Origin of the sequence: Pseudomonas sp. NBRC 111140 (assembly GCF_001320885.1) — a bacterium.
Lineage (GTDB): Bacteria > Pseudomonadota > Gammaproteobacteria > Pseudomonadales > Pseudomonadaceae > Aquipseudomonas > Aquipseudomonas putida_P.
On sequence record NZ_BCBQ01000050.1, the window covers coordinates 1 to 44,273 of the forward strand.

Consider the following 44,273-nt stretch of genomic DNA (forward strand, 5'->3'; position numbering starts at 1 on the left):
GCATACGAGATCGGGACGGGTGACTGGAGTTCAGACGTGTGCTCTTCCGATCTCGCGTTGAACACGGCGATACCGCGCTGGCGGGCAGCTTCCAGGTCAACCTGGTTGGTGCCGATGCAGAAGCAGCCAACAGCGACCAGTTTCTTGGCGCAGTCGAAGATCTCTTCGGTAAGCTGGGTGCGTGAACGGATGCCGATAAAGTGGGCATCGGCGATCTTTTCCTTCAGCTCGGCTTCCGGCAACGAACCAGTGAGGTATTCGATGTTGGTGTAGCCGGCAGCCTTGAGGGTATCGACTGCGTTCTGGTGCACACCTTCAAGAAGAAGGAACCGGATCTTGCTCTTGTCGAGAGAAGTCTTGCTCATCTGCGTAAACCTGTATCCCGGAGAAAAAATGGCGAGGGGTGATGCCAGGCGCGAGGGCAGCCTTAGCATGAACAGCGGGAGGGCTATGCTAGCATACGCGACACAATCTGAGCTTATCCCGACAGGTGAAGAGTACTCAGGGTGACTATGAATAAGTCGAGAGTTCCAGCGATGACCCACCCCGCTGTTATTGAAGAACTGATGACCCTTGTCGACCCTGGCAAGGTCCTGACCGACGCGGCTTCCCTCGAAGCCTATGGCAAGGACTGGACCAAGCATTATCCGCCGGCGCCCAGCGCCATCGTCTTTCCCAAGACGGTCGAGCAGGTGCAGGCCATTGTGCGCTGGGCCAATGCGCACCAGGTGGCGCTGGTGCCGTCTGGCGGGCGCACTGGGCTTTCTGCCGGCGCTGTGGCGGCCAATGGCGAGGTTGTCGTTTCCTTCGATTACATGAACCAGATTCTCGGCTTCAATGCCTTCGACCGCACCGTGGTCTGCCAGCCAGGGGTCATCACCCGGCAATTGCAGGCCTACGCCGAAGAGCAGGGCCTGTATTACCCGGTGGACTTCGCTTCCAGCGGTTCTAGCCAGGTTGGCGGCAACATCGGCACCAATGCCGGCGGGATCAAGGTGATTCGCTACGGCATGACCCGCAATTGGGTCGCAGGGCTGAAAGTGGTCACCGGCAAGGGCGAGTTGCTGGAACTGAACAAAGACCTGATCAAGAACGCCACCGGCTACGACCTGCGCCAGCTGTTCATCGGTGCCGAAGGCACGTTGGGTTTCGTGGTCGAGGCCACCATGCGCCTGGACCGGGCGCCGCGCAACCTTACCGCGATGGTGCTGGGTACACCGGACTTCGACTCGATCATGCCGGTGCTGCACGCCTTCCAGGGCAAGCTGGACCTGACCGCCTTCGAGTTCTTCTCAGACAAGGGCTTGGCCAAGATCCTGGCACGCGGTGACGTGCCGGCGCCGTTCGAGACCGATTGCCCGTTCTACGCACTGCTGGAGTTCGAGGCCAGCACCGAAGCGGTGGCCAACGAAGCCTTGGCCACCTTTGAGCACTGCGTCGAGCAGGGTTGGGTGCTGGACGGGGTGATGAGCCAGAGCGAAACCCAGCTGAAAAACCTGTGGAAGCTGCGCGAGTACCTGTCTGAAACCATCTCGCACTGGACCCCGTACAAGAACGACATTTCCGTCACCGTGTCGAAAGTGCCCGCGTTCCTGCGCGATATCGACGCCATCGTCGCGGAGCATTACCCCGATTATGAAGTGGTGTGGTACGGCCATATCGGCGACGGCAACCTGCACCTGAACATCCTCAAGCCCGAGCACATGAGCAAAGACGACTTCTTCGCCTCGTGCACCAAGGTCAACAAGTGGGTGTTCGATATCGTCAAACGCTACAACGGCTCGATCTCCGCCGAGCATGGCGTGGGTATGACCAAGCGCGACTACCTGGGCTACAGCCGCTCGCCGGAAGAAATCGCCTGCATGAAGGCAATAAAGGCCGTGTTCGACCCTAACGGCATCATGAATCCGGGTAAGATCTTCGCTCCCGTATAAAAAGCAGTAGAGGAGTCGGCCATGAGTTACCAGCACCAGTACGTAGACGGCACGCGCATTCACTTCCCGCTGGGCAAGGTGGTGTGCATCGGCCGTAACTATGCCGAGCATGCCAAGGAACTGGACAACCCGATCCCCACCGAACCGCTGCTGTTCATCAAGCCAGGCAGCTGTGTGGTGCCGGCCGAAGGCGGCTTCAAGATCCCGGCCGAGCGGGGTTCGGTGCACTACGAGGCCGAAATTGCCGTGCTGCTGGGCAAGCCGCTGTCGGCCCACCCGAGCGAGGAAGAGGTGCTGGATGCCATTTCCGGCTACGCCCCGGCGCTGGACCTGACCCTGCGCGACGTGCAGGCCAAACTGAAAGAGAAGGGCCTGCCGTGGGAACTGGCCAAGTGCTTTGACGGGGCCTGCGTACTGCCGCCGTTCGTCTCGGCCGCCAGTTTCGAGGATGTCACCGACATCCCGGTGCGCCTGACCGTCAACGGCGAAGTGCGTCAGGACGGCAACAGCGCGATGATGCTTAACCCGATCGTGCCGATGATCCAGTACATGGCGGCGCATTTTTCGCTGCAGGCGGGGGATGTGATCCTCACCGGTACCCCGGCGGGTGTGGGGCCGTTCAATGTCGGTGACGAGCTGGTGCTGGAGCTGCCGGGTGTCAGCCGCTTCGAAAGCCGAGTGTTCTGACTCGAAACCGTGTTGCCTTCTTCGCGGGTAAACCCGCTCCCACAGGTACTGCACAAGGCTTGAGAGCTGTGCAGTACCTGTGGGAGCGGGTTTACCCGCGAAGAGGCCGGACCTGTTTACCGATTTTTCACACCCGATCAGGATAATGCGCGCACCCACGCCCATTTCCCAGGAACCGCGCATGCCATCACCCTCCGCCCCGGCAACACCCAAGCGTCGCTTCTTTCTGCGCTGGCCCTTCGGCCTGGCTGTGGCGGCGGTGATCGGTTATGGCGTATCGGTAGCCATGCACTGGGATGACCGTGGTGCACTGTGGGTAAAGGAGAGCTTCGAAAGCACCGCCGAGCGCAGCGAAAGCGTGTGGCTGCCGGACTATCAGGTGGACATCGACGCCAAACCGCTACCGGGCATGGACGATGACGAAGCCTCGGACGTGGCCTTCAACCCGCATACCCGTACCCTGTTCGCGGTCATGGGCAAGAACCCGATCCTGGTCGAGTTGAGCCTGGAGGGCGATGTTCTGCGCAAGATCCCGCTCAACGGCTGGAGCAACCCGGAGGGTGTCGCCGTGCTGGAAGACGGCAACCTGGCCATTACCGACGAGCGTCTGCACGACCTGACCGTGGTCAAGGTGGACGCGCAGACCACGGCACTGAACCACGGCGACTTCCAGAGCCACGACCTGGGCCAGTCGGTGAAAAGCAACAAGGGTTTCGAGGCCATCGCCTGGGACCCGCTGCGTCAGCGCTTGATCATCGGCGAGGAGCGCCCACCCAAGCTGTACACCTGGAACACCGATGGTCGCAGCCCGCTCCAGGGTGAGAAGCAGCCGCTGCCCAGCGAAGAGCTCGACTTGCGCAACCTCTCTGCCCTGGGCGTTGACCCACGCACCGGCCACTTGCTGGTGCTGTCGGCCGATTCCAACATGCTGCTGGAGCTGGACGAGCAGGGCCAGCAAGTCAGTTTCATGACCCTGCTGGGCGGCTTCAACGGGCTTGAAGACACCATCCCGCGGGCTGAAGGGGTGGCCATGGACGATAAGGGCAACCTGTACATGGTCAGCGAGCCGGCGCTGTTCTATCGCTTCAAGAAGAACTGACAACATCATCAGATTTGCCTGATGCTGGCATTAAGCTTCGTTTCAGCCATTAATGATTAGATTCGCCACCCCTGTGTCGAGTCTGCTCTTATGCGCCGTTTTGTTCGCCTGTTCCTTGTTCTGGTTGCCCTTGGCCTGCTCATGCTTGGCTGGGCCGGGCAGGAGTTTCGCCTGTTCGAGCGTGGCTGGTTCAACCTGAAGACCTGGTGGCACCCTGCCGAGCGGAGCATTGGCCTGGACCGCTACCGGGTAGTGCTGGAGGCGCAGCCGGTCGAAGGGCTGGATGATGACATTTCGGCGCTAACCTACGACCCCGACCGCAAAACCCTTTTCACCGTCACCAATGCCCGTTCGGAGCTGATCGAGCTGTCGCTGGACGGCCGCATCCTGCGCCGCGTGCCGCTGACCGGCTTCGGCGACCCGGAGGCTGTGGAGTACGTTGGGCCAAACAGTTATGTGATTACCGACGAGCGTCAGCAACGGCTGATTCGCGTAAGGCTGGAAGACGACACGATGTTCCTCGATGCCGGTGACGCCGAACAGCTCAGCCTGGGCATTGGCCTGAACGGCAACAAGGGATTCGAGGGCCTGGCATACGATTCGGCGGGCAAGCGGCTGTTCGTGGCCAAGGAGCGTGACCCGATGCTGATCTATGAGGTGCATGGCTTCCCGCATGACAACCCGGAAAAGCCCTACGCCGTGCATGTGGTACAGGACCGCAAGCGCGATTCACGGCTGTTTGTAAGGGACCTGTCGAGTTTGCAGTTCGATGAGCGCAGCGGGCACTTGCTGGCGCTGTCGGACGAGTCGCGGCTGGTGCTGGAGCTGGATGTAGAAGGCAGGCCGCTGAGTACCTTGTCGCTGCGCAAGGGGTCGCAGGGGTTGCAGGCGACGGTGCCGCAGGCGGAGGGGATTGCGATGGATGAGGTGGGGACCATTTACCTGGTCAGTGAGCCGAACCTGTTTTATGTGTTCAAGCAGGTAACGGAGTGAGCAGGTGGGGCTGCTTTGCAGCCCATCGCGACACAAGGCCGCTCCTACAGGAGATGGCGTACCCCTGTAGGAGCGGCCTTGTGTCGCGACACGAGGGCGAAGCCCTCGCCGAAGCTTACTCGGCCTTCAGGCTCTTCACACCTTCAGAGGTACCGAGCAGCAGCAGGTCCGCCGGTCGCGCCGCGAACAGGCCGTTGGTGACCACGCCAACGATGGCGTTGATCTGCGCTTCCAGCTCCACCGGGTTGGTGATCTGCAGGTTGTGCACGTCGAGGATCACGTTGCCGTTGTCGGTGACCACGCCTTCGCGGTACACCGGGTCGCCGCCCAGCTTGACCAGCTGGCGCGCCACGTGGCTGCGGGCCATCGGGATCACTTCAACCGGCAGCGGGAAGGCGCCCAGCACGGGCACCAGCTTGCTGCCGTCGGCGATGCAGATGAAGGTCTTGGCTACGGCCGCGACGATCTTCTCGCGGGTCAGGGCTGCGCCGCCGCCCTTGATCAGGTTCAGGTGCGCGTCGCTTTCGTCGGCGCCGTCCACGTAGAACTCAAGCTCGCTGACGCTGTTCAGCTCGTACACCGGGATGCCATGGCCCTTCAGGCGCTGGGCAGTGGCTTCGGAGCTGGCGACTGCGCCGTCGAAGGCGGTCTTGTGCTGAGCCAGGGCGTCGATGAAGAAGTTGGCGGTCGAACCGGTACCGACGCCGACAACGCTCTTTTCATCCAGCTTGGGCAGAATGAAGTCGACAGCGGCCTGGGCGACGGCCTGTTTGAGTTGGTCCTGGGTCATGCGGGCTCCGAAAGGGGCAGGGCGGTTTCAAAGTTGCCTAGTATAACGGCTCGCACGGCTTTGCTGTGGTCGCCCGACGTAGCGCTGGGGTAGACTTCCAGCCCTTGTCCCGCGGCCCAGTGATGCATTCCCGATGCTCGAACAGTACGTCAAGAAGATCCTCACCTCGCGCGTCTATGACGTTGCCGTCGAAACCCCGTTGCAGAGCGCCGGGCAACTGAGCAAGCGGCTGGGCAACCAGATTTTGCTCAAGCGCGAAGACCTGCAGCCGGTGTTCTCGTTCAAGATCCGCGGGGCGTACAACAAGCTGGCCCAGCTGAGCCCAGAGGAACTGGCCCGTGGCGTGGTCACCGCCTCGGCCGGCAACCACGCCCAGGGCCTGGCCCTGGCTGCGCGCGAAATGGGCATCAAGGCCACCATCGTGATGCCCAAGACCACCCCGGAAATCAAGGTCGAGGGCGTGCGCTCACGGGGCGGCAAGGTGGTGTTGCATGGCGACTCGTTCCCCGAGGCGCTGGCCTATTCGCTGAAACTGGTCGACGAAAAGGGCTTTGTCTATGTTCACCCTTACGACGACCCGCACACCATCGCCGGTCAGGGCACCGTGGCCATGGAAATCCTGCGCCAGCACCCTGGCCAGCTGGGCGCGATCTTCGTGCCGGTGGGTGGCGGTGGCCTGATCGCCGGTATTGCCGCCTACGTGAAGTACCTGCGCCCGGAAATCAAGGTAATCGGCGTCGAGCCGGACGACTCCAACTGCCTACAGGCGGCCATGGCCGCCGGTGAGCGCGTGGTGCTGCCGCAGGTCGGGCTGTTCGCCGACGGTGTGGCGGTGGCCCAGATTGGCCAGCACACCTTCGATATCTGCCGCCACCATGTGGACGAAGTCGTCACCGTCAGCACAGACGAGATTTGCGCAGCAATCAAGGATATCTACGACGATACCCGCTCGATCACCGAACCTGCCGGCGCCTTGGGCGTTGCGGGCATCAAGAAGTACGTCGAGCTGTATGGCGTGACCGGGCAGACGCTGGTGGCTATCGACTCTGGTGCCAACGTCAACTTCGACCGCCTGCGCCATGTGGCCGAGCGTGCCGAGTTGGGTGAAAAGCGTGAGGCGATCATCGCCGTGACCATTCCCGAGCGACCGGGCAGCTTCAAGGCCTTCTGCGAGGCCATTGGCAAGCGCCAGATCACCGAGTTCAACTACCGCAAGCACACCTCGGACGAAGCGCATATCTTCGTGGGCGTGCAGACCCACCCGGAAAACGACCCGCGTGCAGCGCTGGTGCAGCAACTGACCGAGCAGGGCTTCCCAGTTACCGACCTGACCGACAACGAGCTTGCCAAGTTGCATATCCGCCATATGGTGGGTGGCCATTCGGCCGGTGCCAGTGACGAAATGGTACTGCGCTTCGAGTTCCCCGAGCGGCCAGGGGCGCTGTTCAACTTCCTCAACAAGTTGGGCGGGCGCTGGAACATCTCGATGTTCCACTACCGCAACCATGGCGCAGCTGACGGGCGTGTGGTGGCAGGCCTGCAGGTGCCGGAGGATGAGCGTCACCTGGTACCGGCGGCGCTGGCCAAGATCGGCTACCCGTACTGGGACGAGACCGAAAACCCCGCTTACAAGCTGTTCCTGGGCTGAGCGGCTAAGCTTGGCTTATCGCTCAAGGATGTGAAGACATGGAACACCTGACCACCCTCAAGACCTTGCACATCATTGCCACCGCACTGCTGCTTTTGGGCGCCTTGGGCTTGGCGGCCTGGACCGTTCGCGCCCGCCGTCAGGGTGATGCCGAGGCTTATGCAAAGCTGCTGCGCCGGCCGTTGGTATTTGTCTGGCTGGTGATGGGCCTGTGCCTGGTGAGCATGCCGCTTACCGGTTGGTGGCTGGTGCATCTGGTGGGCTGGCCGCTGGGGCAGACCTGGGTGCTGGCGTCCAGCGTCATCTATACCTTTGGCGCGTTTGCCGTGTGGTGGCTGCTGGTACGGCTGAACCGGCTGCGCAAGGCCGAAGTGGTAGGGCTGCGGTTTACCCTGGCGCTGGCGGTGTTCAGCGGGGTGTGCTTCCTGTCCATTGCCGGGCTGATGGGTGCCAAGCCAGTTTGAGGCCAGAGGAGGGCTTCGCCCTCCATCGCGACGCAAGGCCGATCCCACAGGGGAGCGCGAATCCCTGTAATCTCAATCCCTCAGCGAAACCACCGGCCACCCGCGCTTCTCGGCCTCGGCCCGCAAGTTCGGGTCCGGGTCCACCGCCACCGCATGCGTCACCCGCTGCAATAGCGGCAGGTCATTCATCGAGTCGCTATAGAAGTAGCTGTCCTCGAGATCAAAGCCGTTCTCCAGCATCCAGCGGTCCAGCCGCGTCACCTTGCCTTCACGGAAACACGGTATATCGGTACTACGCCCGGTATAGCGACCGTCGCGCATCTCGCACTCGGTTGCCAGCAGCACGCGAATGCCAAGACGCCGTGCAATTGGCGCGGTGACGAAGCGGTTGGTAGCGGTAATGATCACCAACTGGTCGCCCGCCTCGCGGTGCTGCTGCAGCAGGGCCAGGGCCTTGGGCAGGATGATCGGTTCGATGCAGTCGCGCATGAAGTCGCGGTGCCATTCGTCGAGCTGGGCCACGGGCGTTGCCGCCAGGATCTCCATGGAAAAGGCCAGGTAGGCCTGCAGGTCCAGGGTGCCGTTGAGGTAGTCCTGGTAGAAACCATCGTTGCGTTGCTTGTAGGCGAGTGGGTTGAGGATGCCACGCTCGCAAAGGTAGTCACCCCAGGCATGGTCGCTGTCGCCACCGAGGAGGGTATTGTCCAGGTCGAATAAAGCCAGGCGCATCGCGGTCACTCGCATCAGCCACAGGGTAGGCCCGCAGAATACGGAGTTTTCACGCTGCTGCACATAAGCTTGGCGGGCGCGTTGCTGCGCTCGCAAGCTTTGTGGAACAATGCGGGGACATGCGTTTGCGAGGTTGCTGCCGTGATCGACCCGGATGGTTTTCGCCCCAATGTCGGGATCATTCTTACGAATGATGCCGGGCAGGTGCTATGGGCTCGACGGATCAACCAGGATGCCTGGCAGTTCCCCCAGGGTGGTATCAACCCTGACGAGACGCCTGAAGATGCCCTGTACCGCGAGCTGAACGAAGAAGTTGGCCTTGAACGCGACGATGTGGAAATTCTTGCCTGCACCCGTGGCTGGTTGCGTTATCGTTTACCGCAGCGACTGGTACGTACCCACAGCCAGCCGCTGTGCATCGGCCAGAAGCAGAAGTGGTTCCTGCTGCGCCTGGTCAGCAACGAACAACGGGTGCGGATGGACCTGACCGGCAAGCCGGAATTCGACGGCTGGCGCTGGGTGAGCTATTGGTATCCGCTGGGCCAGGTTGTGACATTCAAGCGCGAGGTGTACCGACGCGCCCTGAAAGAGCTAGCACCGCGTCTACTGACGCGCGACTGACGACGGAGTTCGACCCCGAGCCATGCTCAATACGCTGCGCAAGATCGTCCAGGAAGTAAACTCCGCCAAAGATCTCAAGTCGGCGTTGGGGATCATTGTCTTGCGCGTCAAGGAAGCCATGGGCAGCCAAGTCTGCTCGGTCTACCTGCTCGACCCGGAAACCAACCGCTTCGTGCTGATGGCTACCGAAGGCCTGAACAAGCGCTCCATCGGCAAGGTCAGCATGGCCCCCAACGAAGGCCTGGTTGGCCTGGTGGGTACCCGGGAAGAGCCGCTGAACCTGGAAAACGCCGCCGACCACCCGCGTTATCGCTACTTTGCCGAAACCGGCGAAGAGAAATTCGCCTCCTTCCTGGGTGCACCGATCATCCACCACCGCCGTGTGGTCGGGGTATTGGTCATTCAGCAAAAGGAGCGCCGCCAGTTCGACGAGGGCGAGGAAGCCTTCCTGGTCACCATGAGCGCCCAGCTCGCCGGGGTAATCGCCCATGCCGAAGCCACGGGCTCGATCCGTGGCCTGGGTCGCCAGGGCAAGGGTATTCAGGAAGCGCGCTTCGTGGGTGTGCCTGGCTCGCCTGGCGCTGCCGTGGGGCGCGCGGTGGTGATGTTGCCGCCGGCCGACCTGGAAGTGGTGCCGGACAAGACTGTCGATGACATCGACGCTGAACTGAAGCTGTTCCAGAACGCCCTTGAAGGCGTGCGCGACGACATGCGCAAGCTGTCGGCCAAGCTGGCCACCCAGCTGCGCCCGGAAGAGCGCGCGCTGTTCGATGTGTACCTGATGATGCTTGAAGACGCAGCCCTGGGCGGTGAGGTGACCGAGGTCATCAAGACCGGCCAATGGGCTCAGGGCGCGCTGCGCCAGGTGGTTGGCGAGCACGTCAACCGCTTCGAGCTGATGGACGATGACTACCTGCGCGAGCGCGCCTCCGACGTCAAGGACCTTGGCCGGCGCCTGCTGGCCTACCTGCAGGAAGCCCGCTCGCAATCGCTGGTGTATGCCGACAACACCATCCTGGTCAGTGAAGAGCTGACGCCGGCCATGCTCGGTGAAGTGCCGGAAGGCAAGCTGGTAGGCCTGGTCTCGGTGCTGGGTTCGGGCAACTCTCACGTTGCCATCCTCGCTCGCGCCATGGGCATTCCCACGGTCATGGGCCTGGTGGACCTGCCGTACTCCAAAGTCGATGGCATTGAACTGATCGTCGACGGTTACAAGGGCGAGGTGTTCACCAACCCCAGCGAAGTGCTGCGCAAGCAGTACAGCGAAGTGGTCGAGGAAGAGCGTCAGCTGGCCCAGGGCCTGGATGCCCTGCGCGAACTGCCATGCGTTACCCCCGATGGCCATCGCATGCCGCTGTGGGTCAACACTGGCCTGCTCGCCGACGTGGCCCGTGCACAGCAACGCGGCGCCGAAGGGGTCGGCCTGTACCGCACTGAAGTGCCGTTCATGATCAACCAGCGCTTCCCCAGCGAGAAAGAGCAGCTGGCCATTTACCGTGAGCAACTGGCGGCCTTCCACCCGCTGCCGGTGACCATGCGTACCCTCGACATTGGGGGTGACAAGGCGCTGTCGTACTTCCCGATCAAGGAAGAAAACCCCTTCCTGGGTTGGCGCGGCATCCGCGTCACCCTCGACCACCCGGAAATCTTCCTGGTACAAACCCGCGCCATGCTCAAGGCCAGCGAGGGCCTGAACAACCTGCGCATCCTGCTACCGATGATTTCCGGCATTCACGAGCTGGAAGAGGCGCTGCACCTGATTCACCGCGCCTGGGGCGAAGTGCGTGACGAAGGCACCGACGTGCCGATGCCGCCGGTGGGTGTGATGGTGGAAATCCCGGCAGCGGTGTACCAGACCAAGGAGCTGGCGCGGCAGGTGGACTTCCTGTCGGTCGGTTCCAACGACCTGACCCAGTACCTGCTGGCGGTTGACCGCAACAACCCGAGGGTCGCCGACCTTTACGACTACCTGCACCCGGCGGTGCTGCAGGCGTTGAACACGGTTGTGCGCGACGCCCATGGCGAAGGCAAGCCAGTGAGCATCTGTGGTGAGATGGCCGGTGACCCAGCGGCGGCGATACTGTTGATGGCCATGGGCTTCGACAGCCTGTCGATGAACGCCACCAACCTGCCGAAGGTGAAGTGGATGCTGCGTCAGGTGAACATGAGCAAGGCCACGGAACTGCTGGCCGAGGCCCTGAGCCATGACAACCCGCAGGTTATCCACAGCTCGCTGCAGTTGGCACTGAAGAACCTTGGGTTGGCGCGGATGATTGGGCCTGGGGCCAATAAAACCCTGTGAAATTCGGGGGCCGCCTTGCGGCCCCATGGCCCTCAGACCGTAAGCTCAACTTCCCCCAAGTGCCCACCAAAAGGCCCGAAGCTGCGCTCAACCAGTCGTCTTTTGCCCTGATCATCCACAATCAGCACCGTACTTGCCCGCGTCCCATAATTCTGGCTGGCAATAAACACACTCGACAGCAACTTCTCGGTCGCTACTCCCACGCCCGTCTCGGGTAGGTCACCCTCAGCCGCAGGCTCGTTATCTGCCAGCAACGCCAGCAACCGATGCGGCTCGGGCGCTTCCAGCAGGCCCTCCAGCCCGCTACGTGCCTTCACCAGCTTCGGCCATGGCGTATCCAGCCCGGCATTGGATAACCCGTACACCCCGGCATGCAGCAGGCGCGGCGTGGCTTCCCGAGCATTCAGATATCCCAGCTGCTGGCCATCACCCACCAGCAGGTTGAACCCCGAATACTGCCCACTTCGGCTGGCCACCTGGCCCAGGTAAGCCTCGACACCCATTTCACCCTGCAGGTACGCCGCCACCAGCTCACCCCGCGAGCGTGGCCCCAGCGCCTGGCCAGGGTCGCGGATGTTGGTCAGCGCGGCAAAGCGCCCCTGTGGGCCCACGCCCAGCCAGGTACCACCGGCTTCCAGGTCTCGCCCGGCGTGTACGCCGGGCGCATCGTCCCAGGCTGCCAGGGGGTGGGTGGGGCGGGCATAGAATTCGTCGCGGTTGGCCGCCACGATCAGCGGCAGGGCGTGCCCCGGCCGCCAGGCAAATACGATCAGGCACATCGGTTGGGCCTCTGTGTTTTCTGCCACTGTACCCACAGCAGCATGGCCGATCCATCCTGTCACAGAGTTCACTAGAGCCCCGAGCCCGGCTTCCGTTACCATGCCGGATTGATTTCTCGGGGACGCCGAATGGAATTCGTGCTCTATCTGCTGTTGGGCGCCTGTGCTGGTGTGCTGGCCGGGCTGTTCGGCGTGGGCGGTGGCATCATCATCGTGCCGGTGCTGGTGTTCAGCTTCACCTTGCAGGGCTTCGATGCCTCGGTATTGACCCATCTGGCAGTCGGCACGTCACTGGCAACCATCGTATTCACTTCGATCAACGCTGTGCTCGAGCACCACCGAAAGGGTGCCGTGCAATGGCCGATTTTCGCCTGGATGACCCTCGGCATCCTGCTGGGGGCCGGCGTCGGTGCCAAGACCGCCTCGTTGATCCAAGGCCCGTTGCTGCAAAAGATCATCGGTGTGTTTGCCCTGGTCATCGCCGCGCAGATGGCACTGGGCCTCAAACCCAAGGCCAGCCGTGGCATCCCCGGTAAACCTGCATTGGTTGGGGCCGGTGGGGTGATCGGCTGGGCTTCGGCCATCTTCGGCATCGGCGGTGGTTCGCTGACCGTGCCGTTCCTGACCTGGCGCAGCCTGCCGATGCAGCAGGCGGTGGCCACGTCCTCGGCCTGTGGCCTGCCGATCGCCCTGGCCAGTGCCCTGAGCTTCATGCTGCTGGGTTGGCACGAAGAGCACCTGCCGGCCCATAGCCTGGGTTACGTGTACCTGCCGGCGATGATCGGCATTGCCGTGACCAGCATGTTTTTCGCCCGCTTTGGCGCGCGTCTGGCGCACAAGCTGTCGCCCCGTTTGTTGAAACGCCTGTTCGCAGCGCTGCTGTTCTGTGTCGGCCTCAGCTTTTTGATTTGAATCGAGAGGAAGTTCCATGCTGCCTTACCCGCAGATAGACCCCGTGGCCCTGGCCATCGGGCCGCTGAAAATCCATTGGTACGGTCTGATGTACCTGATCGGCATCGGCGGTGCCTGGCTGCTGGCCTCGCGCCGGCTGAACCGCTTCGATCCCACCTGGAGCCGCGAGAAGCTTTCCGACCTGGTGTTCTGGCTGTCGATGGGTGTGATTGTCGGCGGGCGCCTGGGCTATGTGCTGTTCTACGACCTGCACGCCTACCTGGCCAACCCGACGCTGATCTTCGAGGTGTGGAAGGGCGGCATGTCGTTCCACGGTGGCTTCATCGGCGTGATGTTGGCGGCCTTGTGGTTCGGCAAGCGCAACAACAAGTCGTTCTTCGAACTGATGGACTTCGTTGCCCCGCTGGTGCCGATCGGCCTGGGTGCCGGGCGTATCGGCAACTTCATCAACGCCGAGCTGTGGGGCAAACCCACTGACGTGCCATGGGCGATGATCTTCCCGCCGTTCAGCGACTCAGCCCAGCTGCCACGCCACCCGTCGCAGCTGTACCAGTTCGCTCTGGAGGGCGTGGCACTGTTCGTCATCCTCTGGCTGTTCTCGCGCAAGCCGCGGCCGACCATGGCGGTATCGGGCATGTTCGCGCTGTTCTACGGCATCTTCCGCTTCATCGTCGAATTCGTGCGGGTGCCGGATGCCCAGCTGGGCTATATCGCCTGGGGCTGGCTGACCATGGGTCAGATTCTGTGCGTGCCGATGATCCTGGCTGGCCTTGGCCTGATCTGGTGGGCTTATAATCGCAAGCCTACGGCGAAACCCGCCTGATTAATCCCACGGCAGGGGCGATCCCCCTGCCGTTTTTGCTACAGGTAAGCCATGAAACAGTATCTGGACCTGGTCCGCGACGTCATCGAAAACGGCACGATGCAGGGCAACCGCACCGGCATTCGCACCATCAGCCTGCCGGGCGCCATGCTGCGTTTCGACCTGCAAAAGGGCTTTCCGGCCATCACCACGCGCAAACTGGCGTTCAAGTCGGCAATCGGCGAAATGGTCGGTTTTCTGCGGGGCGTGAAAAACGCAGGTGAATTCCGCGAGCTGGGCTGCAAGGTCTGGGACCAGAACGCCAACGAAAACGCTCAGTGGCTGGCCAACCCGTTCCGCCAGGGCCATGACGACCTGGGCGAGATCTACGGCGTGCAATGGCGCCAATGGCCAGGCTACAAGCGCATCCCGCTGAGCAACTCGGCCGCCATCGAAATGGCCGAAAAGGCAGGCTTCCGCCGTATTGCCCAGGACGAAGAGGACGGCGTCGCCTTCGTCATCCTGTACAAGGCCATCGACCAGGTGCGCCAGTGCCTGGACACCATCGCCAATGACCCGGGCAGCCGCCGCATCCTGTTCCACGGCTGGAACTGCGCGCAGCTGGACGAAATGGCCCTGCCGCCGTGCCACCTGCTGTACCAGTTCCACCCAAATGTCGAGACCAAGGAAATTTCCCTGACCCTCTACATCCGCTCCAACGACCTGGGCCTGGGCACACCGTTCAACCTCACCGAAGGCGCGGCGTTGCTGTCGCTGTTCGGCCGCCTGACCGGTTACACCCCGCGCTGGTTCACCTACTTCATCGGTGATGCCCATGTGTATGAAAACCACCTGGACATGCTGCATGAGCAGCTCAAGCGCGAGCCGCTGGAGGCGCCGAAACTGGTGATCAGCGACCGCGTGCCGGCGTTTGCCGAGACGGGTAAGTACGAGCCGGAGTGGCTGGAGAAGATCGAACCGAGTGATTTCTGGTTGGAAGGTTATGAGCACCATGCGCCGATGACAGCGCCGATGGCGGTGTGATTTTCTAGATTGCCGGGGGGCGCAAAGCGCCCCCCGGCAATCTCAATGCCCGTGGCTGCGCCCCACATGCGAATGCTCGGTATCCGGTACCGATACCGCCCCGTTCGTCTCCAATCGCTGCAAAATCGCGCACTCACTCCCTTGCGCATTGCAGCGCCGCCGCAGCTCTACCAGCTGTTCCTGCAACGCCACCAAACCGTCGATACGCGCCTGCACATGCTCGATATGCTCGTCGATCAGCGCGTTGACACTGCCGCACGAGTCATCCGGGCTGTCGCGTAGGCGTAGCAGGCTGCGAATTTCGTCCAGGGTCATGTCCAGGGTGCGGCAGTTACGGATGAAGGTCAGCCGCTCGACGTGAGCCTGGGTATACAGCCGGTAGTTGCCGTCACTGCGCGCAGGCTCCGGCAGCAGGTTTTCCCGCTCGTAGTAGCGAATGGTTTCCACCGCACAGTCGGTGGCTTTGGCCAGTTCTCCGATTTTCATCACGAATCTCCAGCAATAGGCTTGACCCTATAGTGGCTACAGGGTGTTCACTTGGCAACAGGCTCACTTTAAGGATGACCCCATGAACCAGCCTGTCAGCCACGACCACAAGCACTCGCACGATCACGCCCATGGCGATGACGACCACGGCCATGCTGCCCACGGCCACAGCTGCTGCGGCTCCAAAGCCGCGCCATCGCTGGTGCAACTGAGCGAAACGGCCAGTGCCCAGGCGCAGCTCAGCCGTTTTCGCATCGACGCCATGGACTGCCCCACCGAGCAGACGCTGATCCAGGACAAACTGGGCAAGCTGGCCGGAATCGAGCAGCTGGAATTCAACCTGATCAACCGCGTGCTTGGCGTGCGCCATACCTTGAACGGTACGGCTGAAATCGAGCGGGCCATCGACAGCCTGGGCATGAAGGCCGAGCCGATTGCTGCCGAGGACGACGGCACCACCAGCGCGGCACAACCGGCCAAGACCCGCTGGTGGCCGCTGGCACTGTCGGGTATTGCTGCGATTACCGCCGAAATCGTGCACTTCGCTGCGCTGGCCCCGGAATGGGTGGTAGCGGGGCTGGCGCTGTTGGCGATCCTCGGCTGCGGCCTGGGTACCTACAAGAAGGGCTGGATCGCCCTGAAAAACCGCAACCTCAACATCAATGCCTTGATGAGCATTGCCGTGACCGGTGCGGTGCTGATCGGCCAGTGGCCGGAAGCGGCCATGGTGATGGTGCTGTTCACGGTTGCCGAGCTGATCGAAGCGCGCTCGCTGGACCGTGCGCGCAATGCCATCGGCGGATTGATGCAATTGGCCCCGGACATGGCCACGGTGCAGCAGGCCGATGGCCTGTGGCGCGAGCTGGACGTGCGTGAAGTGGCCATCGGTGCGTTGGTGCGGGTGCGCCCCGGCGAACGCATCGGCCTGGACGGTGAAGTGACCAGTGGGCAGTCCAGCGTCGATCAGGCACCGATCACCGGTGAAAGCCTGCCTGTAGAGAAGGCAGTGGGCGACAAACTGTTCGCCGGTACCATCAACCAGGCGGGAGCATTGGAGTTCCGCGTTACCGCTGCTGCCGGGCAGTCTACCCTGGCGCGGATCATCAAGGCCGTGGAGGAGGCACAAGGCGCGCGGGCACCTACCCAGCGCTTCGTCGACCGGTTTTCGCGCATCTACACCCCGGTGGTGTTCGCCATTGCCCTGGCCGTGGCGGTGATCCCGCCGTTGTTCATGGCCGGTGTCTGGTTCGACTGGGTCTACCGTGCTCTGGTATTGCTGGTGGTTGCGTGCCCCTGCGCATTGGTGATCTCGACCCCGGTGACCATCGTCAGCGGCCTGGCGGCTGCCGCGCGCAAAGGCATCCTGATCAAGGGCGGCGTCTATCTGGAGGGCGGCCGCCACCTGGACTTCCTGGCCCTGGACAAGACCGGCACCATCACCCACGGCAAACCGGTACAGACTGACGCCGAAGTGCTGGCGTCGCAGTTCGAAGCCCGCGCTCAAGCCCTGGCCGCCAGCCTGGGCGAGCGCTCGGACCACCCGGTGTCCCGCGCTATCGCTCAGTTCGGCAAGGCGCAAGGGCTGGCTCTAAGTGAAGTGGATGACTTCGCCGCCCTGGCCGGGCGCGGTGTGCGTGGCACCATCGACGGTGAGGTCTACCACTTGGGCAACCACCGCCTGGTCGAAGAGCTGGGCCTGTGCTCGCCAGCGCTGGAAGCCAAACTGGATGCGCTGGAGCGTCAGGGCAAGACCGTGGTGCTGCTGCTCGACCGTTCCGGGCCATTGGCGCTGTTTGCCGTTGCCGACACCGTGAAGGACAGCAGCCGCCAGGCTATCGCCGAGCTGCATGAACTGGGTATCAAGACTGTCATGCTGACCGGTGACAATCCGCATACCGCCCAGGCCATCGCCGCTGTGGTGGGCATCGACCGCGCCGAGGGTAACCTGCTGCCAGCCGACAAGCTGAAAACCATCGAGGCCTTGTACGCAGAAGGCCACCGGGTGGGCATGGTCGGTGATGGTATCAACGACGCGCCAGCTCTGGCCCGCGCCGAGATCGGTTTTGCCATGGCCGCCGCCGGTACCGACACCGCCATCGAGACCGCCGACGTAGCGCTGATGGACGACGACTTGCGGAAAATTCCGGCCTTCGTCAGGCTGTCGCGCCAAAGCGCGGCGATCCTCATGCAGAACATCGTTCTGGCGTTGGGCATCAAGGCGATATTCCTGGCCATCACCTTTGCTGGCATGGCGACCATGTGGATGGCGGTGTTCGCCGACATGGGCGTGAGCCTGCTGGTGGTGTTCAACGGCTTGCGCCTGTTGCGCAAATAGAGGACGTGCATGCTGAGTTCGGAGCTGAAAGCCTTTTACATGGTGGCCCGACTGGGCAGCATCACCCTGGCGGCGAAGAAGCTTGGGCTCAGCCAGCCCACGGTAACCACGCAGATCCGAAACCTGGAAGGCCAGTACGCCGTGGAGCTGTTCTACCGTGGCGGTCGGCGCCTGGTGCTGAGCGAGGAGGGCGTGCGCCTGTTGCCGATGGTCAAGGCACTGCTGCAGCAGGAGGCCGACATCGAGTTCGAGCTGCGCAACAGCGGCCAGGCGCAGGGCAGCCTGCGCATCGCAGCCACGGCGCCTTACTACATCCTTGACCTGGTGAAAATCTACCGCGAACGGCTGCCTCAGGTAGAAGTGGCGGTGGAGATCGGCAACTCGCAGCAGGTGCTGGAAATGCTCGAAGACTACCGGGTGGATATCGCCGCGTCTTCGCAACTGGTGGAGGATGCGCGGTTGGTGCGGCGGGTACTGGGGACTGATCCGCTGGTGGTGGCGGTGCACCGCAACCACCCATTGGCCCATCGCCAGTCGGTGTCCATCAAGGGGGTAGCCGGGCATTGCCTGCTGATGCGCGAGAAGGGCTCGACCACGCGCAAGCTAACCGAACAGATGATGCAGGAGGCCGGGGTCAAAGCCGGCGCCTTGCTGGAAATCGGCAGCCGCGAGTCGATTCGCGAGGCGGTGCTGCGCAACATCGGCATCAGCGTGATTGCCCGCCATGAGGTGCCGCACAACCCTGAGCTGCGGGTGCTGGCGCTGGAGAATGCGCCGGTGATGCATGAGTATTTGTATTGCCTGAAGGAGCGTCGCCAGGCCCGTTTGCCGGCTGCCTTTCTTGGGGTGGCGCAGGAAGTGGCTGGCTCACACTTCTGATTCAGGAGTATACAGGCACTGTAGGAGTGGCCTTGTGTCGCGATGGGCTGCGCAGCAGCCCCGGGGTTTCAGCTCCGCCGCATGAATTGCCGGGGCTGCTGCGCAGCCCATCGCAACACAAGGCCGCTTCTACAAAATCTGCCTATATCACTATCATCGACTTTTGCCCAAACGCCACAGAACCTTCGCACAGCCTTCCTAGCATGGCCCCCATCTCTTCGATGAGGCCCTGCCATGAACCACACCACCCCCGGCGCACAAATGACCGTGCGCAACATCCACAAGCGCTTCGGTGCCTTCACGGCGCTGAACGATGTCTCGCTGGACATCGCCGCCGGCGAGCTGGTGTGCCTGCTTGGCCCGTCCGGTTGCGGCAAGACCACGCTGTTGCGTTGCATTGCCGGCCTGGAGCGCCAGGACCGCGGTACGCTGTACATCGGCGAACGCGATATTTCCGAGCTGCCGCCCCAGGCCCGTGACTACGGCATCCTGTTCCAGTCCTACGCGCTGTTTCCCAACCTCACCGTCGAAGCCAACATCGCCTACGGCCTGACCGGCAGTGGCCGCGAGCAGGCCCGTCAGCGTGTGGCCGAAATGCTCGAGCTGGTGGGCCTTGCCGGCAGCGAGAAAAAGTACCCCGGCCAGCTTTCCGGTGGTCAGCAGCAACGTGTGGCCCTGGCCCGCGCGTTGGCACCTTCGCCTTCCTTGTTGCTGCTCGACGAGCCGATGTCGGCGCTGGATGCGCGGGTGCGCGAGCACCTGTGCACCGAGCTGCGCCAGCTGCAACGGCAGCTGGGCATCACCACCTTGATGGTGACCCACAACCAGGACGAGGCCATGTTGATGGCCGACCGCATTGCGGTAATGAACAACGGCCAGGTCGAGCAGTACGCCACCCCGCAGGAAATCTACGACCAGCCGGCCACGCCGTTCGTCGCCGAGTTCGTCGGCCAAGGTAACTGGCTGCCGTTTCAGCGCAGCAGCGACAGCCATGCCCAGGTTGGCGGCATGAACATGCGCCTGGCGCCGGGTTCGGCCCAGGCCAGCAGCGGTCGGCTGTTCTGCCGCCCAGAGGCGATCACGGTCAACCCGGTGGTACACGAAGAAAACCTGTTCCCGGCCATGGTTCGCGAAATCACCTTCCTCGGTAACCGCTGTCGCATGAGCTTTGAACTCAAGGCCTTGCCAGGCCATGCCTTGCTGGCTGAACTGGCCCCCGAAGCCATGCCGCGCCTGGGTTCGCAGGACATCTGGGTGGCACTGCCGCCGCAGAGCCTGCAGGTGTTTGCCTGAGATGGCCGCGCCAATGTCCCTGCCACTGGGCCAGGCCAAAGCCGCGCCGCGTGCTGGCGTCGCCCTGGGTGACCGGTTGTTCGTCGTCGGCGGCAAGAGCCTGCTGCTGATCCTGTTGGTGCTGGCCGTGCTGATGCCGCTGCTGGCGATCTTCTGGCGTGGTTTCAGCGGTGAAGCGGGCCAAGGCGGCGGATTGCTGGCGGCCCGTGAACTGTTCGCCAGCGACAACTTCCACTGGTTGCTGGGCAACAGCCTGTCGGTGGCCTTGACGGTTGCGGCCATCGTGGTGCCGCTGGCCTACCTGTTCGCCTATGCCCTGCAACGCACGCTGATTCCGGCCAAGGGCCTGTGGCGGGGGATTTCGCTACTGCCGCTGTTGGCACCGTCGATGCTGCCGGCCATCGCCCTGGTCTACTTGTTCGGCAACCAGGGGCTGCTGCGCGGGTTGCTCAGCGACAACATCTACGGTTTCTGGGGCATCGTGCTGGGCGAGGCTATCTACACCTTCCCGCATGCGCTGATGATCCTGCTGTCGGCGCTGTCGCTGGCCGATGCTCGCCTGTTCGATGCAGCTTCCAGCATGGGTGCCGGCTCGTGGCGGGCGTTCACCAGCATTACCTGGCCGGCCACACGCCAGGCGGTGTTCGCGGCGTTGTGCCTGGTATTCACCCTGACCATCACCGACTTCGGTGTGCCGGTAGTGGTCGGTGGCGACTATCAGGTGCTGGCACTGGAAGCCTACAAGGCGGTGGTCGGCCAGCAACAGTTTGGCCGTGGCGCGTTGATCGGCATGGTGCTGCTGTTGCCGGCGCTGTTCAGCTTTACCGTCGACGCCTGGCTGCGCCGGCGCCAGGGCGAGGCCATGAGCGGCCGTGCCCAGGTGTTCGTACCCAAGCCATCGCGTGGCCGCGATGCCTGCTTCCTGGCCATCGTGCTGCTGGTGTGCGCGGCATTGTTGCTGGTGATCGGTATGGCGGTGTATTCCTCGCTAGTCACCTTCTGGCCATACAACCTCTCGTTGTCACTGCGTCATTACCTGTTCGACGACACCGCAGGTGGCGGCTGGCTGGCCTACCGCAACAGCGTGACCATGGCCATCGGCACCGCGCTGATCGGCAGCATCGTGATCTTCACCGGTGCCTACCTGATGGAGAAAACCCAGGGGCAACGCCTGCTCAACCAGGCGCTGCGCCTGCTCAGCTTCATCCCCATGGCCGTGCCGGGCCTGGTGCTGGGCCTGGGCTACGTTTTCTTCTTCAACCTCAACGGCAACCCGCTGCATGTGCTGTACGGCGGCATGGGGCTGCTGGTGGTGTGCACCATCGCCCATTACCTGACCACCGCGCAGATGACCGCAACCACCGCCCTGCGTCAGCTCGACGGCGAGTTCGAAGCCGCTGCGTTGTCGCTGAAGGCGCCGCTGTACAAGCACTTCCTGCGGGTGACCGTGCCAATCTGCCTGCCGGCGTTGCTGGACATCATCCGCTACCTGTTCGTCTCGGCGATGACCACCGTGTCGGCGGCGATCTTCCTGTACAGCCCCGACACCATTCTGGCTGCCGTTGCCGTGCTGAACATGGACGACGCCGGCAACGTTGGCGGTGCCGCCGCCATGTCCACCCTGATTTTGCTGACCAGTGCCGGCGCTTCGCTGCTGCTGGCCGCAGCCTCACGCGGCCTGCTGCGCCGCTCCCAAGCCTGGCGCCAACGCGCCGCGACCGTCTGACCTGTAAGGAACCTACCCATGTACAAGCACCTTGCACTTGCCGCTGCTGTTTGCGCCGTGTTCAGCCTGCAGGCTTCGGCCGCCAATACCCAGCTGACGGTCTACACCGCGCTGGAAGCCGAGCAATTGAAGAGCTACAAACAAGCCTTCGAAAAAGCCAACCCGGATATCGAGATAAAGTGGGTGCGTGATTCCACCGGCATCATCACCGCCAAGCTGCTGGCCGAGAAAGACCGCCCGCAAGCCGACGCGGTTTGGGGCCTGGCGGCGTCCAGCCTGGCGATTCTCGACCAGAACGGCATGCTTGAAGCCTATGCACCGAAAGACCTGGGCAAGATCTCCGGCAACTACCGGGACGCTGCCAACCCACCGGCTTGGGTGGGCATGGATGTGTGGGCTGCGACCATCTGCTTCAATACCATCGAGGCCGAGAAGCAGGGCCTGAGCAAACCGGTTAGCTGGCAGGACCTGACCAAGCCCGAGTACAAGGGCAAGATCGTCATGCCCAACCCGGCCTCGTCCGGCACCGGTTTCCTTGACGTGAGTGCCTGGTTGCAGACCTTCGGTGAACCGCAAGGCTGGGCCTACATGGACGCGCTGCACCAGAACATCGGCCAGTACGTTCATTCCGGCTCCAAACCGTGCAAGCTGGCAGCGGCAGGCGAGTTCCCGATCGGTATTTCGTTCGAATACCCGGCCGTGCAGCTCAAGCGCCAGGGCGCACCCCTGGACATCGTGCTGCCGAAGGAAGGCCTGGGTTGGGAGATCGAGGCGACTGCAGTGATCAAGGGCTCGCCCAAGGCGAATGCGGCCAAGCGCCTGGCTGATTTCTCGGCAAGCCCGGCGGCCATGGAGCTGTACAAGGAAAACTTCGCCGTGCTGGCCGCGTCAGGCATTGCCAAGCCGCAGACCGAGTTGCCGGCAGACTATGAGCAGCGCCTGATCAAGAACGACTTTGCCTGGGCTTCGAAAAACCGGGATGAAATCCTGACCGAATGGCGCAAGCGCTATGACGGCAAGTCGGAGAAGGTGGCCCAGCAGTAACCTGTACCGGCCTCTTTGCGGGCACGCCCGCGAAGAGGTCACCGCCGCTATCAAGCCAGGACTACTAGATACCGATGCCTACTCCAGCCCAGATCATCGATAGCACCTTTGCCCTGTACGCGCGCCATGGCAGCGACGACTACATCGGCGAAGCCATCACCCAGCTCGAGCACATGTCCCAAGCCGCGCAACTGGCCATGGCCGAAGGCTTCGACGATGAAGTGGTGCTGGCGGCGTTCTTCCACGACATCGGCCATCTGTGTGGTGGTGACGCCAGCATGGGCGGTTACGGCGTGGTCAGCCATGAACGCATCGGCGCCGAATATTTGCGCCGTTGTGGTTTTGGCGAGCGCATGGCGCGGCTGGTGCAGTATCACGTGGAGGCCAAGCGTTACCTGACTTTGCGGCAAGCGGGGTATTACCAACGGTTGAGTGAAGCGAGCAGGCGGACCCTGGAGTATCAGGGCGGCATGATGAGCGAGGCCGAGGCGGATGCGTTCGAGCGGGATCCGCTGTTCGAGGTCAGCCTGCGGATGCGGGAATGGGATGAAATGGCCAAGGAAATTGGAATGCCAGTGGTTGATCTGGAGGGATTGAAGCAGAAGGCGCTGGCACTTCTTTGAAAGATGGGCACGGTTACTCAGATCTGAGTAACCAGCGCCTCAAGCTGTTCTTGCCGTTCAGCCTGGTTCAACTTCGCCCCAGGATTGAGCGTGGACCACTGGGGGTGCGCTCGTGCTTTCACCAGTGCCTCCGGCAACTTGCCCTCGCGCCAGGCTTTCTCATCCACCTCACCCAGACGAATACTGTCCTGTGCCGCATGCCCGCGGCTCTCCAGCGCCATCATCAACTGCTGCTGACGCAAAGCCAGCAAGCGCAACACGGTATCGTCCACGGTCAGCTCGCGCTTGCCCTTGAGCTTGCCCATCAACCGTGAACCATAGTTGCGCGCCGTCTGCAGCGCGCCGCCGGCAATCGCCCCAGCCAACGCCGCCGCACCCAAGGTAAGGCCGCCGACCAGTAGATCCACCCCAGCGCCCGCTGCCGCACCCGCTGCCACACCGCTGCCCAGGCGCACGCCCAGCAACTTCAGGGTTTCGGGGTTGAACAGGTCATCGCCCCAGCGGCCATCGAGCAACGGCAGGTCGCTGGCATGGGCATCCTCGCGGCGGAATGCGTACAGCTTGAGCAAGGCTTCAACGCAACGTTGCTCACGTTGGCGTATGTCTTGACGCAGGGCTTCCATCGCCCGGGCTTCGGCCGCCGGTTCGGCTTCGACGCTGCGCCGGCAGGCGGCGCAGTCCAGCAGCAGTTCGGCAATCAGCCGCTTGCCACTGTGCCGGCGGGCCAGGCGTTGCGCTTGCTGGTCGTCGATCAGCCGCTGCAGGGCTGGGCGGGCGTCCTCCAGCAGTAGGGCAAGGCTCTCGTACAAACGGCGCTCGCCATCCTCGGGCGGGGCCACGCTGTCGAACCGCACCAACGCGTGAAGGCCAAGCCGGGCAAGGGCTTCACGCCATTGCGGCTCGCGGTGCTGGTGGCTGGCGACGAAGTTGAGCACCGGCAGCAACGGCTTGCCGCAGCTGGCGAGTACTTCCAGTTCGTCGCGGTATTTGGCCAGCACCGGCTCGCGCGCATCGATCACATACAGGCCGGCATTGCTGGCCTGCAGTTGACGCAGCACTTTGGCTTCTTGCTCGAAACGCTGGCGCGCTTCGCTGCCCTGCAGAAAACGCTCCAGGCGGGCCGGGCCGTCCAGACGCTCGCCGGGGCGCTCCAAGCGTTCGAGGTAGTCGAGCAGGGCGATGGCATCTTCCAGGCCTGGGGTGTCGTACAGCTCCAGCAAGGGTTCGCCGTCCACCGACAGCCGCGCACCCTCGACATGGCGAGTGGTGCTGGGGCGATGGGATACCTCACCAAAGCCCACGTCGCGGGTCAGGGTGCGCAGCAACGAAGTCTTGCCGACGTTGGTGTGGCCGACCACGGCCAGTTTAAGTGGCTTAGTCATGGCCATGCTCCAGCCAGGTCAAAGGCGAGGTGTCGGCGTGTGCCAGGCCAAGGCGGTCGAGGGCTTCGTGCCAGTCGCCCAGGCGCTGAGCATCCAGGGCCTGGCCGGGGGCGGCCTGGAGCAGCCAGATGCGCGTTGCGCCGGCATTGCGCGCCAGTTCTGCAAGCAACGCCAGGCTGCCGCGGTCGGGTGAGCGGCGTGGGTCGCAGGCAATGGCGAGGCGTGCCGGGGGGAAGCGGCTGAGTTGCTCGAGCAGGCGGTTGCGCGATTCACGGCTGTCGAGCACGCCGGCATCGATCACGTTTTTCGGCAGGGCGGGTGGCCAGGGGCGCTGGTCGTCCAGCTCCAGGCCGACCAGCAGGGCACCGCTGCTACCGCTTTCCAACTGGCCTGCGGCAAATTGCGGCAAGGCTTCGGGGGCGGCGTCCTGTACGCCGATTCGCTCGCTACGCGGCATCAGTGCTTCACGCAACTGCGCATAGCCGGGCAGGCTCAGGTCCAGCGCCAGGCGTTCGCGGCCCTGGCGCCAGCGCCACAGGCACAACCCGGCCAGCAGCAGGCGCGGCAGCAGGCCATACACCAACACCACGCCGAGCAGCCAACTGGCCCAAGCCTGGCGTGCCAGCTCCAGGGCAGGCTGGCTGTCGCCGCTGGCGCGAATCATGGCCTCATCGGGCACGGCGAAGCCCAGCAACGAGGGCAGGGCGCCCAGCGCCTGGGTCAGGTGAATGAACGGGTCGGCGGCAAGCAGGGTGGTTTCCCAGACAAAGCCGTAGCGCCGGGTGGCCAGCAAGGCCAGCAGCATGCCCAGGGCGGTGAGCATCGCCAGCAGCCATAGGCCATGCACCAACAGGCCGAGCAGCCAGCGGTTGAGGCGCTGGCGCTGCAGCAGCACCAGCAACGCCGGCGCCAGGTGCGCGGCCTTGGCATCGCGGGCGAAGCGTTCGCTCAACCACAGCCACAAGCGGCCCAGCCCCGCGCCATGTTCGCCGCTCAGGGCAAAACCGATGGCCCAGCCCAGCAACATCAACAGGTTCAGCCCAAGCAGGCTGCCCAAGGCCCAGAATACGTTAACCGGTCGCTGCCCGTCGCCCAGGGCGGCCAATGCCAGGCCGGCACCGCTGAGCACGGCCATCAGCAGCAAGGCCAGCAGCGCCAGGCGCGCGCCTTGCTTCCAGTGGCGCAGGGCGGCGCTCATGCCGTCGCGTTCGGCCAGAAACAGCGCCCGATTTTCGATGCGCGTCGCCAGGTCGCCGCCGAGCTGGCGAACATGGCGGTTGGCTTCCTGGTCATCCAGCAGGCCGGCGTGTTCCTCGCGCAGGCGTACCGCTTCGGTGAGCCAGCGCTTGTCCAGTGGCGTGGGTGCAGTCACAAGGTCTTCCATTGCACAGGTCAAGGCAGAAGCATAACCCACACGCCCGGTGCTATCCTCGCTGGCATGAATACATCACTCCCCCTCAGCCTGATCGCGGCTTACGCCGAGAACCGCGTGATCGGCATCGACAACTCCATGCCCTGGCATTTGCCGGGGGACTTCAGGTACTTCAAGGCCACCACCCTGGGCAAGCCGATCATCATGGGGCGCAAGACCTGGGATTCGCTGGGCCGGCCGCTGCCTGGGCGGTTGAATATCGTGGTCAGCCGCCAGGCTGGGCTTGAACTGGTGGGTGCCGAGGTGTTCGCCTCGCTTGAAGAAGCGCTGGTGCGGGCCGAACAGTGGGCGCGCGAGCAGGGCGTTGAGGAACTGATGCTGATTGGCGGGGCGCAGTTGTATGGCCAGGCGCTGGAGAAAGGGCTGGTCAGCCGCATGTACCTGACGCGGGTGGAAATGGCGCCGGAAGGGGATGCCTGGTTCCCGGAGTTCGATCAGGGGCAGTGGAAGCGGGTGTCGAGCGAGGCACAGGCTGAGGAAGGCAAGCCGGTTTATCACTTCGAGGTTTGGGACAAGGTTTGAAATTGCCGGGGGCGCGTTGCGCCCCCGGCAAACTGTCAGGTATGGCTCAGTTCGGCATGCTCATCGCCCGCCAGCACATCCTTGTCGGTCTCTTTCAACAGCTGGCTGGTCACCACGCCGGCCGTCATCGAACCATTCACGTTCAACGCCGTACGCCCCATGTCGATCAGCGGCTCCACCGAAATCAGCAATGCCACCAGTTCCACCGGCAAGCCCATGGCCGGCAGCACGATCAGCGCGGCGAAGGTGGCACCGCCGCCCACGCCGGCAACCCCTGCCGAACTCAACGTGACAATGGCCACCAAGGTGGCGATCCACAGCGGGTCGAAGGTATCGATGCCCACCGCTGGCGCCACCATCACCGCCAGCATGGCGGGATAGAGGCCGGCGCAGCCGTTCTGGCCAATGGTGGTGCCGAACGATGCGCTGAAGCTGGCGATCGACTGCGGCACACCCAGGCGGCGGGTTTGCGCTTCGATGTTCAGCGGAATGCTGGCGGCGCTGGAGCGGCTGGTAAAGGCGAAGGTCAGTACTGGCCACACCTTGCGGAAGAAGCGCAGTGGGCTCACGCCAGTGGCGGCGAGGATGATGCCGTGTACCACGAACATCAGCGCCAGGCCTAGGTACGACACCACCACGAAGCTGCCCAGCTTGAGGATGTCTTCCATGTTGGAGCTGGCCACCACCTTGGTCATCAACGCCAGCACGCCATACGGGGTCAGCTTCATCACCACCCGCACCAGGCGCATCACCCAGGCCTGCAGGGTATCGATGGCCGACAGCGCGCGTTCGCCCTTCTCGGCATCGTCCTTGATCAGTTGTAGCGCCGCCAAGCCGATGAACACGGCGAAGATCACCACGCTGATGATCGAAGTCGGCTTTGCACGCGCCAGGTCACCCACCGGGTTGCTGGGGATGAACGACAGCAGCAGTTGCGGGATGTTGAGGTCGGCGACCTTGCCGGCATAGTCGCTGTGGATAACTTGCATGCGTGCGCTTTCCTGGGCACCGGCCACCAGGCCCTCGGCGCTGAGGCCGAACAGGTTGGTCAGCACGATGCCGATCAGCGCGGCAATGGCGGTGGTCAGCAGCAGGGTGCCGATGCTCAGCACGCTGATGCGGCCCAGCGAAGAAGCATTGTGCAGGCGTGCCACGGCGCTTAGGATCGAGGCGAAGATCAGCGGCATGACGATCATCTGCAGCAGGCCGACGTAGCCGTTGCCGACCAGGTCAAGCCAGGCGATGGTGGCCTTGAGCACGGGATGGCCCGCGCCATAGATCGTGTGCAACACGAGGCCGAAGACTACGCCCAGCACCAGGCCCAGCAATACTTTCTTGGCCAGGCTCCAGTCGGTGCGGCGGGTTTGTGCCAGGCCCAGCAACAGGGCCAGGAACGCCAGCAGGTTAAGAGACAGCGGCAGGTTCATTGAAGCTCCAGCATAAAAAGCAAAGGAAGCATCGCCTCTTGTGAGCGATTGCGAACGGAAATGCTAACAGCCTGAAAACAAACGAATTTATACCCAAATGGAATGTGCATAGTCGTTTATGGAATAACGGCGTGTCGCGGATTGCAATGAACACGGCGTTTGCAGCTGTCTGGAGGTCGTTATCGAGGGTTGTCGTTAGGGATTGTTGCACTAGCGTTTCTGGGTCATTTCAGGAGATTCGTACATGAAGCGCGCCCCGAAAGCCGTGGCCCTCGGCCTGTCCCTGCTGTTCAGTATCGAAACCTTCGCCACCGAGCTCAAGCACTGGCCTGCCGAGGCCGCCAAGCAGCTCGACAGCATGATCGCCGCCAATGCCAACAAGGGTAACTACGCGGTGTTCGACATGGACAACACCAGTTACCGCTATGACCTGGAAGAAGCCTTGCTGCCGTTCATGGAAAACAAGGGCCTGCTGAGCCGCGAGAAGCTCGACCCGTCGTTGAAGCTGATGCCATTCAAGGACACCGCCGAGCACAAGGAAAGCCTGTTCAGCTACTACTACCGCCTGTGTGAAGTCGACGACATGGTCTGCTACCCGTGGGTGGCCCAGGTGTTCTCCGGTTTTACCCTGAAGGAATTGAAGGTGCAGGTGGATGAGCTGATGGCCTCCAGCAAGCCAATCCCCAGCACGTATTACGAAGGCGACCAGGTCAAGGCCATCGAGGTGCAGCCGCCCAAGGTGTTCAAGGGCCAGGCCGAGCTGTACAACAAGTTGATGGAGAACGGCATCGAGGTGTACGTGATTTCGGCGGCCTCCGAAGAGCTGGTGCGCATGGTCGCCTCGGACCCCAAGTACGGTTACAACGTGAAACCGCAGAACGTGATTGGCGTCAGCCTGCTGCTCAAGGACCGCGCCAGCGGCCAACTGACCACCGCGCGCAAGCAGATCGGCGCCGGGCACTACGATGCCAAGGCTAACGAGGGCCTGGAGCTGACGCCCTACCTGTGGACCCCGGCCACCTGGATGGCGGGCAAGCAGGCGGCGATCCTGACCTATATCGATGAATGGAAGAAACCGGTGCTGGTGGGCGGCGACACGCCGACCAGCGATGGCTACATGCAGTTTCACGGGGTGGATGTGGGCAAAGGTGGCATCCACTTGTGGATAAACCGCAAGGCCAAGTACATGGACCAACTGAACGGGATGATTGCGAAGAATGCGGCGGCGCAGGCCAAGGAAGGGTTGCCGGTGACGGCGGACAAGAACTGGGTGATCGTGACGCCGGAGCAAATTCAGTAAGGGTTAGGTTTATTTGAGCCGGCTGCGCCCTGGCAGATGTGGATCCAATGACTATGTTTGATGGCATATGGATATCATTTTTGCCAGAGGTTGCCAGTGGCTATTCGAGATCAGCAGTTCATCTACCACCTAACAAGTATCGACAATGTCCCTTCCATCGTACGAAGGGGCTTGCTTCCAAGAGCCCATCTGGATGCGGGTTTCACCGATATCGCTGATCCTGAAATTATCGAAGGCCGGCGGGGAGAGGCCCTGGAACAGTTTGTGCCATTTCACTGGTTTGCGAAAAACCCCTTCGATGGCAGAGTGCATCAGGACCGACCGGGCGAGCGTTTTGTGTTGATTGCCGTGGCCCGAAGCCACGCTCGGCAGTCCAACTGGCGGGTGATACCAAAGCATCCATTGGCCGGTGGTGCTCCTGAGTTACTGGACTATGACGCAGGGATTGGAGCGATTGACTGGGACATGATGGAGCGACGAGAGTATCGTGATCCTTTGTGCAAACACTGATCAGCAAGCGAGCGCAACGCCACGTGCCCATAGAGCCCAATGGGACGCTGGCAGATTATGTGCCGTTTTACTTCACCCCATTCTCCGTGATGATGAAGAACATCCATTCGGGGTGGGGCGTTTCTCAGCGGCGGAATGAAGAGATCGTGATTCTTGTCTCCAGCCTGTACCATGCGCAGTCGCTGGGTCTGCGGTTTATCTTCACGGACGCACATGCCTACCCGCATTGGGCCGGTTACTACAGCGACCTTACGCAGCTCGACAAAATAGATTGGGAGGTTTTGCAGCGCAGGGACTTCAAGCGTGACCCTGATGACCCCCGAAAAATCGAGCGCTATCAGGCTGAGGCCCTTATCCATGGACATGTCCCGGTCGCTGGCCTTCTGGGAATAGTCTGCTACAACGAAGCTTTGAAGCGTCGTATCGACAAGGAGGTTCAGCAACGTCAGCTGAATCTTGCCGTATATGCTCGCCCTGGGTGGTACTTCTGATGATTCGCTTTATGCAAGGTAACCTGCTGGAGGCAAAAGCCGAAGCGCTGGTTAATACAGTCAACACAGTAGGGGTGATGGGGAAAGGCATTGCGCTGATGTTCAAGGAGCGTTTTGCCGAAAACTATCGCCTGTATGCTGCTGCCTGCAAAGCGAAAGAAGTCGTTACCGGGAAGATGTTTGTTACTGAGGTGCGTGAGCTGGATGGTCCGCGCTGGATTGTGAATTTTCCCACCAAGCGGCATTGGCGCTCACCTTCGCAAATTGGCTGGATCGTCGATGGTCTCCATGATTTGCGGAACTTCATCCTCGAGAACCAAGTAGCATCGATTGCAGTCCCGCCACTTGGCGCTGGCAACGGAGGGTTGCCTTGGGCTGCTGTACGAGAACAGATTGAGAGTGTTCTAGGTGATCTGGATGCGGATATTCTCGTTTTCGAGCCTACGGCAAATTATCAGAACGTTTCCAAGCGCAGTGGTGTTGAGAATTTAACCCCGGCTCGAGCCTTGATCGCAGAGCTGGTGCGCCGCTACTGGGTGCTGGGAATGGAGTGCAGCTTGCTCGAAGTCCAGAAGCTTGCCTGGTTTCTGGAGCGATCAATCGAGCGGTTCACGCCAGGTTCCAACCCATTGGAGTTGAAGTTTGTCGCTCATAAGTATGGTCCTTACGCCAACCGGCTTGAACATCTGCTAGATAATCTGGATGGCAGCTATTTGCACTGCGGAAAGCGGATCAGCGATGCAGGCCCTCTGGACGTGATCTGGTTTGATGAGGGGCGCAAGTCATTTGTACAGGCGTATTTGAACAGTGAAGCCAAGGCCTATTTGCCGGCGTTGGAGTTCACTGCCGAATTGATTGATGGTTTCGAGTCTCCGTTTGGTATGGAGCTACTGGCCACCGTTGATTGGCTATTACATGAAGAGGGTGTTGAGCCGACGATTCGCGCAATTCGCGAACATCTGAAAAGTTGGTCTGGAGGGGCAGGTGCCGCTGCTCGAAAAAGCAAATTGTTCGATGACGAGTCACTTGGAATCGCTCTCCAAAAGCTGTCAATGTTTCAAACGGACCCCGTCACCTCGCTTCATTGACCGTCAATGAGCAATAAAAAGAACCGGCGCTCAAGGCGCCGGTTTTTATGCAGCCAGAGCTTCAGAGCCCTTCCAGCATCGCCTTGTTACGCACAGCACCCTTGTCGGCACTGGTCGCCAGCAGGGCATAGGCCTTCAGCGCGGTGGTCACCTTGCGTGGGCGTACTTCCGCAGGCTTCCAGCCCTTCTTGTCCTGTTCGACGCGGCGCTCGGCCAGTTCTTCATCGCTGACCAGCAGGTTGATCGAACGGTTGGGGATGTCGATCAACACCTTGTCGCCGTCGCGCACCAGGCCGATGGCGCCGCCAGCAGCGGCTTCCGGCGAGGCGTGGCCGATCGACAGGCCCGAGGTGCCGCCCGAGAAGCGGCCGTCGGTGAGCAGGGCGCAAGCCTTGCCCAGGCCTTTGGACTTCAGGTACGAGGTCGGGTACAGCATTTCCTGCATGCCCGGGCCGCCTTTTGGGCCTTCGTAGCGGATGATCACGATGTCGCCCGCCTTCACCTCGTCGGCGAGGATGCCGCGCACCGCGCTGTCCTGGCTCTCGAAGATCTTGGCATTGCCTTCGAATACGTGGATCGATTCGTCCACGCCAGCGGTTTTCACCACGCAGCCATCCAGGGCGATGTTGCCGTACAGCACGGCCAGGCCGCCCTCTTGCGAGTAGGCGTGCTCGAAGCTGCGGATGCAGCCGTTTTCACGGTCGTCGTCGAGGGTTTCCCAACGGGTCGACTGGCTGAACGCGGTCTGCGTCGGGATACCGGCAGGGCCGGCCTTGAAGAAGGTGTGCACGGCTTCGTCATCGGTCTGGGTGATGTCCCATTTGGCGATGGCTTCTTCCATGCTGCGGCTGTGCACGGTCGGCAGGTCGGTGTGCAGCAGGCCGCCACGGGCCAGCGAACCGAGGATGCTGAAGATGCCGCCGGCGCGGTGCACGTCTTCCATGTGGTACTTCTGGATGTTCGGCGCCACTTTGCACAGCTGCGGCACTTTGCGCGACAGGCGATCGATGTCACGCAGATCGAATTCGACTTCGCCTTCCTGGGCTGCGGCCAGCAGGTGCAGGATGGTGTTGGTCGAACCGCCCATGGCGATGTCGAGCATCATGGCGTTTTCGAACGCCTTGAAGTTGGCGATGCTGCGTGGCAGTACCGACTCGTCGTTCTCGCCGTAGTAGCGTTTGCACAGCTCGACGATGGTGCGGCCGGCGGTGAGGAACAGCTGCTCGCGGTCGGCGTGGGTGGCCAGGGTCGAGCCGTTGCCCGGCAGGGCCAGGCCCAGGGCTTCGGTCAGGCAGTTCATCGAGTTGGCGGTGAACATGCCGGAGCACGAACCGCAGGTCGGGCAGGCGCTGCGCTCGTATTCGGCGACTTTTTCATCGGAAGCCGAGGAGTCGGCAGCGATCACCATGGCATCGACCAGGTCCAGGCCGTGGCTGGCCAGCTTGGTCTTGCCGGCTTCCATCGGGCCACCGGACACGAAGATCACCGGGATGTTCAGGCGCAGGGCGGCCATCAGCATGCCAGGGGTGATCTTGTCGCAGTTGGAGATACAGACGATGGCGTCGGCGCAGTGGGCGTTGACCATGTATTCCACGGCGTCGGCAATGATCTCGCGGCTTGGCAGCGAGTACAGCATGCCGTCGTGGCCCATGGCGATGCCGTCATCGACCGCGATGGTGTTGAATTCCTTGGCCACGCCACCGGCGCGTTCGATTTCGCGGGCAACCAGCTGGCCCAGGTCCTTCAGGTGCACGTGGCCCGGGACGAACTGGGTGAACGAGTTGGCGATGGCGATGATCGGTTTCTTGAAGTCTTCGTCCTTCATCCCGGTGGCGCGCCACAGGGCACGGGCGCCGGCCATGTTGCGGCCTTGGGTGGAAGTCTTGGAACGATAATCAGGCATGAAACACTCCTGGCGGCTTAATCAGGTCACAAATAGGGGAGTGAGCTTCTCTTGTCCTTTGCGCCGCAGGCCGGTTGCCACTGGCACGGATGGGGCCGAAGACCGCGCGGGATCGCCGCGTGCTTGGCCAGAGCTCATAAACCCGCCGGGGATGACTGGCGATGAATAGGCCGATTCTACACCGCTGGCGCGGCGAGGGAATGCGCATGTGGATGGTTGGCGGGGGGATTGCGGCAGGAAAGGGCCGCTGGGCGGCCCTTTTTAGCAGATATCAGCTGTTGGGCAGCAACCGGCAGGTGATGCTCTTGATGTAGCGGGTTTCGGCGATGGCCGGGTGCACCGGGTGGTCCGGGCCCTGGCCGCCGCGTTCGAGCAGTTGCAGGTTGCGGTCCAGGTGGCGGGCGCTGGTCAGCAGGATGTTGTTCAGATCGTCCTCGGGCAAGTGCATCGAGCACGAGGCGCTGACGAGGATGCCGTCCTTGTTCAGCATGCGCATGGCCTGTTCATTCAGGCGACGGTAGGCCGCTTCGCCGTTTTTCAGGTCCTTCTTGCGCTTGATGAAGGCGGGTGGGTCGGCAATGATCACGTCGAAGCGTTCTTCGGCAGCCTTGAGCTCGCGCAGGGCTTCGAACACGTCGCCTTCGATGCAGGTCAGCTTCTCGCTGATGCCGTTGAGTGCGGCGTTACGCTCCACGCCATCCAGGGCAAACCCCGAAGCATCGACGCAGAACACTTCGCTGGCGCCGAAGGCGCCGGCCTGCACGCCCCAGCCACCGATGTAGCTGAACAGGTCGAGTACACGCTTGCCTTTCACGTACGGAGCCAGGCGCGCACGGTTCATGCGGTGGTCGTAGAACCAGCCGGTTTTCTGGCCTTCGCGCACCGGGGCTTCGAACTTGACGCCGTTCTCTTCCAGCGGCACCCAGTCCGGTACTTCGCCGTAGACGGTCTCGACGTAGCGCTGCAGGCCTTCGGCATCACGCGCGGCGGAGTCGTTCTTGAACAGGATGCCGCTGGGCTTGAGCACCTGCACCAGGGCGGCGATCACGTCGTCCTTGTGCGCTTCCATGGTAGCCGAGGCCAATTGCACCACCAGGATATCGAAGAAGCGGTCGACCACCAGGCCCGGCAGCAGGTCGGAGTCGCCATAGACCAGGCGGTAGCACGGCTGGTCGAACAGGCGCTCGCGCAGCGACAGGGCAACGTTCAGGCGGTGGACCAGCAGCGACTTGTCCAGCGGCAGCTTGATGTCGCGCGACAGCAGGCGGGCGCAGATCAGGTTGTTCGGGCTCAGCGCGACGATGCCCAGCGGCTTGCCGTTGGCGGCCTCGAGAATGGCCTGCTGACCGGCCTGAAAGCCTTGCAGTGGGGTCGCGCTGACATCGACTTCGTTGCTGTAGACCCACAGGTGGCCGGCGCGCAGGCGGCGGTCGGCATTGGCTTTGAGGCGAAGGCTGGGCAGGGACATGACGTCGCTCCGGGAAAAAAGAGCGGGAGTATAACCTGTTGGCCTTTCGATCGGTGCAGGCCTCGACAAAGGGCGGCAAGGCTGCGCCTGCCGGGTTAGAATCCCCCGTCCTAAACGAGTGTGCACGTATGTCCCAAGAACTCAGCGCCGAACAGATCCAGCAAGCCTTGCAAGGCATCACCATCCCGCCGCAACCGCAGATCATGGTCGACCTGCAGTTCGAGCAGTACATGCCTGACCCGGACCTGGAAACCATCGCCAAGCTGATTTCCCAGGACCCGGGCCTCTCTGGCGCCTTGCTCAAACTGGTCAACTCCCCGCATTTCGGCCTGTCCAACAAGATTGGCTCGATCCAGCGCGCGGTGAACCTGCTAGGGAGCCGTTCGATCATCAACCTGATCAACGCCCAGTCGATCAAGGGCGAGATGTGCGACGAAACCATCGTTACCCTCAACCGCTTCTGGGACACCGCCCAGGATGTGGCGATGACCTGCCTGACGCTGGCCAAGCGAACCGGTATCCAGGCAGCGGACGAGGCCTACACCCTTGGTTTGTTCCATGATTGTGGCGTGCCGCTGATGCTCAAGCGCTTTCCCAATTACATGGATGTGCTGGAAGAGGCATACGCCAAGGCCGACGAAGCAACGCGCGTGGTCGACACCGAAAACCGCACGTTCAACACCAACCATTCGGTGGTTGGCTATTTCACCGCCAAGTCCTGGCGTTTGCCCGAGCACCTCAGCGGGGCCATCGCCAACCACCACAACGCCCTGGCTGTGTTCCGCGACGACACCTCGCGCAATACCCAGAGCCAGCTGAAGAACCTGCTGGCGGTACTGAAGATGGCCGAGCACATTTGCGCGTCCTACCGGGTACTGGGCAACCAGGCGGTGGACCACGAATGGAATGTGGTCGGCCCACTGGTGCTCGATTACATTGGCTTGTCGGAATACGATTTCGAAAACCTCAAGCAGAACATTCGCGAGCTGGGCGGGCACTGACACATGCCGGAATTGCCAGAAGTAGAAACCACCCGGCGCGGTATCGCACCGCACCTGGAAGGCCAACGCGTCAGCCGTGTGGTGGTGCGTGACCGGCGCCTGCGCTGGCCGATTCCGGAAGACCTCGATGTGCGCCTGTCAGGGCAGCGTATCGTCAGCGTCGAACGACGCGCCAAGTACCTGTTGATCAATGCCGAGGTCGGTACGCTGATCAGCCACCTGGGCATGTCGGGCAACCTGCGTCTGGTCGAGTTGGGCTTGCCGGCGGCCAAGCATGAGCACGTCGACATCGAGCTGGAGTCGGGGCTGATGCTGCGCTACACCGACCCGCGCCGCTTTGGTGCCATGTTGTGGAGCCTGGACCCGCTCAACCACGAACTGCTGCTGCGCCTGGGGCCGGAGCCGCTGACCGACCTGTTCGACGGTGAGCGCCTGTTCCAGCTGTCCCGCGGGCGATCGATGGCGGTCAAACCGTTCATCATGGACAACGCGGTGGTGGTGGGGGTGGGCAACATCTACGCCACCGAGGCACTGTTCGCTGCGGGTATCGACCCACGTCGGGAGGCGGGCGGGATTTCCCGCGCGCGCTATTTGAAGCTGGCGATCGAGATCAAGCGGGTGCTGGCGGCGGCAATCGAGCAGGGCGGTACTACCCTGCGCGACTTTATCGGTGGCGATGGGCAGCCGGGGTACTTCCAGCAGGAATTGTTCGTCTACGGGCGGGGCGGGCAGCCGTGCAAGGTGTGCGGCACGGCGCTGCGCGAGGTGAAGCTGGGGCAACGGGCGAGCGTGTACTGCCCGCGCTGCCAGCGCTAAGCCTTACATGTAGGAGCGGCCTTGTGTCGCGATGGGGTGCGAAGCGCCCCCAAAAATTTCAGCTCTGCTGCAGAAATTGCCGGGGCCGCTGCGCGGCCCATCGCGACACAAGGCCGCTCCTACAGGGACCCGGCAGGCTTGAGGGGGCTCAGGCTTTGCCGGTAATGCGGCGATACTTGGCCATCAGCTGTTCTTCGGTTTCCGGGTGCGCTTCATCCAGTGGGATGCAGTCGACCGGGCACACCTGCTGGCACTGCGGCTCGTCGTAGTGGCCCACGCACTGGGTGCACAGGTTAGGGTCGATCACGTAGATCTCTTCGCCTTGGGAGATAGCCTCGTTCGGGCACTCGGGTTCGCAGACGTCGCAGTTGATGCAATCGTCGGTGATGATCAGGGACATGGGGACTCCGGCCGGGGCGCTTCGCCCGGGCATGTTCAACGCAATGGGCACAATTGTGCCGCATTCGCGCCCGCAGTGCACGCGGGCGCGACAATCAGGCGTCAGGCTTACTTCTTGAAGCGTTCAGTCAGCGCGTCGGCCACCACCGGGTGGACGAACTTGGTGATATCACCGCCCAGCGCCGCAATTTCCCGGACCAGGGTCGAGGAGATGAACGAATAACGTTCCGATGGCGTCAGGAACAGGCTCTCCACATCGGGGGCCAGTTGCCGGTTCATGTTCGCCAACTGGAACTCGTACTCGAAGTCGGACACCGCACGCAGGCCACGCAGGAAGACGTTGGCGCCCTGTTCCTTGGCGAAATGCGCCAACAGGGAAGAAAAGCCGATGACTTCGACATTGGGCAGGTGCTTGGTGACCTCACGGGCGAGCGCCACCCGTTGTTCCAGCGGGAACAGCGGGTTTTTCTTGGGGCTGGCCGCCACCGCGATGATGACGTGGTCGAACAAGCGCGAGGCGCGCTCGACCAGGTCGCCATGGCCTTTGGTAATGGGGTCGAAAGTACCCGGGTACAACACTCGGTTCATCGCGTCATCCTGGCTGGAGTGCGTTGGGGAGTCGGATGGTAGCGCAGCGACGGCGCCTCGGCCAAGTCATGCGGCCGGCTGATGGCACTATAGACAGCGGGCGTATTCGTTGTCATGCGCTGTGTGCCAGGCGGGCGACCAGCGCTTCGCTGAGCTTGGCGCTGATGGCATACACCGACAGCTGTGGGTTGGCACCGATGCTGGTGGGGAACAGCGAGCCGTCGTGAATCGACAGGTTTTCCAGCTGGTGATGACGGCCCAGGCTGTCGCACACCGCCTGGCGCGGGTCGCCGCCGAGGGCACAGCCTCCCATCACGTGGGCGCTGCCCAGGCGCGTGCGGAAGGGCTCCAGGCGCAGCGTATCGATCATGGCCAGGGCCTGTTCCAGGTTGGATGCGGCGCTGGCGTCGCTGTGCACGGGGGTTACCTGGATGGCGCCAGCGGCGAACTGGACTTGAGCCATGCTGCGGTAGGCCCGGCGCAAGCCGTCACGCAGGTAGTCGGTGACCGGGTAATCGAGCACGGGCGAGCCGTCCCCGCGCAGTTCCACCGCCCCACCTTGGCTTTCGGGGTGAAAGCCGTCGCGCAGCAGCGCCAGCATCACATGGGTATGCGGCAGCTCGGCCATGCGCTGGGCATTCTCGTGGCCGTACCCGCCCAGCAGGGTGCTGGCCAGGGCCGGGTGCAGCGGCGGTACTTCCAGCTTGTAGCCAACCGGGCCGTCCGCACCGCCTTGCCACTGGAAGTGGTCGCTGTAGATCGACTGCGGGGCGCCATAGTAGGGGTCGATACGCTCGCTGAAGCGTGCCGCGCTGAAGTTGACCAGGTGCAGGAAGGTGCGCTTGCCCAGGCGGCCATGCGGGTCGGGCGCGGCAGAGCGCAGCAGCAGGGCCGGGCTGTTGATGCCACCCCCGGCGAGCAGGTAATGGCGTGCCCGCACGCTGACCTGCTTGCCGGTGGGCTGTATGCCTTGGGCGTCCAGGGCCTGGCAGGTCAGGCTCTGGATGCGCGCTCCGTTGTGCGTGAAACGCTCGGCCCGGGCCAGGTACAGCAGCTCACCGCCTTGCTCGAGGGTGGCAGGAATACGGGTTACCAGCATCGACTGCTTGGCGTTTACCGGGCAGCCCATGCCGCAGTAGCCCAGGTTCCAGCAACCGCGCACATTGCGTGGGATCACCGCCCAGCGGTAGCCGAGCTGTTCGCAGCCACGGCGCAGTACGTCATTATTGGCATTTGGCGGCAAAGCCCAGGGCGTTATGCCCAGCTCCTGCTCCATGCGCTCGAACCAGGGGCGCAGGTCCTCCTCGCCCAAGCCGCTCACGCCGTGGGCCGAAGCCCAATGCGTCAGGGTTTGCGGCGGGGTACGAAAGCTCGAGGTCCAGTTCACCAGTGTGGTACCGCCCACGGCGCGGCCCTGCAGGATGGTAATGGCGCCATCCTTGCTCATGCGCCCCAGGCCTTCCTGGTACAGGCTGGCGTAGGCTTCGCTCTCCAGCAGGTGGAAATCGCTGCTGGTCTTCAGCGGGCCTTCTTCGATCAGCAGTACCTTGAAACCGGCAGCACTGAGCATCTGCGCGCTGGTGGCACCACCGGCGCCACTGCCGATCACGGCAATGTCGGCCTCCAGGCTCAGGTCGTGCTCCAGGCGTGAGGCGTCGTGGGTGATCCAGCCGCGTTCGAGGCCTTGGCGAAACGGGTCGGGTACAGGCATTGGCGATGCTCTTGTTGTTTTCAGATTTTCGGTGGCCCTGGGTAACCGCAGGCGGCCCAGGATTCGGGGCGTTCGTACCAGGCCATCTGCAGCAGTTGCAGCAACGAGGCGTGCCCCATGCGCAGCAGGTTCAGCGAGCTGTCCTGCCAGCGCTGCAGGAAGCCTGTGACCTGCCGGGGGTCAGCTTGCCCCCAACTGCCCCAGATACCGGTCAGCGGGCCGCGAGTCAGCGGCAGGCTGAGTACGTCGAACAATTGCCGGGTCAGCTTGAGCATTTCCGGCGACAGCGCCGCCAGCTTGTGGTCGAGGCTACGCAACACCAGCGTCTCGGTGGCTTGCGCACCGGCCAGTACCACAGGGATCAGCGCACGCAGCAGTGGCAGGTCATCGTCGCGCAGGGCTTGATAGCCGGTCGCGGCTGTTTGCGCGCTACAGCCAATCAGGCTGGCGCTTGCCAGAAAGGCGCTGGCGCCAAGGCTCAAGCGCAGCAGGTCGCGGCGTTGCATAGGCTGGCCCTCAGCGGATGAAAAGCTTGTAGACCAGGCGCTGCAAGGCTTTGCCATAAGGCGGGTAGATCAGCCGGGCGGCGTTGAGGCGTTGTTTGGCCAGTACCGCCTTGGCTTTGCTGAAGGTCAGGAAGCCTTCATGGCCGTGGTAATGGCCCATGCCTGAAGGGCCGATGCCGCCGAATGGCAGGTCGTCCTGCGCCACGTGCAACAAGGTGTCGTTCAGGCATACACCACCGGAATGGCTGTACTGCAGGACATGCTGCTGTTCGCTGCGATCGTAGCCGAAGTAGTACAGCGCCAGTGGTCGCGGGCGCTGGTTGATGTAGGCGAGCGCGTCATCGAGGGTGGAATAAGGCACCAGCGGCAGCAGCGGGCCGAAGATTTCATCCTGCATCACCTGCATGCTGTCGTTCACCTTGGTCAGCAGGTGTGGCGGCAGGCGTCGGCCTTGGCGCGGTTCGTCGGGGTACAGGTCCACCACCTGCGCCCCCTTGCTGCGAGCATCATCCAGCAGATGCTCCAGGCGCTGGAGCTGCCGTGGGTTGATGATGGCGCTGTAGTCTGGGTTGTCGGCGATGCGTGGGTACATGCGCCTTACGACGTTGCGGTAGGCATCGACGAAATCGTTCAGACGCTCGCGTGGCACCAGCACGTAGTCGGGGGCGACGCAGGTCTGGCCGGCGTTGAGCGTCTTGCCGAAGGCAATGCGCTCGGCGGCAACCTCCAGCGGTACATTGGCCGAAACGATGGCGGGAGACTTGCCGCCCAGTTCCAGGGTCACCGGCGTCAAGTTTTGTGCGGCAGCCAGCATGACCTGGCGGCCGATGCTGGTGGCGCCGGTGAACAGCAGGTGATCGAAGGGCAGGCGAGCGAACGCCTGGCCCACTTCGACTTCGCCAAGGACCACGCTGACCAGGTCCTCGGGGAATACCCGTTGCAGCAGTGCTTTAAGGGCCAGGCCAGTGGCCGGGGTCGCTTCGCTAAGCTTGAGCATGACCCGGTTGCCGGCGGCAAGGGCGCAGGTCAGCGGGCCGATGGCGAGGAACAACGGGTAGTTCCACGGCACGATGATGCCAACCACGCCCAAGGGCTGGTAGAGCACCCGCGCGCTGGCCGGTTGGAACGCCAGGCCCACAGCCCGCTTGGCCGGGCGCATCCAGCGCCGCAGGTGGCGTTCGGCGTGGCGGATGCCTTGCACCGACGGTAGTAACTCGGCCAGCAAGGTCTCATCGGCACTGCGCCCGCCGAAGTCGGCATCGATCGCCTTGATCAACTGCTGTTGGTCTACAAGCAGCGCTTCGCAGAGGCTTTTCAGCCACTGCCGCCGCTGCGCCGCAGGGGGCATGGGGTTGCCGGCAAAGGCCTTGCGCTGGGCGGCGAACGTGGCGTCGAGGGTGGTGTCGGAATACACAGCAGGCAAGGCAATGGGCGAGGTCAAGGCGGTCTCCCGGCTGAGCTTGAAATCTCTAGAGCCTATACTCTAATTCGTACCATGGTGCGACTATTTTCACAGCACAGAACGGTGCACCCGTGAGGTGAATCGCCGTAAGATGGCCCTTTATTGAAAGCCCGCGAACTGGAAGCTGAGCATGGCCCCGCGCATGAAGACCCGAGAGCGCATCGTGCAGAACAGCCTGGAGCTGTTCAACCTGCAGGGCGAACGCAGCGTCAGTACCAACCACATCGCCGCGCACATGGAAATCTCGCCCGGCAACCTGTATTACCACTTCCCCAACAAGCAGGCGATCATTGCCCTGTTGTTCAGCCAGTACGAAGCGCTGGTGGACAGCTTCCTGCGCCCGCCGCAAGGGCGCGCGGCCACCGTGGAGGACAAGCGCTTCTACCTCAAGGCCTTGCTGGCGGCGATGTGGAACTACCGCTTCCTGCACCGAGACCTTGAGCACCTGCTGGACAGCGATGCCGAACTGGCCGCCCGTTATCGGCGTTTTTCCGAGCGTTGCCTGCGCCAGGGCCAGGCGATCTACCGCGGTTTCGTCGAGGCGGGCATCCTGGCCATGGCGCCGGCGCAGATCGAATCGCTGACCATCAACGCCTGGATCGTGCTGACATCGTGGGTCCGTTTTCTCAGCACCACGCGTGAACATTCCGCGCACCTGGGTGAAGAAGCCTTCAAGCGCGGCGTTTATCAGGTGCTGGTGCTGGAACTCGGCTTTGTCACTGACAGCGCCCGCACTGCCGTGGACGCGCTGTGCCAGGAATTCCATGTACCGTTCAACCAGGCCCTGGAGCATTAGCCCAGGGCACGAGTGCCATCGATCAGGAGATTGTCATGCCCCTTGCGCAATTGATCACCCCGCAGCAGTTGGCCGAGCGTCTGGACTCGCCCAAGTTGGTGATCCTCGACTGCCGCTTTGCCCTCGAAGATGTGGACTATGGCCAACGCAGCTATGCCCAGGGGCATATTGCCGGGGCGCATTTTGCCGACCTGGACCGCGACCTCAGCGGGCCGGTGAGCAAAGGGCGTACCGGGCGCCACCCCTTGCCCGATGCGCAGCGGCTGGTCGCGCGCCTGCGTGAGTGGGGGCTGGACAATGACAGCGAGGTGGTGCTGTACGACGACGGCCCTGGCGCTTTTGCTGCCCGTGCGTGGTGGCTGCTGGCCTGGCTGGGCAAGCGCAGTGGTGTGGCGATCCTCGACGGTGGCTTGAAGGCCTGGCATGCGGCGCACCTGCCGCTGAGCCTGGACCCTGCGCCCAAGCGTGAAGGCACCTTCAGTGGTGAACCTGACGCGAAACTGTTGATCGATGCCGAGCACCTGGGCAAGCGCCTGGGCAGTACCGACCTGACCTTGATCGATGCGCGTGCGTTACCGCGTTTTCGCGGCGAGGTGGAACCGATCGACCCGGTGGCAGGGCATATTCCCGGGGCCCTGTGCGCAGCGTTTACCGACAACCTGGGGGCTGATGGGCGCTTTTTGCCGGCGGACCAGCTCAAGCAGCGCTTTGCCGAAAAGCTCGCTGGGCGGGCACCGGAGCAGTTGGTGTCTTACTGCGGGTCTGGGGTAACGGCTTGCCATAACCTGTTTGCGATGGCATTGGCGGGGTACCCGCTGGGCAAGCTGTACGCCGGGTCGTGGAGCGAGTGGATCAATGATCCTAAGCATGGTGTAGCCACCGGCGAGTAAGCGCTCAACGCTTTATTGGCCGTCCACCAACCATTGCGGAATCCGCCGCTCCAGGTAGTACCCCGGATTTCGCAGGCTGCCATCGACAAAGCCCACATGGCCACCGCGGCTGTGCAGTTCGAAGCGGCTCTGTGGTGCCAGTTCACGGGCGGTTGGCAGGCTATGGCCGGACACGAATGGGTCGTCGCTTGAATGGATGATCAGCGTTGGCGTGCGGTTCTGGCCAAGGAAATAATGACTCGATGAGCGGCGATAGTAGTCATGCGCGTCGCGAAAGCCGTTGAGCGGTGCCGTGACTTTGCCGTCGAAGTCCCAGAATGTGCGCAAGTGGGTCAGTTGGCCCAGGCGTTCCAGTGCCGCCAGTCGCTCATGCTGGCCCTGGTCGTGGAAGTGCCGCTGCTTGAGCTGAACATAGGCCCGCATCTCGCGCATGAAATGCGCCTGATACACCTTGGAGAACCCCTGGCCGATACGGTCGGCGCAGTGGTCCAGGCGAAATGGCACCGACACTGCAACCGCGGCTTCCAGTTGGCTGGCAACGCCGCTCTCGCCCAGGTATTTCAACAGCACGTTGCCACCCAGCGAGTAACCCACCGCATACAGCGGTGCCAACGGGCGTTGGGCGCGCAGGTGGCTGATGATTTCCGCCAGGTCTTCGCTGGCGCCGGAATGGTAGCTGCGCGGCAACAGGTTGGGCTCGCCTGAGCAACCACGCCAGTTCACCGCCACGCTGGCCCAGCCGCGACCTTGCAACGCTTGCTGCAAGCCTTTCACGTAAGGCGAGTGAGACGAGCCGGTCAACCCATGCAGCACGAGCACCAGTGGCGCATGGGGCTGGTGCGGGCCGTGCCAGTCCAGGTCGATGAAGTCGCCGTCGGCCAGCCACAGCCGCTCGCGGTTGCGCTGTAGTTCAGGCAGCTTGCGCCACAGTGGCCCCCACAGCGTTTGCAGGTGGGGATTGGACAGGCCGATGGCCGGACGGAAGGTGGCGCTGAGGCTGGGCATGCTGGGCGACTCGTGATGTGCCTGCCTAGAGTGCCATGAAACAGCGCCACAGTACCTGCGCTATTGGTCGAGATCTGGCAGAGGCTGCTGGTCGGCCGATGGGCCGACACTGACCAGTACCTTTTCGGCCAGGTGCAGCCTGCGCCGCATGACGGCGCAGACATCGGCCGGTGTCAGCGCGCGGAGACGTTCGACGTAGGTGTCGAGATGATCGGCGGGCTGGCGCTGATCGGTTATGACGGTCAGCAAGGCTGCCATGCTCTCGTTCTGCGCCACAGCGCGCAATAACTGCCCTGCCAACTTTATCCGTGCCAGTTGCAGCTCGGCCTGGGTTGGCCCTTGCTCGATGAAGTCGCTTAGCACGGCTTCAACCAGACGAGCAGAAC

General features: G+C 62.8%; 40 protein-coding genes and 2 pseudogenes. 26 read left to right on the forward strand and 16 right to left on the reverse strand.

Features of this window, described 5'->3' with window-relative positions; genetic code table 11:
- The first annotated feature begins 536 nt into the window (after positions 1–536).
- The 4 genes from APH42_RS16695 to APH42_RS16710 all read left to right on the forward strand — a co-directional run bounded on the left by APH42_RS16695 (position 537) and on the right by APH42_RS16710 (position 4,713).
- Positions 537–1,934: an FAD-binding oxidoreductase gene (locus tag APH42_RS16695; RefSeq protein ID WP_060493810.1), complete on the forward strand. Its 1,398-nt coding sequence runs from the start codon at positions 537–539 to the stop codon at positions 1,932–1,934.
- A gap of 21 nt (positions 1,935–1,955) precedes the next feature.
- A complete protein-coding gene (locus APH42_RS16700) occupies positions 1,956–2,621 on the forward strand; it encodes a fumarylacetoacetate hydrolase family protein (protein ID WP_012274700.1) in 666 nt (221 codons plus the stop codon).
- Between the two features lie 181 nt (positions 2,622–2,802).
- Complete coding sequence (locus tag APH42_RS16705; protein ID WP_012274699.1) at positions 2,803–3,720, forward strand: SdiA-regulated domain-containing protein; 918 nt, start codon at positions 2,803–2,805, stop codon at positions 3,718–3,720.
- A gap of 90 nt (positions 3,721–3,810) precedes the next feature.
- The gene (locus APH42_RS16710; RefSeq protein WP_060493811.1) at positions 3,811–4,713 is read left to right on the forward strand and encodes an SdiA-regulated domain-containing protein; all 903 of its coding nucleotides are present in this window, start codon (positions 3,811–3,813) and stop codon (positions 4,711–4,713) included.
- Between the two features lie 115 nt (positions 4,714–4,828).
- Here the strand turns inward: APH42_RS16710 and rpiA are convergent, their stop codons facing one another.
- The gene (gene rpiA / locus APH42_RS16715) at positions 4,829–5,503 is read right to left on the reverse strand and encodes a ribose-5-phosphate isomerase RpiA (RefSeq protein ID WP_012274697.1); all 675 of its coding nucleotides are present in this window, start codon (positions 5,501–5,503) and stop codon (positions 4,829–4,831) included.
- A 133-nt stretch (positions 5,504–5,636) separates the two neighbouring features.
- On the opposite strand from rpiA, the gene ilvA reads away from it, so the two are divergent.
- Together ilvA and APH42_RS16725 are read left to right on the forward strand one after the other, a co-directional pair.
- The gene (gene ilvA / locus APH42_RS16720) at positions 5,637–7,151 is read left to right on the forward strand and encodes a threonine ammonia-lyase, biosynthetic (protein WP_060493812.1); all 1,515 of its coding nucleotides are present in this window, start codon (positions 5,637–5,639) and stop codon (positions 7,149–7,151) included.
- 38 nt (positions 7,152–7,189) lie between these two features.
- Positions 7,190–7,615 carry a DUF2269 domain-containing protein gene (locus APH42_RS16725; RefSeq protein WP_012274695.1) on the forward strand — a complete coding sequence of 142 codons (426 nt, stop codon included), beginning with the start codon at positions 7,190–7,192 and terminating at the stop codon, positions 7,613–7,615.
- Positions 7,616–7,687: 72 nt separating this feature from the next.
- On the opposite strand, the gene APH42_RS16730 is transcribed toward APH42_RS16725, so the two are convergent.
- On the reverse strand, positions 7,688–8,344 hold the full coding sequence (locus APH42_RS16730; RefSeq protein ID WP_060493830.1) for an HAD family phosphatase: 657 nt from the start codon (positions 8,342–8,344) through the stop codon (positions 7,688–7,690).
- Positions 8,345–8,485: 141 nt separating this feature from the next.
- On the opposite strand from APH42_RS16730, the gene APH42_RS16735 reads away from it, so the two are divergent.
- Positions 8,486–8,965 carry an RNA pyrophosphohydrolase gene (locus tag APH42_RS16735; RefSeq protein ID WP_003249017.1) on the forward strand — a complete coding sequence of 160 codons (480 nt, stop codon included), beginning with the start codon at positions 8,486–8,488 and terminating at the stop codon, positions 8,963–8,965.
- A gap of 22 nt (positions 8,966–8,987) precedes the next feature.
- On the forward strand, positions 8,988–11,267 hold the full coding sequence (gene ptsP / locus APH42_RS16740; RefSeq protein WP_012274693.1) for a phosphoenolpyruvate--protein phosphotransferase: 2,280 nt from the start codon (positions 8,988–8,990) through the stop codon (positions 11,265–11,267).
- A gap of 32 nt (positions 11,268–11,299) precedes the next feature.
- Here ptsP and APH42_RS16745 read toward each other — a convergent pair whose 3' ends face one another.
- Entirely contained in the window at positions 11,300–12,046 is a 747-nt protein-coding gene (locus tag APH42_RS16745) for an NRDE family protein (RefSeq protein WP_060493813.1), read from the reverse strand.
- Between the two features lie 129 nt (positions 12,047–12,175).
- Here APH42_RS16745 and APH42_RS16750 point away from each other — a divergent pair, with 129 nt between their 5' ends.
- From APH42_RS16750 to APH42_RS16760, 3 genes are read left to right on the forward strand one after another with little or no spacing between them, the layout of a single operon-like run.
- Entirely contained in the window at positions 12,176–12,958 is a 783-nt protein-coding gene (locus tag APH42_RS16750) for a sulfite exporter TauE/SafE family protein (protein WP_012274691.1), read from the forward strand.
- Between the two features lie 16 nt (positions 12,959–12,974).
- On the forward strand, positions 12,975–13,781 hold the full coding sequence (gene lgt / locus APH42_RS16755; RefSeq protein WP_060493814.1) for a prolipoprotein diacylglyceryl transferase: 807 nt from the start codon (positions 12,975–12,977) through the stop codon (positions 13,779–13,781).
- 51 nt (positions 13,782–13,832) lie between these two features.
- Positions 13,833–14,804: a thymidylate synthase gene (locus APH42_RS16760; RefSeq protein ID WP_012274690.1), complete on the forward strand. Its 972-nt coding sequence runs from the start codon at positions 13,833–13,835 to the stop codon at positions 14,802–14,804.
- Between the two features lie 42 nt (positions 14,805–14,846).
- Here APH42_RS16760 and cadR read toward each other — a convergent pair whose 3' ends face one another.
- Positions 14,847–15,290, reverse strand: a complete 444-nt coding sequence (gene cadR, locus APH42_RS16765) for a cadmium resistance transcriptional regulator CadR (protein WP_012274689.1) — start codon at positions 15,288–15,290, stop codon at positions 14,847–14,849.
- An 82-nt stretch (positions 15,291–15,372) separates the two neighbouring features.
- Between cadR and APH42_RS16770 the strand changes: the two genes are divergently transcribed.
- The 6 genes from APH42_RS16770 (at position 15,373) to APH42_RS16795 (ending at position 23,190) form a co-directional block, all read left to right on the forward strand.
- Positions 15,373–17,625 (forward strand): heavy metal translocating P-type ATPase, encoded by a 2,253-nt coding sequence (locus APH42_RS16770; RefSeq protein ID WP_060493815.1) that lies wholly within the window; start codon positions 15,373–15,375, stop codon positions 17,623–17,625.
- Positions 17,626–17,634: 9 nt separating this feature from the next.
- Entirely contained in the window at positions 17,635–18,504 is an 870-nt protein-coding gene (locus tag APH42_RS16775; RefSeq protein WP_060493816.1) for a LysR family transcriptional regulator, read from the forward strand.
- A 234-nt stretch (positions 18,505–18,738) separates the two neighbouring features.
- Positions 18,739–19,797: a putative 2-aminoethylphosphonate ABC transporter ATP-binding protein gene (locus tag APH42_RS16780; RefSeq protein WP_012274686.1), complete on the forward strand. Its 1,059-nt coding sequence runs from the start codon at positions 18,739–18,741 to the stop codon at positions 19,795–19,797.
- Between the two features lies 1 nt (position 19,798).
- Positions 19,799–21,523 (forward strand): putative 2-aminoethylphosphonate ABC transporter permease subunit, encoded by a 1,725-nt coding sequence (locus APH42_RS16785; protein ID WP_060493817.1) that lies wholly within the window; start codon positions 19,799–19,801, stop codon positions 21,521–21,523.
- Positions 21,524–21,541: 18 nt separating this feature from the next.
- Complete coding sequence (locus APH42_RS16790) at positions 21,542–22,567, forward strand: putative 2-aminoethylphosphonate ABC transporter substrate-binding protein (RefSeq protein WP_060493818.1); 1,026 nt, start codon at positions 21,542–21,544, stop codon at positions 22,565–22,567.
- Between the two features lie 74 nt (positions 22,568–22,641).
- Positions 22,642–23,190, forward strand: a complete 549-nt coding sequence (locus APH42_RS16795; RefSeq protein WP_012274683.1) for a phosphonate degradation HD-domain oxygenase — start codon at positions 22,642–22,644, stop codon at positions 23,188–23,190.
- Between the two features lie 17 nt (positions 23,191–23,207).
- Here the strand turns inward: APH42_RS16795 and APH42_RS16800 are convergent, their stop codons facing one another.
- Positions 23,208–24,572, reverse strand: a complete 1,365-nt coding sequence (locus tag APH42_RS16800) for a GTPase/DUF3482 domain-containing protein (protein WP_060493819.1) — start codon at positions 24,570–24,572, stop codon at positions 23,208–23,210.
- Positions 24,565–25,956 (reverse strand): DUF2868 domain-containing protein, encoded by a 1,392-nt coding sequence (locus tag APH42_RS16805; RefSeq protein ID WP_082421412.1) that lies wholly within the window; start codon positions 25,954–25,956, stop codon positions 24,565–24,567. Before APH42_RS16805 ends, APH42_RS16800 begins: the two co-directional genes overlap by 8 nt.
- 54 nt (positions 25,957–26,010) lie before the next feature.
- On the opposite strand from APH42_RS16805, the gene APH42_RS16810 reads away from it, so the two are divergent.
- The gene (locus tag APH42_RS16810) at positions 26,011–26,526 is read left to right on the forward strand and encodes a dihydrofolate reductase (RefSeq protein ID WP_060493820.1); all 516 of its coding nucleotides are present in this window, start codon (positions 26,011–26,013) and stop codon (positions 26,524–26,526) included.
- Between the two features lie 35 nt (positions 26,527–26,561).
- On the opposite strand, the gene APH42_RS16815 is transcribed toward APH42_RS16810, so the two are convergent.
- Positions 26,562–27,953 carry an L-cystine transporter gene (locus APH42_RS16815; protein ID WP_060493821.1) on the reverse strand — a complete coding sequence of 464 codons (1,392 nt, stop codon included), beginning with the start codon at positions 27,951–27,953 and terminating at the stop codon, positions 26,562–26,564.
- Positions 27,954–28,197: 244 nt separating this feature from the next.
- Here APH42_RS16815 and APH42_RS16820 point away from each other — a divergent pair, with 244 nt between their 5' ends.
- The 4 genes and pseudogenes from APH42_RS16820 (at position 28,198) to APH42_RS16835 (ending at position 31,342) form a co-directional block, all read left to right on the forward strand.
- Complete coding sequence (locus tag APH42_RS16820) at positions 28,198–29,253, forward strand: phosphorylcholine phosphatase (RefSeq protein WP_060493822.1); 1,056 nt, start codon at positions 28,198–28,200, stop codon at positions 29,251–29,253.
- A gap of 60 nt (positions 29,254–29,313) precedes the next feature.
- Positions 29,314–29,763, forward strand: a complete 450-nt coding sequence (locus APH42_RS29270; protein WP_256217835.1) for a DarT ssDNA thymidine ADP-ribosyltransferase family protein — start codon at positions 29,314–29,316, stop codon at positions 29,761–29,763.
- Positions 29,760–30,254: pseudogene (locus APH42_RS16830) on the forward strand (DUF4433 domain-containing protein); the annotation flags it as partial. The gene APH42_RS29270 and the pseudogene APH42_RS16830, both read left to right, overlap by 4 nt.
- Entirely contained in the window at positions 30,254–31,342 is a 1,089-nt protein-coding gene (locus tag APH42_RS16835) for a macro domain-containing protein (protein ID WP_060493824.1), read from the forward strand. The pseudogene APH42_RS16830 and the gene APH42_RS16835, both read left to right, overlap by 1 nt.
- Before the next feature lie 61 nt (positions 31,343–31,403).
- On the opposite strand, the gene ilvD is transcribed toward APH42_RS16835, so the two are convergent.
- Together ilvD and APH42_RS16845 are read right to left on the reverse strand one after the other, a co-directional pair.
- Positions 31,404–33,245 carry a dihydroxy-acid dehydratase gene (ilvD, locus tag APH42_RS16840; RefSeq protein ID WP_012274676.1) on the reverse strand — a complete coding sequence of 614 codons (1,842 nt, stop codon included), beginning with the start codon at positions 33,243–33,245 and terminating at the stop codon, positions 31,404–31,406.
- 271 nt (positions 33,246–33,516) lie between these two features.
- Entirely contained in the window at positions 33,517–34,713 is a 1,197-nt protein-coding gene (locus tag APH42_RS16845; protein ID WP_012274675.1) for a class I SAM-dependent rRNA methyltransferase, read from the reverse strand.
- A gap of 182 nt (positions 34,714–34,895) precedes the next feature.
- On the opposite strand from APH42_RS16845, the gene APH42_RS16850 reads away from it, so the two are divergent.
- Together APH42_RS16850 and mutM are read left to right on the forward strand one after the other, a co-directional pair.
- Positions 34,896–35,714, forward strand: a complete 819-nt coding sequence (locus tag APH42_RS16850) for an HDOD domain-containing protein (RefSeq protein WP_171577246.1) — start codon at positions 34,896–34,898, stop codon at positions 35,712–35,714.
- A 3-nt stretch (positions 35,715–35,717) separates the two neighbouring features.
- Positions 35,718–36,530: a bifunctional DNA-formamidopyrimidine glycosylase/DNA-(apurinic or apyrimidinic site) lyase gene (mutM, locus tag APH42_RS16855; protein ID WP_012274673.1), complete on the forward strand. Its 813-nt coding sequence runs from the start codon at positions 35,718–35,720 to the stop codon at positions 36,528–36,530.
- 148 nt (positions 36,531–36,678) lie between these two features.
- On the opposite strand, the gene APH42_RS16860 is transcribed toward mutM, so the two are convergent.
- The 5 genes from APH42_RS16860 to APH42_RS16880 all read right to left on the reverse strand — a co-directional run bounded on the left by APH42_RS16860 (position 36,679) and on the right by APH42_RS16880 (position 41,175).
- Positions 36,679–36,930 carry a YfhL family 4Fe-4S dicluster ferredoxin gene (locus tag APH42_RS16860; protein ID WP_009683359.1) on the reverse strand — a complete coding sequence of 84 codons (252 nt, stop codon included), beginning with the start codon at positions 36,928–36,930 and terminating at the stop codon, positions 36,679–36,681.
- Between the two features lie 107 nt (positions 36,931–37,037).
- Complete coding sequence (coaD, locus tag APH42_RS16865; RefSeq protein WP_012274672.1) at positions 37,038–37,517, reverse strand: pantetheine-phosphate adenylyltransferase; 480 nt, start codon at positions 37,515–37,517, stop codon at positions 37,038–37,040.
- 112 nt (positions 37,518–37,629) lie between these two features.
- A complete protein-coding gene (locus APH42_RS16870) occupies positions 37,630–39,228 on the reverse strand; it encodes a GMC family oxidoreductase (RefSeq protein ID WP_060493825.1) in 1,599 nt (532 codons plus the stop codon).
- Between the two features lie 20 nt (positions 39,229–39,248).
- The gene (locus tag APH42_RS16875) at positions 39,249–39,734 is read right to left on the reverse strand and encodes a hypothetical protein (RefSeq protein WP_060493826.1); all 486 of its coding nucleotides are present in this window, start codon (positions 39,732–39,734) and stop codon (positions 39,249–39,251) included.
- A gap of 10 nt (positions 39,735–39,744) precedes the next feature.
- On the reverse strand, positions 39,745–41,175 hold the full coding sequence (locus APH42_RS16880; protein ID WP_060493827.1) for a coniferyl aldehyde dehydrogenase: 1,431 nt from the start codon (positions 41,173–41,175) through the stop codon (positions 39,745–39,747).
- Between the two features lie 151 nt (positions 41,176–41,326).
- Here APH42_RS16880 and APH42_RS16885 point away from each other — a divergent pair, with 151 nt between their 5' ends.
- Both APH42_RS16885 and APH42_RS16890 read left to right on the forward strand, forming a co-directional pair.
- Positions 41,327–41,992 (forward strand): TetR/AcrR family transcriptional regulator, encoded by a 666-nt coding sequence (locus APH42_RS16885; protein WP_060493828.1) that lies wholly within the window; start codon positions 41,327–41,329, stop codon positions 41,990–41,992.
- Positions 41,993–42,027: 35 nt separating this feature from the next.
- Positions 42,028–42,882 (forward strand): sulfurtransferase, encoded by an 855-nt coding sequence (locus APH42_RS16890; protein ID WP_012274667.1) that lies wholly within the window; start codon positions 42,028–42,030, stop codon positions 42,880–42,882.
- Positions 42,883–42,894: 12 nt separating this feature from the next.
- Here APH42_RS16890 and APH42_RS16895 read toward each other — a convergent pair whose 3' ends face one another.
- Positions 42,895–43,887 (reverse strand): hydrolase, encoded by a 993-nt coding sequence (locus tag APH42_RS16895; RefSeq protein WP_012274666.1) that lies wholly within the window; start codon positions 43,885–43,887, stop codon positions 42,895–42,897.
- A 60-nt stretch (positions 43,888–43,947) separates the two neighbouring features.
- Positions 43,948–44,273 (reverse strand): annotated as a pseudogene (locus tag APH42_RS30170) (insulinase family protein); the annotation flags it as partial.

Coding starts and splice junctions, on each gene's coding strand:
- APH42_RS16890 (WP_012274667.1), top strand. CDS start 42,028: ATGCCCCTTGCGCAATTGATCACCCCGCAGCAGTTGGCCGAGCGTCTG.
- mutM (WP_012274673.1), top strand. CDS start 35,718: ATGCCGGAATTGCCAGAAGTAGAAACCACCCGGCGCGGTATCGCACCG.
- APH42_RS16885 (WP_060493828.1), top strand. CDS start 41,327: ATGGCCCCGCGCATGAAGACCCGAGAGCGCATCGTGCAGAACAGCCTG.
- APH42_RS16895 (WP_012274666.1), bottom strand. CDS start 43,887: ATGCCCAGCCTCAGCGCCACCTTCCGTCCGGCCATCGGCCTGTCCAAT.
- APH42_RS16805 (WP_082421412.1), bottom strand. CDS start 25,956: ATGGAAGACCTTGTGACTGCACCCACGCCACTGGACAAGCGCTGGCTC.
- APH42_RS16860 (WP_009683359.1), bottom strand. CDS start 36,930: ATGTCCCTGATCATCACCGACGATTGCATCAACTGCGACGTCTGCGAA.
- APH42_RS16780 (WP_012274686.1), top strand. CDS start 18,739: ATGAACCACACCACCCCCGGCGCACAAATGACCGTGCGCAACATCCAC.
- rpiA (WP_012274697.1), bottom strand. CDS start 5,503: ATGACCCAGGACCAACTCAAACAGGCCGTCGCCCAGGCCGCTGTCGAC.
- APH42_RS16710 (WP_060493811.1), top strand. CDS start 3,811: ATGCGCCGTTTTGTTCGCCTGTTCCTTGTTCTGGTTGCCCTTGGCCTG.
- APH42_RS16730 (WP_060493830.1), bottom strand. CDS start 8,344: ATGCGCCTGGCTTTATTCGACCTGGACAATACCCTCCTCGGTGGCGAC.
- APH42_RS16810 (WP_060493820.1), top strand. CDS start 26,011: ATGAATACATCACTCCCCCTCAGCCTGATCGCGGCTTACGCCGAGAAC.
- APH42_RS16695 (WP_060493810.1), top strand. CDS start 537: ATGACCCACCCCGCTGTTATTGAAGAACTGATGACCCTTGTCGACCCT.
- APH42_RS16770 (WP_060493815.1), top strand. CDS start 15,373: ATGAACCAGCCTGTCAGCCACGACCACAAGCACTCGCACGATCACGCC.
- lgt (WP_060493814.1), top strand. CDS start 12,975: ATGCTGCCTTACCCGCAGATAGACCCCGTGGCCCTGGCCATCGGGCCG.
- coaD (WP_012274672.1), bottom strand. CDS start 37,517: ATGAACCGAGTGTTGTACCCGGGTACTTTCGACCCCATTACCAAAGGC.
- APH42_RS16705 (WP_012274699.1), top strand. CDS start 2,803: ATGCCATCACCCTCCGCCCCGGCAACACCCAAGCGTCGCTTCTTTCTG.
- APH42_RS16775 (WP_060493816.1), top strand. CDS start 17,635: ATGCTGAGTTCGGAGCTGAAAGCCTTTTACATGGTGGCCCGACTGGGC.
- APH42_RS16815 (WP_060493821.1), bottom strand. CDS start 27,953: ATGAACCTGCCGCTGTCTCTTAACCTGCTGGCGTTCCTGGCCCTGTTG.
- APH42_RS16785 (WP_060493817.1), top strand. CDS start 19,799: ATGGCCGCGCCAATGTCCCTGCCACTGGGCCAGGCCAAAGCCGCGCCG.
- APH42_RS16750 (WP_012274691.1), top strand. CDS start 12,176: ATGGAATTCGTGCTCTATCTGCTGTTGGGCGCCTGTGCTGGTGTGCTG.
- APH42_RS16700 (WP_012274700.1), top strand. CDS start 1,956: ATGAGTTACCAGCACCAGTACGTAGACGGCACGCGCATTCACTTCCCG.
- APH42_RS16725 (WP_012274695.1), top strand. CDS start 7,190: ATGGAACACCTGACCACCCTCAAGACCTTGCACATCATTGCCACCGCA.
- APH42_RS16800 (WP_060493819.1), bottom strand. CDS start 24,572: ATGACTAAGCCACTTAAACTGGCCGTGGTCGGCCACACCAACGTCGGC.
- cadR (WP_012274689.1), bottom strand. CDS start 15,290: ATGAAAATCGGAGAACTGGCCAAAGCCACCGACTGTGCGGTGGAAACC.
- APH42_RS16790 (WP_060493818.1), top strand. CDS start 21,542: ATGTACAAGCACCTTGCACTTGCCGCTGCTGTTTGCGCCGTGTTCAGC.
- APH42_RS29270 (WP_256217835.1), top strand. CDS start 29,314: ATGGCATATGGATATCATTTTTGCCAGAGGTTGCCAGTGGCTATTCGA.
- APH42_RS16795 (WP_012274683.1), top strand. CDS start 22,642: ATGCCTACTCCAGCCCAGATCATCGATAGCACCTTTGCCCTGTACGCG.
- APH42_RS16875 (WP_060493826.1), bottom strand. CDS start 39,734: ATGCAACGCCGCGACCTGCTGCGCTTGAGCCTTGGCGCCAGCGCCTTT.
- APH42_RS16745 (WP_060493813.1), bottom strand. CDS start 12,046: ATGTGCCTGATCGTATTTGCCTGGCGGCCGGGGCACGCCCTGCCGCTG.
- APH42_RS16845 (WP_012274675.1), bottom strand. CDS start 34,713: ATGTCCCTGCCCAGCCTTCGCCTCAAAGCCAATGCCGACCGCCGCCTG.
- APH42_RS16835 (WP_060493824.1), top strand. CDS start 30,254: ATGATTCGCTTTATGCAAGGTAACCTGCTGGAGGCAAAAGCCGAAGCG.
- APH42_RS16760 (WP_012274690.1), top strand. CDS start 13,833: ATGAAACAGTATCTGGACCTGGTCCGCGACGTCATCGAAAACGGCACG.
- APH42_RS16820 (WP_060493822.1), top strand. CDS start 28,198: ATGAAGCGCGCCCCGAAAGCCGTGGCCCTCGGCCTGTCCCTGCTGTTC.
- ilvA (WP_060493812.1), top strand. CDS start 5,637: ATGCTCGAACAGTACGTCAAGAAGATCCTCACCTCGCGCGTCTATGAC.
- APH42_RS16870 (WP_060493825.1), bottom strand. CDS start 39,228: ATGCCTGTACCCGACCCGTTTCGCCAAGGCCTCGAACGCGGCTGGATC.
- ilvD (WP_012274676.1), bottom strand. CDS start 33,245: ATGCCTGATTATCGTTCCAAGACTTCCACCCAAGGCCGCAACATGGCC.
- ptsP (WP_012274693.1), top strand. CDS start 8,988: ATGCTCAATACGCTGCGCAAGATCGTCCAGGAAGTAAACTCCGCCAAA.